This is a genomic window from Brevibacillus sp. YAE8 (assembly GCF_057543335.1).
The window spans coordinates 1-57,671 of record NZ_BAAIYG010000025.1; the positions used below are offsets into that span (position 1 = coordinate 1).

Annotated in this window: 47 protein-coding genes and 3 pseudogenes (1 of these 50 running past the window's edge); 42 read left to right on the top strand and 8 right to left on the bottom strand. The window is 57.0% G+C overall.

Annotated elements, in window-relative coordinates:
• Both AC27IT_RS21610 and AC27IT_RS21615 read left to right on the top strand, forming a co-directional pair.
• Nucleotides 1–231: hypothetical protein (locus AC27IT_RS21610; RefSeq protein ID WP_487092085.1), on the top strand; the 231-nt coding region annotated here is incomplete at its 5' end.
• A gap of 243 nt (nucleotides 232–474) precedes the next feature.
• Nucleotides 475–870, top strand: a complete 396-nt coding sequence (locus AC27IT_RS21615) for a hypothetical protein (protein ID WP_005828411.1) — start codon at nucleotides 475–477, stop codon at nucleotides 868–870.
• A gap of 160 nt (nucleotides 871–1,030) precedes the next feature.
• On the opposite strand, the gene AC27IT_RS21620 is transcribed toward AC27IT_RS21615, so the two are convergent.
• Entirely contained in the window at nucleotides 1,031–2,569 is a 1,539-nt protein-coding gene (locus AC27IT_RS21620; RefSeq protein ID WP_283858044.1) for a glycosyl hydrolase family 28-related protein, read from the bottom strand.
• A 205-nt stretch (nucleotides 2,570–2,774) separates the two neighbouring features.
• On the opposite strand from AC27IT_RS21620, the gene AC27IT_RS21625 reads away from it, so the two are divergent.
• The 31 genes from AC27IT_RS21625 (at nucleotide 2,775) to AC27IT_RS21775 (ending at nucleotide 39,324) form a co-directional block, all read left to right on the top strand.
• Entirely contained in the window at nucleotides 2,775–3,758 is a 984-nt protein-coding gene (locus AC27IT_RS21625) for an NAD-dependent epimerase (RefSeq protein WP_005828415.1), read from the top strand.
• Entirely contained in the window at nucleotides 3,751–5,031 is a 1,281-nt protein-coding gene (locus tag AC27IT_RS21630; protein ID WP_005828416.1) for a nucleotide sugar dehydrogenase, read from the top strand. The genes AC27IT_RS21625 and AC27IT_RS21630 overlap by 8 nt, the downstream gene beginning before the upstream one ends.
• A 44-nt stretch (nucleotides 5,032–5,075) precedes the next feature.
• Nucleotides 5,076–6,974 carry a polysaccharide biosynthesis protein gene (locus tag AC27IT_RS21635; protein WP_025843884.1) on the top strand — a complete coding sequence of 633 codons (1,899 nt, stop codon included), beginning with the start codon at nucleotides 5,076–5,078 and terminating at the stop codon, nucleotides 6,972–6,974.
• A gap of 5 nt (nucleotides 6,975–6,979) precedes the next feature.
• Complete coding sequence (locus AC27IT_RS21640; protein ID WP_035985995.1) at nucleotides 6,980–8,050, top strand: LCP family glycopolymer transferase; 1,071 nt, start codon at nucleotides 6,980–6,982, stop codon at nucleotides 8,048–8,050.
• Nucleotides 8,043–8,795 carry a YveK family protein gene (locus AC27IT_RS21645; protein WP_025843886.1) on the top strand — a complete coding sequence of 251 codons (753 nt, stop codon included), beginning with the start codon at nucleotides 8,043–8,045 and terminating at the stop codon, nucleotides 8,793–8,795. Before AC27IT_RS21640 ends, AC27IT_RS21645 begins: the two co-directional genes overlap by 8 nt.
• Nucleotides 8,776–9,465, top strand: coding sequence for a CpsD/CapB family tyrosine-protein kinase (locus tag AC27IT_RS21650; protein ID WP_340673473.1), 690 nt, complete (start codon nucleotides 8,776–8,778; stop codon nucleotides 9,463–9,465). The genes AC27IT_RS21645 and AC27IT_RS21650 overlap by 20 nt, the downstream gene beginning before the upstream one ends.
• Before the next feature lie 30 nt (nucleotides 9,466–9,495).
• Nucleotides 9,496–10,917: a flippase gene (locus AC27IT_RS21655; RefSeq protein ID WP_283858042.1), complete on the top strand. Its 1,422-nt coding sequence runs from the start codon at nucleotides 9,496–9,498 to the stop codon at nucleotides 10,915–10,917.
• The gene (locus AC27IT_RS21660; protein WP_025843888.1) at nucleotides 10,914–11,690 is read left to right on the top strand and encodes a CDP-alcohol phosphatidyltransferase family protein; all 777 of its coding nucleotides are present in this window, start codon (nucleotides 10,914–10,916) and stop codon (nucleotides 11,688–11,690) included. The genes AC27IT_RS21655 and AC27IT_RS21660 overlap by 4 nt, the downstream gene beginning before the upstream one ends.
• Entirely contained in the window at nucleotides 11,687–12,403 is a 717-nt protein-coding gene (locus AC27IT_RS21665; protein WP_005828429.1) for a phosphocholine cytidylyltransferase family protein, read from the top strand. The genes AC27IT_RS21660 and AC27IT_RS21665 overlap by 4 nt, the downstream gene beginning before the upstream one ends.
• A gap of 2 nt (nucleotides 12,404–12,405) precedes the next feature.
• On the top strand, nucleotides 12,406–13,605 hold the full coding sequence (locus AC27IT_RS21670) for an O-antigen ligase family protein (protein WP_025843889.1): 1,200 nt from the start codon (nucleotides 12,406–12,408) through the stop codon (nucleotides 13,603–13,605).
• Entirely contained in the window at nucleotides 13,574–14,800 is a 1,227-nt protein-coding gene (locus AC27IT_RS21675) for a glycosyltransferase family 4 protein (protein ID WP_487092086.1), read from the top strand. The genes AC27IT_RS21670 and AC27IT_RS21675 overlap by 32 nt, the downstream gene beginning before the upstream one ends.
• Nucleotides 14,766–15,779 carry a polysaccharide deacetylase family protein gene (locus AC27IT_RS21680; RefSeq protein WP_283858039.1) on the top strand — a complete coding sequence of 338 codons (1,014 nt, stop codon included), beginning with the start codon at nucleotides 14,766–14,768 and terminating at the stop codon, nucleotides 15,777–15,779. The genes AC27IT_RS21675 and AC27IT_RS21680 overlap by 35 nt, the downstream gene beginning before the upstream one ends.
• Entirely contained in the window at nucleotides 15,763–16,410 is a 648-nt protein-coding gene (locus tag AC27IT_RS21685) for a sugar transferase (protein ID WP_238501035.1), read from the top strand. Before AC27IT_RS21680 ends, AC27IT_RS21685 begins: the two co-directional genes overlap by 17 nt.
• The gene (locus tag AC27IT_RS21690) at nucleotides 16,379–17,407 is read left to right on the top strand and encodes a GNAT family N-acetyltransferase (RefSeq protein WP_283858038.1); all 1,029 of its coding nucleotides are present in this window, start codon (nucleotides 16,379–16,381) and stop codon (nucleotides 17,405–17,407) included. The genes AC27IT_RS21685 and AC27IT_RS21690 overlap by 32 nt, the downstream gene beginning before the upstream one ends.
• A 2-nt stretch (nucleotides 17,408–17,409) precedes the next feature.
• Nucleotides 17,410–18,594, top strand: coding sequence for a DegT/DnrJ/EryC1/StrS family aminotransferase (locus AC27IT_RS21695; RefSeq protein ID WP_221843023.1), 1,185 nt, complete (start codon nucleotides 17,410–17,412; stop codon nucleotides 18,592–18,594).
• The gene (locus AC27IT_RS21700; RefSeq protein WP_122952531.1) at nucleotides 18,581–19,861 is read left to right on the top strand and encodes a type III PLP-dependent enzyme domain-containing protein; all 1,281 of its coding nucleotides are present in this window, start codon (nucleotides 18,581–18,583) and stop codon (nucleotides 19,859–19,861) included. Before AC27IT_RS21695 ends, AC27IT_RS21700 begins: the two co-directional genes overlap by 14 nt.
• Entirely contained in the window at nucleotides 19,858–20,841 is a 984-nt protein-coding gene (locus AC27IT_RS21705; protein ID WP_005828445.1) for an ATP-grasp domain-containing protein, read from the top strand. Before AC27IT_RS21700 ends, AC27IT_RS21705 begins: the two co-directional genes overlap by 4 nt.
• Nucleotides 20,842–21,083: 242 nt before the next feature.
• Entirely contained in the window at nucleotides 21,084–21,974 is an 891-nt protein-coding gene (locus AC27IT_RS21710) for a putative RNA methyltransferase (RefSeq protein ID WP_487092087.1), read from the top strand.
• An 86-nt stretch (nucleotides 21,975–22,060) separates the two neighbouring features.
• On the top strand, nucleotides 22,061–23,185 hold the full coding sequence (locus tag AC27IT_RS21715) for a sigma-54 interaction domain-containing protein (protein ID WP_487092088.1): 1,125 nt from the start codon (nucleotides 22,061–22,063) through the stop codon (nucleotides 23,183–23,185).
• 146 nt (nucleotides 23,186–23,331) lie between these two features.
• Nucleotides 23,332–23,895, top strand: coding sequence for a signal peptidase I (gene lepB, locus AC27IT_RS21720; protein ID WP_005828450.1), 564 nt, complete (start codon nucleotides 23,332–23,334; stop codon nucleotides 23,893–23,895).
• 94 nt (nucleotides 23,896–23,989) lie between these two features.
• Nucleotides 23,990–25,486, top strand: a complete 1,497-nt coding sequence (locus tag AC27IT_RS21725) for a helix-turn-helix domain-containing protein (RefSeq protein WP_429781909.1) — start codon at nucleotides 23,990–23,992, stop codon at nucleotides 25,484–25,486.
• Nucleotides 25,487–25,650: 164 nt separating this feature from the next.
• On the top strand, nucleotides 25,651–27,321 hold the full coding sequence (gene hutU, locus AC27IT_RS21730; RefSeq protein WP_026557865.1) for a urocanate hydratase: 1,671 nt from the start codon (nucleotides 25,651–25,653) through the stop codon (nucleotides 27,319–27,321).
• A gap of 6 nt (nucleotides 27,322–27,327) precedes the next feature.
• Nucleotides 27,328–28,602 (top strand): imidazolonepropionase, encoded by a 1,275-nt coding sequence (hutI, locus tag AC27IT_RS21735; protein WP_487092089.1) that lies wholly within the window; start codon nucleotides 27,328–27,330, stop codon nucleotides 28,600–28,602.
• The gene (locus AC27IT_RS21740) at nucleotides 28,599–29,600 is read left to right on the top strand and encodes an agmatinase family protein (RefSeq protein ID WP_487092090.1); all 1,002 of its coding nucleotides are present in this window, start codon (nucleotides 28,599–28,601) and stop codon (nucleotides 29,598–29,600) included. The genes hutI and AC27IT_RS21740 overlap by 4 nt, the downstream gene beginning before the upstream one ends.
• 271 nt (nucleotides 29,601–29,871) lie before the next feature.
• Nucleotides 29,872–34,842: an Ig-like domain-containing protein gene (locus AC27IT_RS21745; protein ID WP_487092091.1), complete on the top strand. Its 4,971-nt coding sequence runs from the start codon at nucleotides 29,872–29,874 to the stop codon at nucleotides 34,840–34,842.
• A 139-nt stretch (nucleotides 34,843–34,981) separates the two neighbouring features.
• Nucleotides 34,982–35,494, top strand: coding sequence for a phage tail protein (locus AC27IT_RS21750; protein ID WP_487092092.1), 513 nt, complete (start codon nucleotides 34,982–34,984; stop codon nucleotides 35,492–35,494).
• Nucleotides 35,495–35,526: 32 nt separating this feature from the next.
• Nucleotides 35,527–36,024 carry a phage tail protein gene (locus tag AC27IT_RS21755; RefSeq protein ID WP_005828464.1) on the top strand — a complete coding sequence of 166 codons (498 nt, stop codon included), beginning with the start codon at nucleotides 35,527–35,529 and terminating at the stop codon, nucleotides 36,022–36,024.
• Nucleotides 36,025–36,045: 21 nt separating this feature from the next.
• Nucleotides 36,046–36,576, top strand: coding sequence for a phage tail protein (locus tag AC27IT_RS21760; RefSeq protein ID WP_005828466.1), 531 nt, complete (start codon nucleotides 36,046–36,048; stop codon nucleotides 36,574–36,576).
• Nucleotides 36,577–36,690: 114 nt separating this feature from the next.
• Nucleotides 36,691–37,629 (top strand): GntR family transcriptional regulator, encoded by a 939-nt coding sequence (locus AC27IT_RS21765; protein WP_197186925.1) that lies wholly within the window; start codon nucleotides 36,691–36,693, stop codon nucleotides 37,627–37,629.
• Between the two features lie 91 nt (nucleotides 37,630–37,720).
• Nucleotides 37,721–38,359 carry a pyridoxamine 5'-phosphate oxidase family protein gene (locus tag AC27IT_RS21770; protein ID WP_005828469.1) on the top strand — a complete coding sequence of 213 codons (639 nt, stop codon included), beginning with the start codon at nucleotides 37,721–37,723 and terminating at the stop codon, nucleotides 38,357–38,359.
• 140 nt (nucleotides 38,360–38,499) lie between these two features.
• Complete coding sequence (locus AC27IT_RS21775; RefSeq protein WP_005828471.1) at nucleotides 38,500–39,324, top strand: aldo/keto reductase; 825 nt, start codon at nucleotides 38,500–38,502, stop codon at nucleotides 39,322–39,324.
• A 153-nt stretch (nucleotides 39,325–39,477) separates the two neighbouring features.
• Here AC27IT_RS21775 and AC27IT_RS21780 read toward each other — a convergent pair.
• Nucleotides 39,478–40,202, bottom strand: a pseudogene (locus AC27IT_RS21780) (YheC/YheD family protein).
• A gap of 224 nt (nucleotides 40,203–40,426) precedes the next feature.
• On the opposite strand from AC27IT_RS21780, the gene AC27IT_RS21785 reads away from it, so the two are divergent.
• The gene (locus AC27IT_RS21785) at nucleotides 40,427–41,170 is read left to right on the top strand and encodes an IclR family transcriptional regulator (RefSeq protein ID WP_005828478.1); all 744 of its coding nucleotides are present in this window, start codon (nucleotides 40,427–40,429) and stop codon (nucleotides 41,168–41,170) included.
• Nucleotides 41,171–41,216: 46 nt separating this feature from the next.
• On the opposite strand, the gene AC27IT_RS21790 is transcribed toward AC27IT_RS21785, so the two are convergent.
• Nucleotides 41,217–42,344, bottom strand: coding sequence for a glycosyltransferase family protein (locus AC27IT_RS21790; protein WP_025843904.1), 1,128 nt, complete (start codon nucleotides 42,342–42,344; stop codon nucleotides 41,217–41,219).
• A 178-nt stretch (nucleotides 42,345–42,522) separates the two neighbouring features.
• Here AC27IT_RS21790 and AC27IT_RS21795 point away from each other — a divergent pair, with 178 nt between their 5' ends.
• Both AC27IT_RS21795 and AC27IT_RS21800 read left to right on the top strand, forming a co-directional pair.
• Nucleotides 42,523–43,155 (top strand): TetR/AcrR family transcriptional regulator, encoded by a 633-nt coding sequence (locus AC27IT_RS21795; RefSeq protein ID WP_283858030.1) that lies wholly within the window; start codon nucleotides 42,523–42,525, stop codon nucleotides 43,153–43,155.
• Nucleotides 43,156–43,164: 9 nt separating this feature from the next.
• Nucleotides 43,165–43,638 (top strand): DUF4188 domain-containing protein, encoded by a 474-nt coding sequence (locus tag AC27IT_RS21800; protein ID WP_007783131.1) that lies wholly within the window; start codon nucleotides 43,165–43,167, stop codon nucleotides 43,636–43,638.
• 12 nt (nucleotides 43,639–43,650) lie between these two features.
• On the opposite strand, the gene AC27IT_RS21805 is transcribed toward AC27IT_RS21800, so the two are convergent.
• The 4 genes and pseudogenes from AC27IT_RS21805 to AC27IT_RS21820 all read right to left on the bottom strand — a co-directional run bounded on the left by AC27IT_RS21805 (nucleotide 43,651) and on the right by AC27IT_RS21820 (nucleotide 46,184).
• Nucleotides 43,651–45,252, bottom strand: coding sequence for an alkaline phosphatase family protein (locus AC27IT_RS21805; protein WP_005828486.1), 1,602 nt, complete (start codon nucleotides 45,250–45,252; stop codon nucleotides 43,651–43,653).
• A gap of 136 nt (nucleotides 45,253–45,388) precedes the next feature.
• Nucleotides 45,389–45,553: pseudogene (locus AC27IT_RS21810) on the bottom strand (alanine racemase C-terminal domain-containing protein); the annotation flags it as partial.
• A 3-nt stretch (nucleotides 45,554–45,556) separates the two neighbouring features.
• Nucleotides 45,557–45,643 (bottom strand): annotated as a pseudogene (locus AC27IT_RS21815) (alanine racemase C-terminal domain-containing protein); the annotation flags it as partial.
• Nucleotides 45,644–45,854: 211 nt separating this feature from the next.
• A complete protein-coding gene (locus tag AC27IT_RS21820; RefSeq protein ID WP_007783134.1) occupies nucleotides 45,855–46,184 on the bottom strand; it encodes a DUF3892 domain-containing protein in 330 nt (109 codons plus the stop codon).
• Between the two features lie 154 nt (nucleotides 46,185–46,338).
• Here AC27IT_RS21820 and AC27IT_RS21825 point away from each other — a divergent pair, with 154 nt between their 5' ends.
• From AC27IT_RS21825 to AC27IT_RS21835, 3 genes are all read left to right on the top strand, one after another.
• Nucleotides 46,339–46,986, top strand: a complete 648-nt coding sequence (locus AC27IT_RS21825; RefSeq protein ID WP_005828492.1) for a TetR/AcrR family transcriptional regulator — start codon at nucleotides 46,339–46,341, stop codon at nucleotides 46,984–46,986.
• A 43-nt stretch (nucleotides 46,987–47,029) separates the two neighbouring features.
• Nucleotides 47,030–48,760: an ABC transporter ATP-binding protein gene (locus AC27IT_RS21830; protein WP_007783136.1), complete on the top strand. Its 1,731-nt coding sequence runs from the start codon at nucleotides 47,030–47,032 to the stop codon at nucleotides 48,758–48,760.
• A gap of 68 nt (nucleotides 48,761–48,828) precedes the next feature.
• On the top strand, nucleotides 48,829–50,664 hold the full coding sequence (locus tag AC27IT_RS21835) for an ABC transporter ATP-binding protein (protein ID WP_197186957.1): 1,836 nt from the start codon (nucleotides 48,829–48,831) through the stop codon (nucleotides 50,662–50,664).
• A 459-nt stretch (nucleotides 50,665–51,123) separates the two neighbouring features.
• Here AC27IT_RS21835 and acnA read toward each other — a convergent pair whose 3' ends face one another.
• Nucleotides 51,124–53,853 (bottom strand): aconitate hydratase AcnA, encoded by a 2,730-nt coding sequence (gene acnA, locus AC27IT_RS21840; RefSeq protein WP_487092093.1) that lies wholly within the window; start codon nucleotides 53,851–53,853, stop codon nucleotides 51,124–51,126.
• Nucleotides 53,854–54,343: 490 nt separating this feature from the next.
• Here acnA and AC27IT_RS21845 point away from each other — a divergent pair, with 490 nt between their 5' ends.
• The 3 genes in view from AC27IT_RS21845 to AC27IT_RS21855 are tightly spaced (each overlapping or abutting the next) and all read left to right on the top strand, a layout consistent with a single transcriptional unit that may run on beyond the window.
• A complete protein-coding gene (locus AC27IT_RS21845) occupies nucleotides 54,344–56,116 on the top strand; it encodes an ABC transporter ATP-binding protein (RefSeq protein WP_327945071.1) in 1,773 nt (590 codons plus the stop codon).
• The gene (locus AC27IT_RS21850) at nucleotides 56,113–56,787 is read left to right on the top strand and encodes a response regulator transcription factor (protein WP_005828501.1); all 675 of its coding nucleotides are present in this window, start codon (nucleotides 56,113–56,115) and stop codon (nucleotides 56,785–56,787) included. Before AC27IT_RS21845 ends, AC27IT_RS21850 begins: the two co-directional genes overlap by 4 nt.
• Nucleotides 56,784–57,671, top strand: the 5' portion of a protein-coding gene (locus AC27IT_RS21855) for a sensor histidine kinase (RefSeq protein ID WP_007783147.1). The gene runs 204 nt beyond the window's last position; only the first 888 of its 1,092 coding nucleotides appear in the window; the start codon lies at nucleotides 56,784–56,786; its stop codon lies off the right edge, out of view. The genes AC27IT_RS21850 and AC27IT_RS21855 overlap by 4 nt, the downstream gene beginning before the upstream one ends.

Consider the following 57,671-nt stretch of genomic DNA (forward strand, 5'->3'; position numbering starts at 1 on the left):
AGCATAGACGAAAATTCTGCAGGTCTGCCCATTTTTCCAAAGCCATCACATCACGACATTGAAACCAACCACAGGCCATATAAATCTGTTGTCTTTTTCTCGAAAATGGAATTATGCAAAGTGCTCAAAACTATCAAAAAAACAACACTTTCCAGCAATTCGAACGTAGAAAATTGCCTCCGTCCGGGAACGATGGCAGTTCATCACAACCAACGGCTGCCGTGTTCATGAAAATAGGGTGTCTCTATTGTGGATCAGCTTCATCCCAAAACATAGGAGGGAGCGCGTCGCTTTGGACAGTTCAAAGCAGTCCGTGACATGAAGGGGCACGCGTGCCATCCCGCTGTCACGCGGATATCGTGCGGGGGAGCAGGAGGAATATTCAACATTTTCTGTCAAATTCGTTGCCGAAATATTCGGCAGCATATATGCTATAGGATAGATTGTGGCGATAGCTGGAAGGGGACCAAGACAATGAATCCGCTTGCAAAAAAGTATCAGCAAATCGATGACCAGATCGTGTTGTTCAACGAGGAGTATTACTTGAGCGTGGAGAAACTCGACATTTCCTCCCTGACACAAGAAACGAGGGAAGCGCTGTTCAACCACCTCTACGATTTCGACAGCAGCGATATGGAGCTGGAAATCGACGTGTCCGAGGAAGATAAAGGAGTTTGGTACCTGCAATTGCTCGTGCCGCACGTGTTGACGTTGCCCGAAGCGGCGAAAAGGCGCATCGGGCAAGGCGCGGAGCAGCTTGCCCAGCATCTGGCGGGACGGGTGGGAGCACTCGGTCAGGTACGTCTGCAAAACGACGAAATCTACGAATACGTGAAGCGGTACAATCCGGATTTGGAGCGGATCGCCTAGTAAAAAACATCTCTTCTGCCCTGTGCGCAAGCAGGGAGGAGGGATGTTTTTTTGTGCAGATAAGCATGCAACAGCTTCTTAACCAGTAGGCGTACAACGAAGGCTCCGCCAAATGGCTTGGCGCCGGCACGTTTTGCAAGGGAAAGTCAGAAAGTCGGGGTTAGCTTTTCGCGGTCTTGGTCGTCAGCCACGTGCAGGCGGTCTTGTTTGTCGTGGTCGCGATCCACTCGCACGGCTGCCCGTTGACAGGCGTTATCAGCCGGAGTGTGTCGCCTTTGATCCCGCCGTATTTCACCGATGAGCTGGGAGGCGTGCTGGCGTAGACGATTCGCTCGTTCATCGCCACGCTGGGGAGATAGGAAGAGTTGTCAGAGCTGTAGCCGCTCGTCAGACTGATGGGGACAGGCACGTTTTTCATAGAGAGCGTAATTTTGTCTGCGGTTTTGTGGTAGAACATCTTTCCGCTAACCTGGCTGAAGTCTCCGCCGTCTACGGTGAGAAAAAGCGGATAGGAGCCGGAGCCATACAGGGAGATGACATGATTGGAGCCGGAGTAGCGGTTGTTTTCCAAATAAACATGCCCGCAGCGGTTCAAAAACAGGTTTTGCCTGAGCCGCGTATCGAACGAACAGTTGCGGACGGTAATAACTCTCTCGGACGGGACATCCCACGGATCGACGCTGAGCGCGTAGCCGTCAATGACAGCGGCGGTATCTGCTGCCTCAAAGCTGCAACCGTCGAACACGAGGCCGACGTTGTCGTAGTCGACGGAAAGGCCGCTGCCAACCGTCCTGGCCGCTTCTTGCGCGGTCGTGTGCAGGACCCATTTGCAGTGGGCGAACGTCATGTTCCGCATGAAATTGACGCGGTTTTTTTGATCGGCAGCGGTGTAAAAGGTGGAGGCGCTGATCGTGCCCGTCAAACAGCTCAGGCTGAAGCTCGCCATGGAAACGAGCTGGCTCGCCTGCACGACAATCGGCGCGGACGTATGTCCCTCCAGATCAAGCTGCTGCCGACAGTGGACATTGCTCAGGTTCACCAGCATCGGACGGCTGCCGTCGTAGGCTTCGTTCAGTTCGACTTCAAAGCGGTCGCATAGTACATTGGCGGCGTTCAGCCGTTCCAGGCCGCCCGTTACGGTAATGTCCGAGCGGGTGCGCGTCCGGCTGTCGCTGTAAAAATCGCTGATGGAAACCGAGCGGACGTAGCAGTTCGCCTCCCCGGCGAAGTAAAAATGGTCGGCGACCCCGTCCGTGCACCAGATGTTTTGCAGCAGCACGTAGTTGAGATAGCTGCCAGGCCCGTCGCCGCGAATGTAAAAGTCGGCGGAGTGCTCGTAGGCGTACGGGTCTTGCGGCACAGGATTTTCGCGCGCATTGGAGTCGATTTTCAGATTGGACACGACGAACGAATCAGCGTCCCCGCCCGCAGAGGTGATCGAAAACAGCCACCGCCAGTCTGCCGCAGTAGAATTGGCCTTTCGCTTCAAAACGGAAAAAGGACCGGCGCCCTGCATCACCAGGCTTTTGCCTTTTCCTAGTGTGACGGCCAGTCTCATAGGTTCAATGACGTAGGTCCCGGGCGGTAAATACAACGGAAGTTGCTGCTGGACCGCGGCTGCCAGAGCGGCCGAAAGCGCTTGCGTATCATCGCTCACCCCGTCTCCCCTTGCGCCATACGTCTTCACATCAAGCATCATGCACCCATTCCCTCCATCTCGTCAATTCGTCAACACAAGATTGTCTTTCTTTCATTTCATTCAAAAACGAAAAAATGTTGACAACCATTTTGCAAAAAAGGTGACCGTTTGCCCAGGGCGTGTGCAAGTCGTCCTGCGACCTCTTTCATCCTGCTGGCATATTTGTCCTAGAACCTCCGTATGAATAAGCAAAGAGGTGGAAAGTATGTCGATTTTAGTGACAGGCACTGCTGGCTTCATCGGATTTCACGTAGCGAAAAGACTTTTGGAAGGAGGGGAAGTCGTATGGGGGGTGGATAATTGCAACGACTACTACGATCCCCGCTTGAAGGCGAAAAGGCTGGAAATGCTCCACGCGTTCGAACAGTTCCACTTCTATAAAGCAGATATTGCCGATCAGACGACAATGGACGGGTTGTTTCGCAAAATACGACCGGAACGGGTCATCCATCTGGCGGCGCAGGCTGGCGTCCGCTACAGCCTGGAAAATCCGCATGCCTACACAACCTCCAACATCGCGGGCTTCCTGCACATATTGGAAGGCTGCCGACAGACGGGAGTCAAGCATTTGCTCTACGCCTCGTCAAGCTCTGTGTACGGAGGCAACAAAAAGCTGCCTTTCTGCGAGACAGACCCGGTCGATGAGCCGAACAGCCTGTACGCCGCGACGAAAAAAGCGAACGAGCTGATGGCGTACACGTACAGCCACCTGTACGGCATTCCTGCGACAGGACTGCGTTTTTTCACCGTGTACGGACCGTGGGGACGCCCCGATATGGCGCTGTACACATTCACCAGGGCCATCCTGGCGGGAGAGCCTGTCCGCGTGTTCAACCACGGAAAAATGATAAGAGATTTTACGTACATTGACGATGTAGTGGAGGGAATCCACCGGCTCATGGGACGGCAGCCAGAGCCGCAGGACGGCAAGCCGCCGCACCAGGTTTTGAATATCGGGAACCATCAGCCTGTAGAACTGCTACAGTTCCTGGCGATTTTGGAGCAAAAGCTGAACAAACCCGCAAACCGCCACTATATGCCCATCCAGCCGGGCGACGTTCCGGCTACATTTGCCTCCGTTGATGCCCTTTATGCGGAAACAGGCTTCCGCCCCCAGACGCCAATCGAGGTAGGGATTTCCCGCTTTGTCGATTGGTACCTCCACTATTACGGTGACGCCCATGCGTAAAAAAGTAGGAGTCGTAGGACTCGGGTACGTCGGATTGCCTGTTGCGGTCGCATTTGGGGAAAAGCTGCCTGTGATCGGGTACGATGTGGACGCGAGACGAATCGCTGCGTTGCAGACGGGCCGGGACGAGACGGGGGAACATACGGCGGAGGAGCTGGCGCGCACGAGCGTCACTTACACCGATGATCCCGCCAGGCTTGCGGAGTGCGACTTTATTATCGTCACCGTGCCTACGCCAGTCGATGAGGCCAAACGTCCCGATTTGCGCGCGCTGCTCTTCGCCTCGGAAACGGTCGGGAAGCATATGCAGCCTGGGACGATTGTCGTCTATGAATCGACGGTTTACCCTGGCGCGACAGAGGAAGTGTGCGTTCCAGCGCTGGAGCGCTCGTCCGGGAAGCGCGCAGGCGAAGACTTTTTTGTCGGCTATTCTCCCGAGCGGATCAATCCCGGGGACAGGGAGCGCAGGCTCGCCCGGATCGTCAAGGTCGTCTCCGGCCAGGACCGGGCGACTTGCGACGAGATTGCCGACATGTACGCGCTGGTAGTAGAGGCAGGCATTCATAAAGCGTCCTCCATCCAGGTCGCAGAAGCTGCCAAAGTCATCGAAAACACGCAACGCGATCTGAATATCGCCCTGATTAACGAGCTGGCAATCATTTTTGACCGATTGGGCATCGCGACAGCGGACGTGCTGGAAGCGGCCGGAACGAAGTGGAACTTCCTCCGGTTTACGCCAGGGCTGGTCGGCGGCCATTGCATCGGAGTCGATCCGTACTATTTGACCTATAAGGCCGAGAGCGTCGGCTATCATCCGCAGGTCATCCTGGCGGGACGCCGCATTAACGATGGCATGGGAAAATTCGTCGCCACTTCCCTGGTCAAGCAGATGATCTGGCGCCATATCCCGATTCAAGGCTCGCGGGTGACGATTTTGGGGATGACCTTCAAGGAAAATGTCCCGGATATTCGCAACAGCCGGGTCATTGATATCGTCCACGAGCTGCGGGAGTTCGGGGTCGAGGTGCAGGTGACGGACGATCTGGCGGACTCGGCGAAGACGTGGGCGGAGTACGGCATCAGGCTTCGGGATTGGGACGATTTGCAGCCCGCCGACGCACTGGTTCTGGCCGTTCCGCACGCGAAGTACGCGCATCTTGGCTGGGAGGAACTGTCGTCTTTGCTGCACGGAAGGTGCGGCGTGATCGCGGATGTGAAAAGCGTGCTGAATCAAAAAACATGCCCGTCTGACATCGTTGTCTGGCGTTTGTAGAGCCAGCCACGATGAACGAATGCAGACAGCCTGGAGCGATGAATATGAGCTACCGGAAGAGAAGATTCTGGTTAAGCTTATCGGACGCAGGAATTATCAGTATAGCTGTATGGCTGGCCTGCCTGGTTCGATTTGATTTTTCACTTGCGGAAATAAGCGATTATCAGCCGATGTATCTGATAATCGGACATGTACTGTTCGTTTTGGCGGGGATGCACGTGGCCGAGTTGTACCGTCCCGTGTACCGCTACGTCAGCGCAAACGAGCTTGTTTCGATTGTCAAGGCGACGAGCCTGTCTATCCTTGCGCTCAGCTTCGTTTTGAACAACGTGGGACATTGGCTGTTTTTGTCCGTCCGTTTTCCGCTCTCGCTGTTTTTGCTTACGTGGACGTTCGTGCTGGCGGGAATTACGGGCTCGCGCTTCGTCTGGAAGTGGTGGAACGAGGAGCGGGAAAAAAGAAGCCAGGACCGAAGGCGGACACTGATCGTCGGAGCGGGCAGCGCAGGCGTGCTGGTCGCTCGCGAGATGAGGCGGTCGCCTCTGTCCGAGCAGCGGCCGATCGCGTTCGTTGATGACGAGCCGAGCAAGCAAAACTTGCGCGTGTACGGCTTGCCCGTCGTCGGAAAAAGAGAGGACATCCCCCGCATCGTGCAGCGGCAGGCCATTTCGGATATCGTCATCGCCATGCCGTCCGCTTCCCGGCAGACGATCCGCGAAATTTTTGACATTTGCAAAACGACGAAAGCGAGCGTCAAAATTTTGCCGCACGTCTCCGATATTCTCAGCGGCAAAATCAGCATGAACATGATTCGCAACGTCAGGCTGGAGGATTTGCTGGGACGCGAGCCAGTGGAGATCAACCTGGAGGAAATCACCGGCTATTTGCGGCAGCAGGTCGTGCTCGTCACAGGGGCCGGGGGCTCGATCGGCTCGGAGCTATGCCGCCAGATCGCCCGCTTCGACCCGGCGAAGCTGCTTTTGCTCGGGAATGAGGAAAACGGCATTTTTGAAATCAGCCTGGAACTGGGGCGGCTGTTTCCCGAGCTGCCTACGATCAGCCTGATTGCGGATATTCGCGACCGGCAGCGAATAGCTGCGATCATGAGCGAGTACCGCCCGTCCGTCATTTTTCATGCGGCCGCCCACAAGCACGTGCCGCTGATGGAGCAAAACCCGAGCGAGGCGTTGAAAAACAATGTGTTGGGAACGAAAAATGTCGCGGAGTGCGCGCTGGAAGCGGGAGCGAAGCATTTTATCCTGATCTCGACCGACAAGGCGGTGAATCCGACTTCCATGATGGGCGCCACCAAGCGCATCGCCGAGCTGCTGATCCAGGGCTACAACCGTTTCGGGCATACCCGCTTTGCTGCCGTTCGCTTCGGCAACGTGCTCGGGAGCAGAGGCAGCGTCGTCCCGATTTTCCTCGATCAGATTCAGGCGGGCGGTCCGGTGACGATCACCCATCCGGACATGGAACGGTTTTTCATGACGATTCCCGAAGCGGCCCAGTTAGTGATTCAGGCCGGAGCGCTGGCGCACGGCGGAGAGATTTTCGTGCTCGACATGGGCAAGCCCGTCAAGATTGTCGATATGGCGATGGACCTGATCCGCCTGGCAGGTTTGGAGCCGGAAAAAGATATCCCGGTTGTGTACACGGGAATCCGTTCAGGCGAAAAGCTGTATGAAGAACTGTTGACCGCAGAAGAAGGGCTGACCTCTACTTGCCACGACCGAATTTTCATCGGCAAGCCGCTCGACTTTTCCTGGAGTGAGCTGTTGACGGCCATTTCCCGCCTGGAGCAGCTTGCGAAAAAAGGCGGGATGATCGAGGACGCTTCCACGATCATCGAAATATTGCAAGGAATCATTCCTAATTATCAATCTTCCTCCCAGCCGAAAGAGGAGGCAAAGCCCGTGCCGTATTCGGTAGCGACAGGATGATGGAGATGACGAGGACGAAGAGGGCAGCACGGAAAAAGAAGTGGAGACGTCTGCTGCTGCTCGGAGGGATCGCTTGCCTGCTCGCCGTGGGAGGGTACGGGGCATATGTGTACGTGTCGCTGCAAGAGACGGCGAAGAGCATGTACGTCCCGATCCGGACGCAAAAGTCGCTGGCGTCTTCCGCGCCCCCGGCATCGTCTGGGCAGCAGCCGTTGCACAGGCAGGCGCAGTCCTCGCTTCCGCAGCAGGAGTCAGTGCCAGCGGAAGCGCAGGAGCCGTTCACGGTGCTGCTGCTCGGGATCGACGAGCGGGAAAACGACAAGGGGCGCTCGGATGTCATTCTCGTGCTGACGGTCAATCCGCAGGCAAAGTCGGCGCTTTTGGTCAGCATCCCGCGCGATACGCGCACGCAGATGGCCCAGACGAAGACGATGGATAAAATCAACCACGCCTACGCTTTTGGCGGGCTGCAGCAGGCAGTGGACACGGTGGAGCAATTCATCGCGACTCCCGTTGATTATGTCGTGGCAGCGAATATGGAAGGCTTTGCCGGGATTATTGATACATTGGGCGGCGTCGAGGTAGACAACCAGCTCGCCTTCACCTACGCAGACTACCACTTCCCGCTCGGCCCCATCCAGTTGGACGGCAAGCAGGCGCTCGTCTATGCGCGCATGCGCTACGAGGACCCGCGCGGCGATCTCGGCAGAAACGAGCGGCAGCAGTTGATTTTGAAAGCGCTGATGCAAAAGAAGGCGGCTTTGGCGTCTCCCGCCACGTTGAACGGAGTGCTGGAAACGATGGCCAAATACGTGAAGACGAACATGACGTTTGCCGACATGAAAAGGCTCGTCCAGAACTACAGCACAGCCGTATCGAGCGTGGAGACGATCCGCATGGAAGGAAAGGGCCAGCTCATCAACGGGATCTACTACTATATCGTCAACCCGGAAGAGCGAAAAAAGCTGATCGAGCGACTGTCCGCTTTTCGCAAGCTGGCGGAGCCGGCCCACAGTCAACTGCCGAACCAAGCTAGTGACAGCCTGGAGGGGCGAAGGGGGGAGCAAAATGAATGAAACCGTGAATCTGCGGGAAATATTGCTGGTCTTGTCCAAACGCTGGGTCGTGATCTTGCTGGTTACTTCTATTTTTACGATCGGGACGGCACTCGTCAGCGTCTTTCTGTTGACGCCGATCTATCAGGCCAAGACAGAAATTTTGGTGAATCGCTCCTTGAACTCGAATCCGGAAGGGGTATTGTCCGTAGCCGAGATTGATTCCAACCTGAAGCTGATCGAGACGTACCGGGTCATCATCGAAAGCCCGCGGGTGATGGAGCGGGTCGTGGAATCGCTCGGACAAGGGGCGAGCATGGAGGCGCTCTTGCTGCACACGAAGGTAGAGCCTGTCAAAGATTCGCAGGTGATTTCCATTACGGTGGAAGACCCCGATCAGGCGCGAGCCGTGCTGATCGCCAATACGATTGCCACGACCTTTCAGGAAGAAGTCGTCAAAATGCTGAGCATGAACAACGTGCACATTCTCGCAGAGGCGCGCCATAACCCGGCGGCCAAACCCGTCAGTCCCAAGCCGCTGCTCAACTCGATCATCGGCTTCGTGCTCGGGCTGGCGTCTTCCATCGGCGTTGTGTTTTTCATGGAGCATCTCGATACCCGGCTGCGCTCGGAAAAGGAAGTGGAGGAGTATTTGGGACTGCCTGTGCTCGCCACGATTGCCGTCATTGACAAGAAGTCGAAAAAGCATTTTCGGCAAAAAAGGGTGGAGGAGGTGAGAGGCGAGTATGAGAAGGCAGAAGCCTGACGATCGCTATCAAAAGCTGATTGCTCACTGGGAGCCGCTCTCCCCGCTGGTGGAAGGCTACCGGACCTTGAAGCTCAACATTTTGTTTTCCACGCAAGGGCAGAAGCTGCAGACGATTTTGGTCAGCAGTCCGGGCGCATCAGAAGGCAAGACGGTCACGGCGGCCAACCTGTCGCTGATGATGGCAAAAGATCGGCGCAAGACGGTCCTGATCGATTTCGACCTGCGCAATCCCCGTATCCACTTCACGTTTGAGATGCCAAATCTGTACGGGGTCAGCTCCTATATGAGCGGCATGTGCCAGTTTTCCGACATCGTTCAGGACTCCGGCGTGCCCCACCTGTCCATCATCACCGCGGGGCCGATTCCGCACAGTCCGGCGGAGCTTCTGGGAACGCCGCGCCTGCTGGAGTTGCTGGAGAGGCTGCGCAACAATTTTGACGTGGTGATCGTGGACAGTCCTCCGCTGATCGTGAGTGACGCGATGGTGCTGGCCCGGGAAACAGACGGGTGCGTGCTCGTGGTCGATGCCAGCAAGACGAAGCGGGACCCGGCGGTTCGCGCGGTCGAGCAGTTGAAAACGGCTGGCGCCAACCTGCTCGGAGTCGTGCTGAACAACAAAAAACTGGGGAAGCGGGAAGGCTACTACGGTTATGGCTACATGGAATAGTCGAGTCAGAAACGGGAGCGATTAGCGCCGATGAATGCCCTCAAGTTAGTCTGGCACAAGCAACTGGCCAAAGTGCGCGGCAACCGGGATGTACACGAAGTGCTGCACGGTTCTGCGATTACGTTTTTGTTTCGGCTGTTCGGGTTCGTCCTGCTCTATACGCTGCAGTTGTTTATCGCAAGAGAGTACGGGGCGGGCAATCTGGGCGTCTATTCGCTTGCGATCACCCTGCTTAATATCGGGATGGTGCTGGCGCTGTTTGGCACCGACACGGCGATTATCCGCCTGCTGGCCGAGTACCGCGCGCAAGGAGCGCTGGCAAAGATTCGGCAGCTTTTTGGCAAGGTGGCGCTTTGGACGTTTCTGCCTTCGCTGTTGTTGTCCGGGCTGTTCTACTTGTTTGCGGAGCACATCTCCCGCTACGTGTTTGCAGGCGAGCTGCCCGCCGGGACACTGCGGGTCATCGCCTGGATGCTGCCGTTCGTCTCGCTCGGCAGACTGTACGCCTCGGCTTTTCGCGCGCTGCACCGCGTGACCGCGTCCGTGATCGTCGACACCGTCGGCATGCGCTTTTTGCACCTTCTGTTTCTGCTTGTCGCCCTGCCTTTGTTCGCTCCGACCTCGCAGCTTCTGATCGGCTTGCTCGCAGCAGCCGTCATGTTGAACACGCTGTACGGCATGGCGAAGTGGCATGTTTTGTCCCGGGACTTTCGGGCGGGCGTACAGCCGCTGGAGCAGGAGGCAGGTCCGGCAATCAGCTTCCGCGCGCTTTGCACGATGGCGCTTCCGATGTATTTGAGCGCCTCCATGGAGCTGGTGATGAGCTGGACAGACACGATCATGCTCGGAATTTTTACGGACGCGGAGACAGTCGGGGTGTACAGTGTCGTCATTCGGCTCTCGATGGTGACGAGCTTCGCGCTCATTTCGATCAACACGATGCTTTCGCCGAAATTTTCGGAAATTTACGCCCGCGGCGATCTGGACGGGCTGAGGAAAATGATTGCGTTTGCCAATCGGCTCATTTTCTTCGCGTCTGCGCCGATCAATTTGCTCGTCGCCATTTTCGCCGCGCCGCTACTCGGGCTGTTTGGCGAAGAGTTCGCAGCAAGCAGTCTCGTCCTGGTCATCCTCTGTCTGGGACAGTTCATCAACTTTTCCTCGGGCAGCGTGATCCCGCTCTTGACCATGACAGGCCATCAGAAGACGGCGCGCAATATTCTCGTTTTTTCCGCCTTGCTGAATATTTGCGGAAACGGCCTGCTGATCCCCTGGCTCGGCATTACGGGAGCAGCCATCGCTACTGCGATCAGTTTAAGCTGCCGGGACATTTGCGCTTCGTATTGGGCTTATCGGTATTTCGGGTTTCGCACGTGGTATATTCCGTTCTTCTCTGAAAAAAATTCCGTCTTGCTACGAAGACGAGGTCATGAAGAAGGTGGCTTACGGTGAAAGAAGACTTGTATCCGAGCATGTTTTGGGACAGCGAGAAGATTCGGAAATACCGGATTCAGGTGCAAAAGCCATGGGTTCGCGAGGAATTTTGGTCGTACTACTTTTCCAGGCGCATTTCCATCTACGTGAGCCTGTTTTTGGCGAAAAAGCAGCGCGTCTCGCCGAATGCCATCACGCTTGCGGGAATCGCTGCCGGCCTGATCGCTGCTGCGGCCTTCATGTACGGATCGGCGGCTGCCTTTTTAATCGGTTGTTTTTTTTATCAGATGTGCTATCTCGCTGACTGTGTGGACGGGGAAGTCGCCCGCATGAACAACCAAAGCAGCAGGGGCGGCGTCTGGCTGGATATCGGGCTGAACTACTCGCTGTATCTCGTTTCGTTCGCGGTGATCTACGGGGTCGCCAAAAGCCAGCCGACGCTCGGGCCTTATTTGATCTACTTGATCCTGTTTACGATTTTTACGGAAATTTTGGCGACGAATGGCTCGGATCTCGCCTTTGGCCAGGGGAAAATCTCGCACGAAACCGTCTCCATGCGCAAGCGCAGCAAGTGGGTCGATGCCGGAGTCTTTTTGTTTCTCACCCAGACAGGCTTCCAGAGCGGGGTGCTGATCGCAGCCGTGATGTGGGCAATTATCGGCCAGCATCAGTTTCTCGATTTGTGGACGGCCTACCATCTGCTGATCGGACTTCTCCGCGCGCTTTACAAGCTGAAGCTGAACGTCAAATACGTCACGGCATCGAGGCAAGAGGGAGGGGGAAGCAAATGAAGGCTCTGCTCATGGCGGCGGGACTCGGCTCGCGAATCAGCGGGCAAATTGACGGAAGTCCCAAGTGCACGGTTGATATCGGGAACAAGGCGTTGATCGAGAATACGATCTCGGAGCTGAAGCGAAAAGGAATCGACGAGATCGCCATCGTGGTCGGGTATCGCGCCCATGTCATCACCAGTCTGCTCGGCAGCGAGAACATTCGCTTTTTCCACAATCCGTTTTACGACCGCACGAACAGTATCGCCTCGCTCTGGTTCGCCCGCGAGTTTCTCACGGGCAGCGACTGCCTGTTGCTCAACGCGGATGTTTATTTTGAAGAAAAAGTGCTGGACGTCGTGTTGCAGGAGACGAGAAGTCCGGTCATGTTCGCGGACCCTTCGCGCAGGGCAGAGGGCGATTACAAATTCGGCTATGCACACGGCCTGCTGCACAAGCACGGAAAAGAGCTGCCTCTGGAAGAAACGACAGGCGAATACATCGGCATCGCCCGGCTGCATCAGGAGTTTTTGCCGCTGTTCCTGGAGCGTCTGCAACGTTTGATTCTGGAGCGGCAGCACGATTTATGGTGGGAGAACGTGCTTTACTCCTTTTTGGGCGAAAGAGACGTGCATGTGGCGCAAATTCCGCCGGGGCTGTTTTGGGCAGAGGTTGATACATGGGGGGATTACAAGCGCATTCTTCATTTCACGAATCATCTGGCCCAGATGTGAGGATGGGCAACGTGAAGCTCTCGCTGGACAAGGTTCTTCTGTTCCTCTACGTACTGCTGAAGCCCTTCTACCTCTTCCCGAGCGGCAACCCGCAAATAGCGGATTTTATCATGCTGGTGCTCATCGCCTACACCTTGTTGTTTCGCGTCAACCAGTTGCAGCGCAAGTATTGGTTTTTTGTGCTGCTTACGCTGGCGTTTCTGTACGATATTTTGCTCGTCAACGGACTGTGGGCGATCGTGCTGGGCGGCGCCATGGAAGTGTTCGAGTCGACCAAATGGTACGGCTACAACTGTGCCGTCCTGCTGACTGTCGTCGTTTTGTGCCAGCGCGAGCCGCGTGCATACGCGAAATGGCTGTTCTGGTCCGTCGCCTGCTCGCTCGCGGTGCAGACGTTGGCGCTTCTTCTCGGACTCGCGCCGGGAGACCAGGACTTCCGTCAGTCGCTGTTTTTCAACAATCCGAACCAGCTCGGGTACTTCGGCCTGCTCTGCCTGGGGATTTGCCTGTTTTGTGCGCGGTTCTTTCCCGTCCGAGCCATCTATTTGTTTATGGTCATCGGCTGCTCGTTGAGCGTGATCGCCGCTTCCTTGTCCAAGGCGGCGATTGTAAGTGCGGTCTTGATGTACGCGGCCTTTCTGTTCGTCTCGTCGAAGGAGCGGACCGGGCTGTTCTGGAAAAACGTCGTCTGCGTGCTCGCCTGCTTTTTTCTGCTCTTTTGCGTCTCCTTATACACGAATGAAAACGTGCTGCACGAGGCGACGATGTACACGCAAGTCAAGGAGCGGCTGGAAACGTTGGGAGAGGACTCCGACGACAACCTGGCGTCCAGAGGCTACGACCGGATCGCGAACCATCCCGCGTACATGTTTTTCGGGGCAGGCGAAGGGCAGTACGAGCGGTTTGAAAGCAGCATCGCCCTCGAATTGCACTCCACGGTCGCCAATCTGTTTTTCTCGTATGGCCTCGTGGGCACGCTGCTGTTTTTCCTGCTCTTGTACGCCGGGGGGCGCGGTCATCGGCTCTACGCCTGGTATCCGCTGTTTTTTCAAATCGTGTACGGTTTGACGCACAACGGAATCCGGGAGACGCTGTTCTGGATCTTGCTGGCGCTCTATTGTGCGACAGCCGCGATAAGCTCTGGCTCCATCAGAAAGGGCGGTGACCTGCATGGGAAAAATTTTGCAAATATGCGCAATTGACCAAACGGTGGAAAGTCTGCTCTTGCCGCTCATCCAGAAGCTGGCGGAGGAAGGCCATGAAGTGCATACGGCTTGCACGGACATCGGGCGTTTTCAGACGCTGCGGGACAAGGGCCTCACCCTCTGGCCGATCGCGATCAAGCGAAAAATCGAGCCGCTCTCCAACCTGCGTTCCATTTTGGCGCTGTATCGGCTGATGAAACGGGAGCGCTACGACGCGGTGCACGTCCACACTCCGGTTGCGGCCGTGCTGGGCCGGGTGGCAGCGAGGCTCGCGGGAGTCAGCCCGGTCGTCTACACGGCTCACGGCTATTATTTTCACGACGGCATGAGCCGAGGCGAATACTGGCTGTACTACGCCCTGGAAAAGTGGTTCGCGAAGCATTTGACAGACTATTTGCTATTGCAGAGCCGGGAGGACTACGAGCTGAGCGTGCAGGACGGCTTTTCGCCGCCGGAGCGAATCATGCATCTCGGCAACGGGGTGGATGTCGAGCGGCGGTTTCATCCGCAGGCGGTGTCGCCGGAGGAAGCGAGAAAGGTGCGTTCGGCGCTTGGAATCGGCGCGGACGATCTCGTCATCGCCTATGTAGGGCGGATGGTTGGCGAAAAAGGGATTTTCGAGCTGCTGGACGCGTTTTCCAGGCTGGCGCGAGAGTCGGGCCGCGTGCGGCTGTTGCTCGTCGGGGACGTGTCGGACAGCGAACGGGACCAGCGCGGCAAGGCGCTACGAGAGCATTGCCGCGAGCATCCGCAAATCGTCCTGACTGGGTTTCGCCGCGACATCCCGCAACTGCTCGCCGCAAGCGACATCTTCGTCCTGCCTTCGCATCGCGAAGGGTTGCCCCGCTCGATTATCGAAGCGATGGCGATGGGCAAGCCGATTGTCGCCACGAACATTCGCGGCTGCCGCGAAGAGGTGACGGACGGCGTGAACGGGATTTTGGTGGAGCCGAAGCAGTCCGAGCATTTGTACAAGGCGCTGAAAAAGCTCGCCTGCGACGCGCGGCTGAGGGAAGCGTACGGACAAAACAGCCGCTATTTGGCGGAGGAGCATTTTAACGAGCGATACGTACTCGCGAGGCAGGCCGAGCTGTTTGCAGCGCTGCTCGCTGCCAAGACAGAGCCGCCGCGCACGGAAAAGGAGGTTGACGAACGGCTTGGGCAAAACAGGAGCATTGGTCATATCCCTTGATTTTGAGCTGTATTGGGGCGTTCGCGACAAGCGGACGCTAGCTGACAGCGAGAAGAACTTGCAGGGGACTCGTCAGGTGATCCCGGCGATTCTGGAGCTGTTTAACAAGTACGAGATTCACGCCACCTGGGCGACGGTAGGCTTCTTGTTCTGCGAGACGCGCGAGGAGCTGATCGGCACGCTGCCAAAAGAGCTGCCGGACTACGCCGATCCGAACCTGTCGCCTTATCGCTACGTGCAGTCGGGAGCGCTTGGCGCGCGCGAGCAGGTGGACCCGTATCATTACGCCCCATCCCTCATCCGGCTGATTTCCTCCTGCCCGCATCAGTACATCGGCAGCCATACCCACTCCCACTACTATTGCCTGGAGCCGGGACAGACCGGCCAAACGTTTGCCGAAGATTTGGCCGCCTTCAAAAGAGTGGCGCGCAAGAAAGGGTACACCCCGACCAGCATCGTCTTTCCGCGCAATCAGTTCGCGTCCTCCTATCTGGCTGTCTGCAAGCAGCACGGGTTCGCCGCGTATCGCGGGAACGAGCGGTCGTGGATGTACGAGGCGGGCCCGGGAGCGCAAGACACTTTGCTCAAACGGGCTTTGCGCCTTGCCGACGCCTACGTCAATCTGAGCGGGCATCACGCGTACGAGCCGCTTTCCGCAAGCCAGGAAGGGTTAGTCGATGTCCCGGCGAGCCGATTTTTGCGGCCGTATTCGCCGCGGCTGCGCTGGCTGGAAAACGTCCGGCTGGGCAGGCTCCGGCGCGATCTGCTTTTTGCGGCCAAAAATCGCCGACTGTACCATCTGTGGTGGCATCCGGAGAACTTCGGCAGCCACCTCACGGAAAACCTTCGGATGTTGGAGCGGCTGCTGCAGTATTATGCGAAGCTGCGCAGCGAGTACGGGATGCAAAGTTTGAGCATGGAGGAGGCGGCTGCGAGTTGGAGCAGGCAAAGGGAGGGGCGGCATGAAGTGTCTGTTTGATCGTTTGGTAGCTTTGACGCTGTTGCTCGTCTTTTCACCTCTGCTGCTCCTACTGTCGATTTTGATTCGCTTCAAGCTCGGCGCTCCTGTCCTGTTTGTCCAGGAGCGGCCGGGCCGATACGGAAAGCCTTTTTCCATTTATAAATTTCGCACCATGACCAATCAGTGCGACGCGTCCGGACAATTGCTGCCGGATGCCCAAAGACTGACGCCTTTTGGCATGATGTTGCGAAAGTACAGCCTGGATGAGCTGCCGCAGTTGTGGAATGTGCTGCGGGGCGAACTGAGCTTGGTCGGCCCGAGGCCGCTACTCATGGAATACCTGCCGCTCTACACGCCCCGCCAGATGAAGCGGCACGAGGTTTTGCCAGGCATTACGGGTTGGGCGCAGGTCAACGGGAGAAACGCGATCACGTGGGAACAAAAATTCGAGCTGGACGTCTGGTACGTGGAAAATCGCAGCTTTTGGCTCGACTTGAAAATTTTGCTGTTAACGGTCAAACGGGTTTTGCAAAAAACGGGGATCAGTCACGAAGGTTGCGTCACGATGGAAAAATTCACCGGGAGCAAACAGGCGGAGATGGCTAGGAGGGAAATGCGTGAGTTTGATCGTGCTTACGAATCAGGATGACTGGACAGCTTATTTGCGTCCATGCAAGCATGTGGACATTTCCTATGCAAAAGAATACGTGAGCCTCTACGCCGAAAGGGAAGGGGGCGTGCCGGAGGCGGTGTTTTTTTCCGAAGGGGGCTGCCAGATTTTTTACCCTTACCTGGTCCGCTCCCTCGACGCTCTGCTTCCGGGGTATGCGGATATCGTCTCCATCGGCTACGGCGGTCCGCATGTTTGGCCGAAGACAGCGGGGGCAGAGTCGTTTTCCGCACAGTTTTCCGCCTATTGCCGCAGCCAAAACTACGTGACGGAAACGGTGCGCTTTCATCCGCTGGAGAAAAACGCCGAGCGGTTTCGCGAGCAGATGCGGCTCGATCTGGTGCGGACGACCGTCGCCGTCGATGTCCGGCCGCCGCTCGCGCAAATTCGCGCGCGGTACAGCGAAAACGTCAGGCGCAACATGAAAAAAGCGGTCGCCAACGAGGTGAGCATCGTGGAAGCGAGCGGCGAGGCCGGCTTGCGGGCGTTCATGCAACTGTACCGGGAGACGATGGAGCGCAATTTTGCCGGCCCATCCTATTACTATGAAAATGAATTTTTTGCAGGACTGCTCCAGGAAACCGCGCTCTGCAAGCCGCGCCTCCTGCTCGCCATGCACGAGGACATGGCTGTCGCAGGCGCGATCATGCTCTGTGGAAACCGCTATGCCCACTATCAGCTCGGGGCTTCGCACAAGGCGGACATGCCGCTCGGGATCAACCATCTGTTGTTCGATGCGATGATTCAGCGGGCCAAGGAAGCCGGGCTGGAGTATTTGCTGCTCGGCGGGGGCAACCGCGACGGGGACGGCTTGTTCCGCTTCAAGGCATCGTTTTCCAAAACGAACCATTTTCCGTACTGGATGGGCAAAAGAGTGCACGATGAAGCAGCTTACCGGGTGTTGTGCGAAAAAAGACAGGCAGACCGCGCGGAGGCCGGAGCTTTTTTTCCAGCCTACCGGGCATGGGGAGGGTAACGATGGGGGAACACTCACGCATTTTTTTGTCGCCGCCGCACATGGGGACAGAGGAACTGGAGCTGCTCGCCAGTGCGTTTGCGTCCAACTGGATTGCGCCGCTCGGAGAACACGTCGACGCGTTTGAGCAGGAGCTGGCCCGCTATGTCGGCGTGAAGGGGGCGCTTGCCGTCTCTTCCGGCACGGCGGCGCTCCATCTCGGGCTGAGGCTTGCGGGAGTAGGGCCGGGTGATACCGTTTTTTGCTCCAGCCTGACGTTTGTGGCGAGCGCCAACCCGATTTTGTACCTGGGGGCGACTCCGGTCTTCATCGATTCCGAGGCAGCGACCTGGAACATGTCGCCAGTCGCGTTGGAGCGGGCGCTGCAGGAAGCCGCCCGACAGGAGAAGCTGCCCAAAGCGGTCGTGATCGTCCATTTGTACGGGCAAAGCGCCGACATGGGACCGCTGCTTGCGCTGTGCGAAGAGTACAAGGTGACGGTCGTGGAGGATGCGGCGGAATCGCTCGGGGCCGATTACAAAGGGCGAATGAGCGGCTCGCTCGGGCATTTTGCTGCGTTTTCGTTCAACGGGAACAAAATCATTACGACCTCCGGCGGGGGGATGCTCGTCTCGGATGATCGTGAAGCGTTGGAGCGGGCGCGTTTTTGGGCGACGCAGGCCCGCGAGCGGGTCCGCCACTACGAGCATGAGCAGATGGGCTACAACTATCGCTTGAGCAATTTGCTCGCGGCAGTCGGCAGAGGGCAACTGCGGGTGCTGGAGGAGCGCATTGCGGCACGGCGGCGCGTCTGCCAGCGCTATGAAGCAAAGCTACGGCAGCTTCCCGGCATCTCGTTCATGCCGGAGGCTCCGACAGGGCGGGCGACGCGCTGGCTGACGGCGCTGACGGTAGATCCGCAGCAGGCAGAGGTTACGGCGGGGCAACTGATCGACGCGTTGGAGCGGGCAAACATCGAGGCGCGCCCGGTCTGGAAGCCGATGCACCGCCAGCCGTTGTTTGCCGGGTGCCGCTATTACCCGCATCTGCCAGAGCAGAGCGTCTCCGATGAGCTGTATGCGCGGGGCGTCTGCCTTCCTTCCGGCTCGAGCCTGAGCGAACAGCAGCAGGAGCGGGTCATCGCGGCTATCAGACAGTGCCTGTCAGGACGAGGACGTGCAAAGGAGCTGGGCCATGTACAGTTATGAGCAGCTTGCGGCGTGGAGAGAGCGTTGTCAGTCGTCGTTCTTTTTGCTCGATACAAACAGACTTCGCGACAATTACGAGCGGTTTTCCCGCGCCTTTTCCAGCCGGTATGAACAGGTGAGCGTCGGCTACTCGTACAAGACGAACTACTTGCCTTATGCGTGCCAATGCCTGCATCGGCTGGGGGCACTGGCGGAGGTCGTCTCCAGGCTGGAGTACGATCTCGCGCTGAAGCTGGGCGTCGAGCCGACCGCGATCATTTTCAACGGGCCGCTGAAGACGGCGGAAGACATCTGGCTCGCCTTGGAGCTGGGCAGCCTGGTCAATCTCGACTCGTTTTCGGAGATTGCCCCTGTGCTCACCTACGCGAGACAGCATCCCGAACAGACGGTTCGCGTCGGCTTGCGCGTCAATTTCGATTTGACGCGCGGCGGCGTCAGTCCGCTGCAAAACGGCTACGGTGTGAGCCGCTTCGGCTTTTGCGTGGAAAACGGCCGCTTCGCCCAAGCGCTCACGCTGCTGGCTGCCGTGCCGAATGTGCGGGTCGCGGGCTTGCACGGGCATTTTTCCACGAACCGTAGCGTGGGGGTGTATCGGCAGATTGCCCGCGAGCTGTGCCGACTGGGCAAAGCGCATCTCGGCGAGCAGCTTGAATATATCGACATCGGAGGCGGGTTTTACGGCGAACTGCCTGCCACGTTCGGGATGGTCGGCGTTCCGAGCTTTGACGACTACGCTCTCGCCATCACCGCTGTCCTCAAAGACGAACTGGCAGAAACGACTCGCCTGCCGCAGCTCATCCTGGAGCCGGGCATCTCGCTTGTGGCCGACGCGGTCGAGTTCGTCTGCCAGGTCGTGGATGTCAAGGAGAACCGCGGCGAGCGCTTTGTGCTTGTAGACGGCAGTGTCCACAATATCAAGCCGACCATGCACGCGTACCAGCTTCCCGTAAGCGTCGTGACACAAAGCAGCGAGGCAAGAGAAGGGACGTACCACGTAGTAGGCTATACGTGCATGGAAAAAGACTACTTGCTGCAAGGCTTTCGCGGCAAAGTGCCGGAGCCGGGAGATTTTCTCGTGTTCGGGCACGCAGGGGCGTACACGCTCGTGTTCAATCCGCCGTTTATTCGCGAGCGGCCGCCTGTATTGGCCAAGGCAGGCCGCGATGTCGTCGTCGCGAGGCGCAAAGAGACGCTGGCGGAGTTTTTCCCGGAGTCGCTCTATGAATTTCAATTCCAGGCTGGCAAGCAGGAGGATACGCGTAGATGAACGTGCTGCTGACGAGCGTAGGCCGCAGGGTCAAGCTGATCGAGTATTTCGTCCGGGAGTGGGGCAGCGCGGGCAAAATAATCGCGGCGGACTGCGACCCGACCGCTCCTGCGCTGTTCGCCGCCCATCACAGGCAGATCGTCCCGCGCATCGACGACCCGGCGTATGTGCAGACGCTGGAGGAAATTTGCCTGCGCTATGACATCAAGGCGGTGCTCTCCCTGATCGATCCCGAGCTTGGCGTGCTCGCCGCCCATGCCGAGCGGTTTTCGCGGCTGGGCGTGCAGGCCGTCGTCTCCGGGCTGGATGCGGTGAACCTGTGTCTCGACAAAAAGGGGACCTGCGATTTTTTGCGCGCCCACGGGCTTCCATGCGTGCCTACTTATACGCTGGAAGAGGCGCGAGCAGCGCTTGCCTGCGGAGAACTGACCTATCCGTTATTGGCGAAGCCGCGCAAGGGCAGCGCCAGCCTCGGCCTTGTCCGTATGGAAAAAGAGGCGGAGCTTGCCGCGTTCGCCCATAAGAAGGATGAGCTGATTGTCCAGCCGTTTTTGCAGGCGGAGGAATACGGCGTGGACGGCTACGCCGATCTCGTCACGGGCGAGCTGACGACGCTGTTTACGCGCAAAAAAATGCGCATGCGGGCAGGCGAGACAGACCGCTCGCTGGCGATCCGGGACGAGCGGCTGACGTCGTTGGTGACGTCGCTCGTCTCCGTCTTGCCGCTTCGCGGGCCGTTCGACATCGACTGCTTTTTGCTCGGGGACCAGTACGCGATCTCCGAGATCAATCCGCGCTTTGGCGGCGGCTATCCCCATGCGCATGAAAGCGGCGTTAACGCCGTCGCCGCCCTGTTCCGCAATTTGCGAAAAGAGGCGAGCAAGCCGAACATCGGCGACTACGAAGCAGGGACGATCATGCTGAAATACGATCAGGTCATGCTCGTCCACAGCAGTCGGCTGACGGGGGAGGGGATGTAAAAAAGCGCGCCGGCCTTGGGCGATCTGTTGTATAATGAAAGATACGGGGGTGACATGCCCCCGTGAAGATTTTGACAGGAGTGTCGTCCACTATGAGTATGAGCCCCCAATTCATGCGTTATCGGTAAGAAAAGGTACAGTCTAGCCTGATCCCGCTCGTTTTTTCCAAAGGAGAGCCGGGGTTTATTTGACTGTGCCTTTTTTCATTCACCGATTACGAATGAATGGGGTGCTTTTTTTTTATGCTTCCAACCAGAAAAGAGCGGCAGGCCGAACTGCTGGCCCGGCATAGCGGGATGCTTAGATGCCCGGTTTGCCACGGGGCGCTGACGCTCATCCATACAGCTAATACAGCCAGCCTTGCATGCGCCAATCGCCATTGCTTCGACGTGTCGAGACACGGCTATGTGCACCTGGCGAATGCGGGCTACCGATCGAAGTACGAGCAAGAAATGTTTTTGTCGAGAAGAACCATTTCCGAGAAAGGCTTTTTTTCACCGCTGCACGCCGCCGTCAGTGAAAAGCTCGCCGAGTACGCAGCGACGAGCGGCGAGCCGTTGTCCGTGCTGGATGCCGGGTGCGGCGAAGGCTCGCATCTGGCTCGCATTCGCGAAGAGGTGAAAGCGCGGCAGCCAGTCGCGTTCGTCGGCGCGGGTGTCGATCTGTCCAAAGCGGGAATCGCCCTCGCGGCCAAGGCGCACCCCGAGCTGATCTGGTGCGTCGGCGATCTGGCCAATGCTCCGTTTGCCGACAATCGCTTTGCGGCCATCCTCAACGTGCTGTCGCCGTCCAATACGCGGGAGTTTGCGCGAATGCTGAAAAAAGACGGGCTCGTCATCAAGGTCGTGCCGGGCGAGCGATATTTGCGGGAGCTGCGCGAGTGTCTTTATGTGCAGCCGGGCAACCGGACGTATTCCAATGCAGCGACGATCCAGCGCTTCGCCGCCAGCTTTTCGCTGATCGACTGCGAGCGGGTGGCGTATTCGTTTCGGCTGGATCAGCCGAGCCTGGCGGCGCTGATCCAGATGACGCCGCTGACGTGGGGGGCCGAGCCAGAGCAACTGGCAAAGGCGCATGAGCTGGAGGGCGGAGAGATTTCTGTCGAGTTTACGGTTCTTGTTGGGAGAAAGTGAACGAGACGGCGTTTTTTTATAGGACGAATTGTCAAGACAAGTGCGACAGAGCTTCCATGAATGATTCGTAAGCGGTCTTCCTGGCGGTGGGCGGCGTACTCAAGTCGTTTTTGTTCGCCATTCGCCCGATCCAACTGGACGACACGATCAAGGAATGGGTCGTCACGCTGGACGATGTGCAGGAGGTCGTCGAGATGGTGAGACGGGTGACGGCTGCTGAAACGGGCGATGCGTTTGCGGCGATTTCCGGCGGCAGCCCGGCGATTGTCCAGGCGAAAACGATCGCGCGAACAGTGGCGGCGAGCGATTCGACGGTTTTGCTGCAAGGCGAGAGCGGCACGGGCAAAGAGATGTTTGCGCGAGCGATTCACCTGGCCAGCCCGCGCCGTCACCCCCCGCTTTTGTCCGTCAACTGCGCTGCCATCCCGGAGCATTTGATGGAGAGCGAGCTGTTCGGCTACGAGGACGGGACGTTTACCGGAGCGCGAAAAGGCGGTAAGCCCGGCGTGTTCGAAGCGGCAGGCAAAGGAACGCTGTTTTTGGACGAGATCGGGGACTTGCCTTTGCATTTGCAGGGCAAGCTGTTGCGGGTGCTGCAGGAAAAAGAGCTGCAGCGGCTCGGGAGCAGCGGCAAAACGGTTCCGGTCGAAGCGCGAATTATCGCGGCGACCCATCTCGATTTGCAGGAGCGGGTCGCGGCCGGGCTGTTTCGCCTCGATTTGTACTACCGTCTGCACGTCATCCCGATCCGCTTGCCCTCCTTGCGCGAGCGCCGGGAGGATATTTTGCCGTTGGCAAACGACTTTTTGGCGACGTACGCGAAAAAGCTGGGCAAAGCGATCTGCGGTTTTTCCCAGGACACACAGTCTTTGCTCTTTTGCCACGACTGGCCGGGCAATGTCCGCGAATTGGCCAACGTGATCGAGTACGCCGTCAATATGGAGGCGACGGCCTGGGTGCAGGTCGGAAGCTTGCCCGCTCAGATGATGCAGTTGCAGGCGGCTGCGGCCACTGAGAAGGCGTGGACGGAAAACGGTGGTGGGGCCGGGCAAAAGCAAATCGTCACGCTCAAAGAGCTGGAGCGCTCCGCGATCGCCCGAGCGATGCAGGAGGTGCGGCAGCGAAACGGCCGCAAAGAGGAGGCGGCGGCGCTGCTTGGCATCAGTCGGGCTACGCTGTTTCGAAAAGTGCGGGAGTACGGGCTGTCCTGATTCGCCCGGCGCTCTTGCTGTCGTCTCGTTTTGCGGCACAGCCGGCCCAGGAGGGGACCGGCTTTTTGGATTGGCCGCATTTTATGGTATGATGGTGGGTAGAGAGCAGGGGGAACGAAGAAGCAAGAGAGGAGTGGCATTGCACAATGAAAGAGATCATGGGATGGATTCGTTCGATTGCTTTTGCAGTCGTTTTCGCCCTGGTCCTTGGAATCTTCGTGTTCCAGCCTTACAAGGTTGACGGTCATTCCATGGACCCGACCTTGCAGGATCAGCAGCGCATATACGTGTCCAAGCTGCCGCATACGTTTTCGTACTTGCCGGACTACGGCGAAATCGTGGTCATCGACAGCCGCGTGGAGCGCGAGCGGTCCTTTTTGGACGATGTCCTCAGCCATCCGTTGGTGGCGCTGTTGACGGGCACGGCAGAAGACCATTCGATGTACGTCAAACGCGTCATCGGCAGACCGGGCGACGTGCTGGAGTTCAAAAACAACCAGGTGTACCGCAACGGCGAAGCGCTCGAGGAGCCGTATATCAAGGAGACGATGCAGTACGTGGCTGACGGCAAATGGAAGGTGCCCGCAGACCACATTTTCGTCATGGGAGACAACCGCAACCACAGCACGGATTCCCGGGACATCGGCTTTATTCCGCTCGACCACATCATGGGCACGATGATCGAAAACCCGTTTAAGACACAAGAATAGAGCAAGGAGCAAAGGTTGTCCGCGAGAGGGCAACCTTTGTTTGCCAAAAGAGCTGTCGCATTTTTTGGACAAAGCGGGGAAAGGAGTGCTGCAAATGCCCAGTTTGCTGATTGCGGACAGGGACCCGACAGAGCGGGCAGGGCTCAGTTGGCTCGTCTCAAGCTGCGCCATCCCGTACGACAAGGTGCACAGCGCAGGGACGACGGCAGAGCTGTTTCAGGCGATGGAATCGCATACTCCCGAGGTCGTCTACATCGAGCTGGACATGATCGACAAGGCGCACTGGGAGCGCCTGAAGCTGCTGGTTGCCCAGTATCGGCCGACGGTGCTCGTCACCACCTCGGAAGCGACGTTCGAGCGGGCGATGCAAGGCATCGAGCTGTCTGCGCGCGACCTGTGGCTGAAGCCGCAAACCCCGGAGTACATCCGCCGCGTGCTGACGCGCTCTTGTCAGGAGCGGGCAGGGGACGCGCGCATCGACCAGGGGGCCGGGAGCATCCAGGGACGGCGCGGGGAGATTTCGTACCGCGACTTGTTTTTGCCGGGGCAGTCGCCGCTCGGCGGACATACGGTCATGCTCGCGCAGTTGGAAGACGCGAAAAGACACCCGGAGCTGTTGCGTTTTTTCGCGGACTATCCGTTTCGCGACGAGCCAGTGCTGCTGCCGACAGGTGACGCGATTGTCGCCGTCTTTCCCGCGGAGACGGCGCTTGCCTGGCCGCAGTGGCACCAGTTTGGCAAGCGGTTGCTGATGGACTGGGAGGCGACGAGCGACGCCCCGCTGTTTCTCGTCATTTACAAGGCGGAAGACGCCGGACAGAGCTTGCAGCAAAAATACGAGCAGGCGAGCCAGGCGTTGCAACTGCGCTTTTTCAAAGGCTATCGGCAGGTGAGCATGGTCGACGGAAAGGTCAACTGGACGATGCTTGATCCGTTCCTGACGCCAGCCGAGCAGCGGGCGTGGATCGACATGCTGCACAGCGGCAATCGCGAGCAGCTCAAGCAGTGGCTGTACGCGCATTTTTTTTACAAGGACGAGCCGTATCCCGAGCCGGGACTGTTGCGCATTCGGTTGACGAGCATTTTGGCCCAGGTGAGGCGCTACATGAAGTCGCACGGGCTGGACAGCGCCTTTCTGGAAGAGGGGTACCACCGCGTATTCGAGACGATTTTGTACGCGCCGATTTTGTATCGCATCGTAACCGAGCTGCTTTTGTTTATCAACCAACTGCTCGATACCGCAAACGACCGCAGCGACGAGGGCAGGGCAGACGTGATCGAGCAGGCTATGCGCTACATGGAAGGGCGCTATACCGACCCGGCTCTGCGGCTGGAGGATGTCGCCCGGCACGTCGACCGCAGTCCGGCTTACTTCAGCACGCTGTTTGCGCAAAAGCAGGGCAGCTCCTTCCGGCAAGTTTTGACGGCGATGCGCGTGAAGGAAGCGCAGCGGCTGCTGCTGGAAACGGCTCTGTCCGTGCAGGAGGTGGCGGAGCGCAGCGGGTTCGTCAACGCCAATTACTTTAGTAAAATTTTTAAGGAAAAGACGGGTACAACCCCACGTTTGTTACGAAATCAAAAGAAAAGATAGAAATCGAAAGAAAAGAGAGATTTTTCGAAAATTCCATCTGTTTTGCCTGAAGCAATCGAAAGAAGAGGCACCAAATCGAAAGCATGGTGCCTTTTTTGCGTTTCCCGGCGCTTTTACAATAAAGCCAAGAGATACACATTCTACGGAAAGCAGGTGGATTTTCGATGACAACGACACAATCCATTGAACAGATGATAAAGGCATACTCGGGGACCGAGCTGCATACAAAAGGGTGGGTGCAGGAAGCGGCGCTGCGCATGCTGTTGAACAACCTGAACCCTGACGTGGCCGAGCGCACAGAAGATTTGGTCGTGTACGGCGGAATCGGGAAAGCGGCGCGCAACTGGGAATGTTTCGATGCGATTGTCAAAACATTGCAAACATTGGAGAGCGACGAGACGCTGCTGATCCAGTCGGGCAAACCGGTGGCGGTGTTCAAGTCGCACACCGATGCGCCGCGCGTGCTGCTCGCGAACTCCAACCTGGTGCCAGCCTGGGCCAACTGGGAGCACTTCCACGAGCTGGACAAAAAAGGCTTGATGATGTACGGGCAAATGACAGCCGGAAGCTGGATTTACATCGGCAGCCAGGGGATTGTGCAAGGCACGTATGAGACGTTTGCGGAGCTTGCCCGCCAACATTTTGCAGGCACGCTCGCAGGGACGATCACCGTCACGGCCGGGCTCGGCGGCATGGGCGGCGCGCAGCCTTTGGCTGTATCGCTCAACGGCGGCGTGAGCATCAACATCGAGGTAGACCGCACCCGCATCCAGCGCAGACTGGATACGCGCTATCTCGATGTGATGACAGAGAGCCTCGACGAAGCGATCCAGATGGCGGAGACGGCCAAGCGGGAGAAAAAAGGCATTTCGATCGGGCTGCTCGGCAATGCCCCGGAAGTGCTGAACGCGATGCTTGCCAAGGGCTTCATCCCGGGCGTGTTGACCGACCAGACTTCTGCGCACGATCCGCTCAACGGCTACATCCCGGAAGGCATGAGTCTCGAAGCGGCGGCAGAGCTGCGCACGCGCGATCCGAAGGAGTATGAGAGACGCTCCAAGGCGAGCATCGCCAATCACGTTCGCGCCATGCTGGCTATGCAGGAAAAAGGAGCCGTCACTTTTGACTACGGCAACAACATCAGACAGGTGGCGAAAAACGAAGGCGTCGAGGAGGCGTTCCGCTTCCCTGGCTTCGTGCCCGCCTATATCCGTCCGCAATTTTGCGAGGGCAAAGGGCCGTTCCGCTGGGTCGCGCTGTCCGGCGATCCCGAGGACATTTACAAGACCGACGAAGTGATTCTCCGCGAGTTTTCCTACAATACGCATCTGTGCAACTGGATTCGCATGGCGCAGGAACGCATTCAGTTCCAGGGGCTGCCGTCCCGCATTTGCTGGCTGGGCTACGGCGAGCGCGCGCGGTTTGGCCAGATCATCAACGACATGGTAGCGCGCGGCGAGCTGAAAGCGCCGATCGTCATCGGCCGCGACCACCTCGACTCCGGCTCCGTCGCCTCGCCCAACCGCGAGACGGAAGCGATGAAGGACGGCAGCGACGCGGTGTCCGACTGGCCGATCCTGAATGCGATGATTAATGCGGTAGGCGGAGCGAGCTGGGTATCTGTCCATCACGGCGGCGGTGTCGGCATGGGTTACTCCTTGCATGCGGGAATGGTCATCGTGGCAGACGGCACGCCGGAAGCCGCCCGCCGACTGGAGCGCGTCCTGACCACCGATCCGGGGATGGGCATCGTGCGTCATGCGGATGCCGGCTACGAGCTGGCGATTCGCACCGCGAAGGAAAAAGGCGTCAAGATCCCGATGTTGGAGGAGTAAAAAGCGATGAAAAAACCAGTATGGATTCGCCATGCCAGCCAGCTCGCCACGTTGGCTGGCGGGTCTTCTGCTCCGGTGACAGGGGCCAGAATGAACGAGCTGGCGATTATTGAGGACGGCAGCGTATGGCTGGAAAACGGCGTGATCGAGCGGGTCGGCACCGACGACGAGTTGGCGAGTGTCTACCGCGAGCGGGCGCACGAAGCGTTCGTCATCGACGCCACGGGCAAGCTGGTCACGCCAGGCTTGATCGACCCGCATACGCACCTCGTGCATGCGGGCACCCGGCAAAACGAGTTCAACATGCGCTTGAACGGCGCGACGTACATGGAAATCATGAACAACGGCGGCGGCATCCACGCGACGACTGCGGCGACGAGACAGGCGACACACGAAGAGCTGTATGCCGAGAGCAAGCGGCGGCTCGACCAGTTTTTGCTGCACGGGGTGACGACCGTCGAGGCCAAGAGCGGCTACGGCCTCACCCTGGAGGACGAACTCAAGCAGCTTGAAGTAGCGAAAAAGCTGCATGAAGAGCATCCGGTCGATCTCGTCAGCACGTTCATGGGCGCACATGCGGTTCCGCGCGCGTACAAGGAAACGCCGGATGCGTTTGTCGATTTGGTCATCGAGCAAATGATTCCCGAGGTCGCACGGCGCAAGTTGGCCGTTTTCAACGACGTGTTTTGCGAGCGCGGCGTCTTTACCCCCGAGCAGTCGCGGCGCATTCTCGAAGCCGGGATGCGCCACGGCCTGCTGCCGAAAATCCACGCGGATGAAATCGAGCCGTACGAAGGCGCGGAGCTGGCGGCTTCGCTCGGCGCCGTCTCTGCCGATCATTTGCTGCGCGCCTCCGATCGCGGGATCGAGCTGATGGCAGAGGCAGGCGTGATCGCGGTGCTGTTGCCAGGCACGGCCTTGTTTCTGATGGCCGAATCTGCGAACGGGCGCAAAATGATTGACCGCGGTGTGGCAGTCGCGATCTCGACCGACTGCAACCCTGGCTCCTCGCCGACTGTCTCGCTGCCGCTGATGATGAATCTCGGCTGCCTGAAAATGGGGATGACTCCGGCAGAAGTGTTGACGGCCGCGACGATCAACGCCGCACACGCCATCCGCTGCGCGCACGAGGTCGGCAGCATCGAGGTCGGGAAAAAAGCGGACATCGCCATTTTTGACGTGCCAGACTTCATGACTTTGCAATATCGTTACGGCGTCAACCACGTAGACACGGTCATCAAAAAAGGCACGGTCGTCGTCGCGGGAGGGAGACTCGTATGACAGCAGGGTACCCGTATCCGCTCCTGAAGCCGCCCAGCTTTTCCTGGGACAGAAGCGCAGCGCCTGCCGAGCCAAAAGTAAGCGAGTGGATCGTGACTCTCGATCCGGCGACGGCGGGCAGCACCAACTGGAGCGACTACGACGTGGCGCTGCTTGGGGTGCCGCTGTCGCGCTCGTCCATCTCGGCTTCGGCAGCGAGCGAGAACCCGGACGCGATGCGGCGGGCGTGGAAGTATTTTACGACCTACAATCTCGATCACGACGTGGACTTGCAGCCGCTGCGCGTCGTCGACCTCGGCGACGTCAGGCAGCATGTGACAGACATCGCCCAGTGCCACCGCAACATCCGGGAAGCGATGGCGCAAATGCGCATGCACCATCCGCAGCTTTTGCCTGTGATGCTGGGCGGCGATCATTCGATCACGGCGATGCTCATCAAAGGCTACAAGGACATCCATCCCGACGAGCGGGTAGGCATCCTGCAACTGGACACGCATTTTGACCTGCGCGATTTGGCGGACAACGGCCCCTCGAACGGCACGCCGATCCGCAATCTGATCGAGAGCGGCACGATTTGCGCGCGGGATGTGCACAACATCGGGCTGCACGGCTTTTTCAACGCCCGCTCGCTCAAAGCATACGCCGACGAAACAGGCGTGCGCTATACGACGCTTCGCCAGGCGCGGCAAAAAGGGGTGGCCCGCACCGTGCAGGAAGCGCTGGAGCAGCTCGCGGGCCAGGTGGACACGATCTATTTGACCGTGGACATGGACGTGCTCGATTGCAGCTACGGCCCCGGGGTTCCTGCTTCCACACCCGGCGGCATGCACAGCGATGAGCTGTTCGAGGCTGTCTACGCGGCAGGGCTGCATCCGAAGGTCAAGACGATGGACCTCGTCTGTCTCGACCCGTACAAGGACCGCGCAGAAGCGACGGTCAAGACGGCTGTGCACGTGCTGCTGTCGTTTTTGACCGGGTTTCGCCAGCGCGAACAATAAAAAAGCAAAGCCAAACCGCTGGTGCTCAGGCTCATGCATGCCGGGCGAAACAGCGGTTTTTTCGTGGCGCTCGACACTCGTGCCGTACGGCGAGTGCTTCGCCAAAATAGCAACAAAAGAACTAACTTTAGTAAGGTTCACGCTGGAGCATCTTTTGCTAAAATTGGTTTGCCATTTCCTAGATGCCTGTCCCAAAGTATGCCAGGCGAACAGGCTGAAAAGAAACGAGTAAAAGCGCATCAACGGCGAAGGGAGGAATGAAGAGGACGATATGAAACGATTGCTTGCACGGCTGTTGTCGTTGCTGCTGATTTTTTCGCTGGCGCAGCCAATGGTGCCGCCTGCCGGAGCGAATCAGACTTCGGCCAAGGTCCCGGTGGGCGAAGATTTTTTTGTGGATACAGATGCCTATGAGCACGGAACACCCGACGGCGTAGGAAACTTGAATGCGATATTTGTCGGATATGCCGACTCTTTTGGGGCTGCCAATGCAGCTCTCAAGTTTCAGTTGGGGAGCGGTCAGGTTGATTTCAACCGGAAAATCCAGTCGGCCTATTTGCGTCTTTTTCTGACTCAGGTGGATGCCTTCCAAGGAAAACCGTTTCTCGATCTTTACGCCGCCCAGAATGATTCCTGGACAGAGCGGGATGCTGTTCTTCCGCAAACCGCAGAGCTGATCGAGCGGATTACGGAATCCGGTCTGAGGCAGAATGACTGGGTATCGTTTGACGTGACCGATTTTCTGCGGGAGCAGTCGGCGGATAAAGTAGCGAGCTTTGTGCTAAAAGGGCATCAGTTGCCGCCAGCGGGTGGCGCACCACGGATACAGGTCGCTTTTCTCGACAAGTCATCCGGTCAAACGGAAAAGATTCCGTACCTGGAGATCACCTATGCTCCGAACTCCCCGCCGACCGCTATTTCACTGAGCAACGACAGCGTCCCGGAAAATCTTCCGGCGGACACGCCGGTCGGCACGTTCAACGCGACAGACCCGGACAGCGAAGATCAGGGCAAATTGACGTTTGAGTTGACAGGCAACGAGCAAGGCGCCTTCAAGCTTGTCGGCAACGAGCTGTTCACCACGGCATCGTTTGACTATGAGACGAAAAGCAGCTATTCCATCGACGTCAAGGTGAGCGACTCCGCCGGAAACACGCTCACCAAAGCATTTACGATCCGGGTCGAGGATGTGCAGGAGCCGCCGACTTTTGCCGAGCTGACGATTAACGAGGGCATGTTCTACACCAGCTTCAATCAGGTCAGTCTGAAAACGACAGTCACCGATCCTGATCTCGGCAAGCCGTTACAGGTGCGGTTCTCGAATGCCGCCGATCAATGGACGGATGATTGGAAAGCTTACAGCCCGTCGTCTTCCTATCCCTGGACGTTAGCGGCGGGAGACGGAGTAAAGACGGTCTACATGCAGGCGCGGGATGAAGCCGGCCATCAGATTTCCGCCAGCGCCACAATCACGCTGGACACGACCCCGCCACTCGTGACGGGAGTGGTCGACAGAGGCGATTACAAGGAGCCTGTGACGATCACCTTTAACGAAGGGACAGCGGTTCTGAACGGGGCCGCGATTGTCAGCGGCTACAAGGTGACGGCGGATGGCAACTATACGCTGAGAGTGACAGATATGGCTGGAAACACGACGACGCTTTCGTTTTTTCTCGATACAACCGCTCCGACGGGATCCCTGCAGATCGAAAGCGGCCAATCGTTTACGACAAAGCGAAATGTTGTGTTGACGATCACGGGGACGGACGGGGAAGGCATCGGCCAGCTTCAGATGAACTTCTCCAACGATGGGGCCACCTGGTCCGGATGGGAGTGGCTTGCCGCCACGAAAGCATGGGAACTGAGCCCCGGAGACGGAAGCAAAACCGTGAAAATGAAGCTGAAAGACGGGCTGGGGCATGAGCGGGAATACGAGGACAGCATTACGCTGGATACGACTCCGCCAGAAGCCGCCCTGTCGATCAAAGGAACGAACGCTGCGAATACGGCGACTTCGTCTGCGACTGTCAAGCTGCTGATCGAAGCGACAGATGCGCAAGGCCCTGTAGAGATGACGCTCTCCAATACGGACGGCGTGTTTGCAGGCGGATGGCAGCCTGTCCAGCCTGAGCTGCAGTGGAAATTGAGCAGCGGCGACGGAAACAAAACGGTCTACGCCAAATTCCGCGACGCGGCGGGGCATGAAGTCACGCGCTCTGCCAGCATTTTGCTGGATACGGTTCCGCCGGAAGTGACAGGCGTTGCGGCTGGCAACTATTACAACCAGGAGGTCACCGTTCATTTTTCAGAAGGGACGGCTGTACTGAACGGCGAGCCGTTTGCGGATGGCGAGCAGATCAGCGAGGACGGCACGTACACGCTGGTTGTCACGGACGTGGCAGGCAATACCACGACCGTTTCCTTCAAGGTTGACCGGACAAAGCCTGCGGGAACCTTCACGATCAACAATGGCGAGGACTGGACGAACACCCCGCAGGTCGTGCTGCAGTTGAATGTGACGGATATGTCCCCGATGACGGCCGCCTTCGCCAATGACGCGGAAGGGTGGCAGCCATCCGAACCGTTTGCGGCTACGAAGTCGTGGACACTCAGTTCCGGCGATGGGCAAAAGCGCGTGGCGGTCAAGCTGAGAGATGCGGCCGGGAACGAGGCGACATGGGAGGCGCACATTACGCTGGATCAAACCGCCCCGACCGGAAGCTTTACGATCAATGACGACCAGAGCGTGACGAACGAGCGGCAGGTTGAACTGAAGCTGCAATACGCGGATGCGGACGATCAACTGCAAATGCGTTTCTCCCCAACAGGGACGAATGACTGGTCGGACTGGGAGCCGGCGCAGCAGACGAAAGCGTGGGAGCTATCCACCGGAGACGGTACGAAAACAGTCTTTTTGCAACTGCGCGATCGCGCGGGCAACGTGCGCGACTTGCAAAAGTCTATCATGCTCGATACGACACCGCCTGTAGTCAGCGGGGTGACCCATGAGGGCGTGTACAACTCCGACCAGCAGATTTCCTTTTCGGACGGGACGGCTACGTTGAACGACGCTCCTTTCCTTAGCGGAACAACCGTTACTGAGCACGGGCAGTACACGCTCGTCGTAACGGATGCGGCCGGAAACAAAACAACCATCTTTTTTACGATCGACAAGACGCCTTTGACGGGGACGCTCGCGATTAATCAGGGCGCGGCGTTCACAACCTCGCGCAATGTGACGCTGGATCTTTACGCAAACAAAGGCGCACCGGACACGCGCATGTCCTTTTCCAACGATGGAAGCACATGGAGCCCAGCCGAGCCGTTTGCCCTGACAAAAGAGTGGACGCTGTCCGAAGCAGATGGCGTCAAAACCGTCTACGTGCGCCTGGAGGACAAAGCGGGGTACACGACGGACGTAAGCGATACGATTGTTCTGGATACGACCATGCCGGCGGGAAGCTTGCTCATTAACGGGGGCAACCTCGTGACAGAGAAGCGGACGGTCAACTTGACGGTTACGGCAGCAGATGCCAATGGCCCTGTGCAGGCTCGCTTCGCCAACGAGGATGAAGAGTGGAACGCCTGGAGCGACGTCGTTTCGGCGCTGCCGTGGGAGCTGTCGGCAAACGATGGGATCAAAATCGTTCGCATGCAACTGCGCGATCAGGCCGGAAATGTCTCGTCCTTTACAAGCAGCATCGAGCTTGATATGAACGCGCCGGTCGTGCATGGTGTCGAGAATGGCAAAAGCTACCGGGAAGACGTGCAGATCACGTTCAACGAGGGCACGGCTACACTCGACGGTCAGTCATTTACAAGCGGCACGACGGTAAGCGATGAGGGCGAGCATGAGCTGGTCGTCACCGACGCCGCAAGCAACTTCACGCAGATTGCCTTTACCATCGACAAAACGCCTCCGCAGGGCACGTTTGCCATTAACAACGGCGCTGCGACGGCAAGCTCGGTCAATGTGACGCTGAACGTTACCGCCACCGACTCGCTGGGAGAGGTAGAAATGCGCTTCGCCAATGAAAACGAGGGCTGGAGCGACTGGGAACAGGCGGCTCCAACGGTTCCGTGGCGGCTTCCTTCCGGCAACGGGATGAAAAAAGTGCTGCTGCAACTGCGCGACGAGGCGCACAACACGATTGAACTGGAGGCGCAAATCAGGCTGTCCGTTTACGTTCCGACTCCGCCAACAACGGTCAAGGTGACAGGCGTACAGCTCGATGCGAGCAGCCTGCAGTTGCAAGCAGGCGATACGCGCACAGTGACCGCTGTGATTCAGCCGGAAAATGCGAGCGACAAACGGGTCAGATGGGCGAGCAGCCATTCCGCTGTGGCGGAGGTAGACAGTCAGGGGAACATCGTGGCACGGACAGCAGGGACTGCGCGCATTACCGTCACCACTGTCGATGGCGGCTACACGGATACGGTAGAAGTAACGGTCAAGGAAGAGGCCGATTCTTCCTCCCTGCAAGCCTCGAAAAAAGCGTTCCGCCTGAAGCCAAAAGAGCGGGCGCACGTCCAGATTTTCAAGGTCGAAGGGGACGAGAAGACAGAGATCACCACAGACAAAAAGGTAGAGTACCGCACGAAGCGCGGCCTCGTCACGGTAGCAGCGGGCCAGATTACGGCTGGCAGCGACGAAGGCGAGGACGTCATCACGGTAACGTACGAAGGGCAAGAGCTGCAAATCCCGGTTACGATCACAACCCGCACAAGCGATAAAGTCAGCCTGCTTTCCCGGACCGAGGGCGTGCTTGCGGTAGACGAGGAAAGGCAGTTGGAGCTGGTGGCGCTGTACGGCGACGACACGACAGAAGATGTGACGGATCAAGTAGAATGGACTTCCTCCAATCCGGATGTCGTGGAGGTTGACGAGGATGGCAGGATGGTTGCCAAGGCGACAGGTACAGCCGTCATTTCCGGGAGCATAGACAAACGGAAATTCAGGGTCCGCCTGCTGGTTGTCGAGGAAAAACATCCGAGACGCATCGAGGTCGCACCTGCCTACGTCCGCTTGAAGGAAGGGCAGGAAAAAGCGCTCGTCCTGACGGGCACGTATGAAAAAGGGTACCAGGACCTGATTGCAGAGGACGCCGAGTGGACGGTAGAGGATCCGGAGATTGCCGAGGTGATCGACGGGAACATCGTTGCCCGCAAGGCGGGTAAAACGATCGTCACCATCAACTACAAAGGCAAGACCGCCAGCGTGCGGGTGGAGGTCAGAAAGTAGCGCCGTGTTTTTTGAGAGAAGAAGGTGCCAGCTATACGGCTGGCACTTTCTGACTTGCGAAGGACAAGACCGGCAAGCAGAGACCGGAGACTGCTTTTCGGGCAAATACGCAGAAGCAAACAAGGAGGGAGCAACAACGATGGAACCATATGTGGGAGAAATCAGGATGTTTGCGGGAACTTATGCGCCGCGGGGCTGGGCGTTTTGCGAGGGGCAATTGCTTTCGATAGCGGAAAATGAACTGCTGTTCAGTGTGATTGGAACGACCTATGGCGGTGACGGGATGACCACGTTTGGCTTGCCCGATCTGCGCGGCCGAGTGCCTGTACACATGGGCACCAACCCGTCCACGCAAACTGCTTACCCGCTGGGAGCGATGGGCGGAACCGAGACGGTCGTCCTTCAGTCTGGCCAATTGCCGACGCACACCCATACGGTCAACGTATCGTCAACGGACGGGACTGATGTGGAACCAGGCGGGCATGTTTGGGCGAAGCGGATTTCGCAATTTTCGCAAAATCAGGCGGCGATCCAGATGAGCCCTCTCGCCGTGGAAAGCATCGGCGGCAACCAGCCGCACAATAACATGATGCCCTATACCGTTATCAGTTTCATCATTGAGACAATAGGCTATTATCCAGTCCAATCGTAGGCAACACATTTATCCAGGGGAGGTAGATTGCGATGTCAGAACCATTTCTCGGAGAAATTCGCGCCTTTGCTTTTCCGTTCCCGATGAGGGGCTGGGCGCTGTGTGATGGATCCATTTTGCAAATTGCCCAGCACCAGGCGCTGTATTCGATCCTCGGAGCGACTTATGGGGGGAACGGCGTCACGACCTTTGCCTTGCCTGACCTGCGGGGGCGAGTGCCTGTCCACACCGGAAACGGAATCACGCTCGGACAGGCTGGCGGCGAGGAAGCGCATGTGCTGAGCATTGGGGAAATGCCGCCGCACACGCACGTCGCCAAGCCGCTGTCGACCTCGGGATCAATCGGAAAGGCCGAAGCAAACGTATGGGCCATGACGAATGTACAAGCGTTTGCGGCCGCCCCGAATGCGACGATGCGCGGCGATGCCCTGGGCGCAGCCGGAGGGAGCCAGCCGCACAACAACATGCAGCCTTACCAGGTGCTCAATTACTGCATTGCTATACAAGGGATATACCCTTCCCGTAACTAACTGATCGAGGAGGAATGAAAAATGGACGGCTTTGTCGGGGAGATTCGGATTTTTACAGGCCAGTTCGCACCGAAAAACTGGGCTTTTTGCGACGGAAGTTTGCTTTCGATCGGGCAGTTTACGCCGCTGTTTGCCATTTTGGGGACGAGATTTGGCGGGGATGGCAAAATGACGTTTGCTTTGCCCAATTTGCAAGGGACGGCGCCGATGCACCACGGAACAGGCAATGGCTTGACGCCGAAAGCGTTCGGAGATCAGGGAGGCAGCAGCACGGTGACGCTAAATACCTCACAGATGCCTGGGCATACGCACGTTCCAAACGCTGCGGAGAGGCCGACGACAAACAACCCGGACGGGATGATCTGGTCGAACACGGAGGGCAGAGGCGGGCTTTTGGCTTACGGACCAGCCGATGCGTCGGCACAGACAACGCTTAGCCAGTTCGCCGTTTCGCCCGCAGGAGAAGGGATGCCGCACAACAACAGACAACCCTATTTAGGCGTAAACTATATCATTTGCGTGCTTGGCGAATTTCCGCCGCGTGGAGATTGAGAAAAGAATGTGCCGGATGCGAATTGGCTCTCGTATCTGGCACTTGCTTTGTCCAATTATCCTATTGTAATATGACAGAATATTACTGCGATACCTTTTTCACGGGGTGATTTGATGCAGAAGTCTGTCAATGGTCCATCCTCCATTCCCGTCTCTAGTCAATTGAAGGAACAGTTGAAAAACTTGATGGAGCAACGAATTTATCAGCCGCAGGACAAACTGCCGACGATCCGCGAGCTGTCCGGCTTTTTGCGGCTGAAGCAACAAACGGTCGAAGCCGCGTATGCAGCGCTGGAAGCGGAAGGCTACGTGACGCTGGACGATGCCGGAGCGGCGTTTGTCGCGGACAAGCTCCCGAAAAAGAGCGCCCAGGTCGACCAGGGAATCGCAGCAAAGCAGCGGGAAGAGACGATCTTGTCCCGCGTTCTGGAAAAGGCGAAGCAGCCGGCCTTCCAGATGGCACAGGGCCGGACGAAGCCAGCCATCCTGTTTGCCGAGTGTAATGTCGTACAGGTGCAGGAATACGCGGTCGAGCTGGAAAAGGCGACCGGCTACACCGTCAAGCCGTGCCTGATTAAAGACCTGGAGCAGTTTGCAAGCAGCATTCTCAACGGCTACTACGATCTCGTCGTCACGACGTTTTTACACATAGAAGAGGTGCAAAAATGGCTGGACAGCTTGGGGGACAGTGACGTTCCGAAGGTCATCGGCTGCTTGCTGGAATCGAATCTCCAGTCGATCCGGGAGTTGCAGCAGCTCCCTCCTGGCAGCCTCGTGGGAATCGGCGGCACGACATGGGAGGGCGCCTACAATTTCCGCCAATCCATCCTCAACGCGGGGATGACGCACCTGGAGCTGCAAATCGGCTCGATGGAATACCCGTCGTCCTTGGATGAGTTTTTGTCCGCGAAGCCGAGCCTGATTGTGTGCACCAGCATCGTCGGCGACTATTTGAAGCGGCAGTCGCGCTTTTTGCCGCTATTGATCGAGGACCGTTATCTGAACGCCCAGTCCGTGCAGTACATTCAGCAGTGCGTCGAAGGCAGGCGCTGAGCGCGGGAAGGCAAATCGGTGCCGTGAACAGCCGCTGGTTATGGTATGATGGAGGTAATGCTTTTCCATAACAGGAAAAAGAGGTGCAGTCATGTCAGGATTCGGAATATTTCGCGAAGTAGTCACGTCCGAGGAGCAACTGCGAGAAACGTTCGGAGTACCGAGCCCCCTGGTGCAAAACAAGTCGATCTCCCAGCTCGATGAGCATTGCCGGAATTATATCGCTCAATCGCCTTTTCTGATTATTTCTACCGCAGATGAAAAAGGAAACTGCGATGCCTCGCCGCGCGGAGATGCGCCGGGCTTCGTGCACATCATCGACGACCGCCATCTGGTCATCCCGGAGCGGCCGGGGAACAAGCGGATGGATTCCATCACCAACATCCTGGTCAATCCGCACATCGGCCTGATTTTTTTGATTCCGACGCTGGAAGAAACATTGCGGATCAACGGACGGGCATGTGTGATCCAGGACCAGGATATTTTGGAGAAAATGGCTGTAAAGGGCAAGGTTCCCGCGCTCGGAATCGGCGTGCAGGTGGAAGAGTGCTACGTGCATTGCGCCAAGGCGTTTATGCGCTCCGGGCTGTGGAAGCCGGACAAGTGGCCGGAGGCTGGCACGACGCCTAATATTGCCAAAATGCTGGCAGACCACGTGAAGCTCCCTGGCATCTCTGCAAAAGAGGTGGCAGAGGGCTTGCAAGACAGCTACACCAATCGTCTGTACTAGAGCAAGAGAAGCGAGCCTCCCTGATGTTTGAGGGGGATTGTTTTTTTCCAAAAGATAGCAGTCGAGTTTTCCGATCGCTCAACCTGTGATATACTTTCTTAATGTAAGTACATAAACAGCGCGAGTCGGGAGGAGATCGGATGGCAACACAAATCACAGATCGTTCCGTTTTGAACAACGGAGTGGAAATGCCTTGGCTGGGTCTGGGCGTCTGGAAAGCAAAAGATGGCAATGAAACAGTGGCAGTCCGCTCGGCTATTGAGGCGGGCTACCGCAGTGTGGACACCGCTGCTGCCTATGGCAACGAGGAAGGCGTGGGCGAAGGAATCCGCCAGGCGGGAATCGACCGCGACCAGTTGTTCATCACGACAAAGGTGTGGAACGCCGACCAAGGCTACGAGTCGACGCTCAAAGCTTTCGACGCGAGCATGAAAAAGCTGGGGCTGGATACGCTCGACCTGTACCTGATCCACTGGCCGGTAAAAGACAAGTTTGTGGAGACGTGGAAAGCGCTGGAGAAGCTGTACCGCGATGGATACGTGCGAGCGATCGGCGTGAGCAATTTTCACATTCACCATCTGGAAGAACTGAAAAAGCACAGCGAGATCACGCCTGTCGTCAACCAGGTCGAGTACCATCCGCTGCTCACGCAAAAAGAGCTGCACGCGTATTGCAAAGAGCGCAGCATCCAGTTGGAGGCGTGGAGCCCGCTGATGCAGGGGAATCTCGATCATCCGCTGTTGGTGGAACTGGGACAAAAATACGGCAAGTCGCCTGCGCAAATCGTCATTCGCTGGGATTTGCAAAACGAGGTTGTCACCATTCCGAAATCCATTACGCCTGAGCGCATCGTGCAAAACGCACAAGTGTTTGACTTCGCGCTGAGTGCCGAAGACGTGGAAAAAATCAGTGCGCTGAACGAGAACAAGCGCTTTGGACCCGATCCGGACAACTTCGATTTTTAATAAACAAGGCCAATAAACAGGGGGCTGTCCCGCATGTCTGACGCAGACGACGGGATGCGCCCCTTTCCCATTGCAGGCGGACCAGCCCCGAAAAAGAAAGCAGGGTATCCCCGCGAGGCAGCCTTGCCTGCCAGCAGGGGGACACCCGCTTGTTCATCCGTGGCGGCGATAGGCCAGGATGGTGCGGTACATGCTTTTGTCGGCGAGCTTCTGGAACAAGGAAATGTCTGGCCGCAAGTTTGCTTCGATGATCCAGACGCGCCCGTTTGCGTCGATGCCCATATCGAAGCCGAAGACGCGCTGGCGGGTGTAGTAGCGGGCCAGCCGTTTCGCTGCGAGCAGTGTGACCTGCTGCAAACGGGAGACGATCGCCGAGGACGAGGCTCCGCGAATGTTCGAGCGTCAAATCGCGGTGGAGAGCGGGAGCACTTTGCCGCCGCTGCGCTTTATGTTGGTGATGATGTAGCCTTTGCCCGCCACTACCCAAGGCTGTCCGCTTTTTCGCCGCACCATGACTCTGACGTCAAACAGCGAGCTGTTGACGCGAGCGAGCGATATGCCCTGCTGCACGAGATAGCGCGTTTTGATTTTGCGGCCAAATGCTTGTACGCCGCTTTTTTGCCGTGCTTCGTCTTGCGCTTGGCCCCGCGCTGGACCCGATAGCGGCCGCCGCCGAGCCCGGTCACGAGGATGACTCCCGCGCCTCCGCTGCCTGAGGCTGGCTTGGCGATCACTTTGCGGTAACGGTCGAGAAACTTGTACAGAGCGCGCCTGGAAAACTTGCGCGTCTTTGGCAGCGCGCCGGACAGAGCGGAGCTTGCTCGCAGCACGTAGTACTTGGTCAGTTTTGACTCGCTTTTATTGCCCAAAAAGGTCATTCCCCCAATCGTGATGTGAAACGCATGATTCTTTCCTAATGTATGTCCGGCTTGTTTCAGCGCTTGTGGGAATGTCCTTGCCGCAAAAAAAATAGGTAGGATTTGGCTCGGCGGGGGAAGATTCGCTCTTTACTATGCTATTAATTTTTGTATACTGAAAAGTAGCATATTTGTTTCATCAGATGAAACGAACGGAACCAAGTAGGAAGCAGGTGTAAGAACAAATGGATGAACAAAAAGCAAACGTTCGTTCCGTCGAGCGTGCTTTGGATATCCTGCTCTGTTTTACGGACGCCACAGACCTTGGGCTAAGTGAGATATCGAGTCGGCTTTCCTTGCATAAAAGCACGGTGCATCGTTTGCTGGCGACGTTGGAAAACAAGGGCTTTCTCATCCGTGATGTCCAGACGGAAAAATATCGGTTAGGCTTTCGCATCTGGGAGCTTTCCGCCAACCTGACGCATAACGACGATCCCGCCACACTGCTTTTGCCCGAGATGGAGAGGCTGCGGGATTTGGTAGAGGAAACGATCAGCCTGTACGTGCGCGATGGAAACGAGCGAATACGCATTCAGGCTGTGCAGAGTCGGCAGCCGATTCGCAGGGTCGCGCCGATCGGGGCGCGCATGCCGCTGGCCGTCGGGGCGTCCAGCAAGGTGTTGGTCGCCTATGACGAGCCGCATGTGCTGGAACAAGTTCTGAACGATCCGGACTGGCCGGAATACGTCAATCGGGAGGCGTATGTCGAGCAGCTCGACCAGATCAAAAGACTTGGCTTTGCAACCAGCGTGGAGGAGCGCGAGCTGGGGACAGCGGCCGTAGCGGTGCCGATCTTCAACCGCAACGGACAACTGGTGGCGTCAATCGCCGCATCTGGCCCATCCAACCGGCTCACCCCGGAAAAAATGAGCGAGTACGCTCCCTACATCATGGAAGCAGCTTATCGCATGGGAAAAATGATGAAATAACCAAAAAGCCAACACGCTTGCTTGCGGGCGTATTGGCTTTTTTTTGCTATTTGCGCTGCCTGTACTCGCTTTGCAGCACGCGCCAAAACGGCTGGACGGCGTTGTCGGCGAGAAAGCGCTCCCCGCGCGCCCGGACGTACTGGCTCATGTCCTGGTAGTAGGCGGGATCGCGCAGCTTTTCGTAATGGAAGGCGATGTCGTGGGCATCCTGCACAAACAGCGGGTAATGTTCGCCCAGCAACGCGAGATTGCCGATCGTTTTGGTCGTCAGGACAGGGACGCCGAGCGCCATGCATTCGATGATCCGGGACAAGTACGAGTGAGACGGGTTCTGGTCCGGGGTATCGTCGTAGAGCAGCGCAATGCCGATGCCGCTTTGCACGATCATCTTTTTGGTCGTCCACATCGACTTTTGCCCGTGGTCGGCGACGCCAGACGTGCGCAGCAGAATCCGCGCCTTTTTTTGATAGCTGCCGACGATGGACGGATAGAGGACGCGCAGCTTCGCTTTCGGATATCTTTTGCGAATCAGGCGAATCGCTTTGGTGGCGACAGCAAGTCCATAGCGCGGTCGGATGACGCCTGCCCAGATCAGATGCAAAGGCTCGCCAGGCAGACGGGTGAGCGGCTCGCCGTCGTGGGGTTCGACGAACTGGGGCAGCACCTGGATTTTGCGCTGTAGCTCCTGCGCCGAGTATTTCGCTTTGCTGAGCTGGTAGCGGCGATATCTGTCGGCATTCGGCTCCGTCTGGAAAAAGACGACGCGGGAATGCTGGAAAATGTGATCCAGTCTGCCCATGATGTACGGGTCCCGCAAATTATACTGGACGGCCAAATAGAGCAGCTTTTTGCCGAGCGCAGGCTTTTTTTCCACCAGGTGAAAAGCCTCGTTGCGGCCACGGATAAACAAAAAGTCGTATTTGTGCTTTTGGTCGCGGGCGATGATGTCATTCACGAGATCGTCCGACTTGTGAAACCGGACGTGTTCAAACGTAAAGCCGCCCGTTCCGTTGCGGAACTGAAAAGGCAAGACGCAATCGAGCACGTACCGCTTGCGCTCGCTCGCGCCAAGCTTCGTCACGATACGGTCGACGGAACGCAGCAAAATAAAAAATTGCAGGACGTTTCCCTTTGGCTTGAATTCGATGAGATTACAGGAAAAGCAAATTCTCACGGGATTCTCTCCTTCGCAGGGCTCTTTACCTATGGTATGGCTTTTGGGGCCATTGGCTACTGGAAGAGGAGAAAACGCCGTTGTGCAATTTACTTACTTAAATAAAAAACTTTACTCGAGTTAATATAAATGCTATTGTATTTCTTGGATGTAACTGGAAAACGAAAGAGAGGGAACTATGACGGAAACGATTTCGCTGCGAGAAAAGAAAAAAGCAAAAACGAAGCTCGCCTTACTGGAGGCAGCACTGGCCCTGATCGACGAAGGAACATTTCGCAGCGTGCTCGTCGACGATATTTGCGAGCGTGCAGAAGTATCCAAGGTGACGTTTTTCAAGTTTTTTCCGCAAAAAGAGGAGATGCTCATCTATTTCATGAGCATCTGGCAGGCGCGCTGCTTCTGCGAGCTGTCAGCCAACGGGAAGCGGGGCTTTGCTGCTGTGCGCCACATCTTTTCCATGGTGGCGGAGGAAAGCGAGAAGTATCCGGGGATTATGCTCAGCCTGATTAGCTTTCTCGCCGAGCAAAAAATGCATCCGTGCGTCCCGACGCTGTCAGCGGCGGAGCTGGCCTTGCTGTTCCCCGATGTCAGCGACAGGGCGGCCTTCAGCGATGCGGACTTGCACCAGATTTTTGTGCGCTGTGTGCGGGAAGCGCGCGAAGACGGGGAACTCGCCGACGATGTCAGCGAGGAGGAGGCTGTCGTGCTGCTGTTCTCCATGTTTTACGGGGCGTATTTGACGGCGCACTTGTTCCGGTCGGACGATTTTATGGCTTGCTATGAGCTTCATCTCAAATCTTTGACAAGGTAGGAGAGCGCAATGGCGAAAATTGTGCCTGGACGGTACACGGCAAAAATGGAAGGGTCATACGTAGTGTTCATCATCGGCATGCGGATCAACCAACTGCTGGCGGTTCACAAATGGCTTCCGGTTGCGCGGGCGATGGGCGGAATGGTGGAGGAGCTGTATCAAAATCCCGAGCTTGGCTTTTTGGGCAGTCGCTCCAGCATGAGCCTGCGCACGATCACCCAGATTCAATATTGGCGTTCGTTTGAGCATTTGGAAAAATATGCGCGGCACGCCCCACTGCACCTGATGGCGTGGAAAAAGTTCAATCAGGCAGTGGGCGCAGACGGCTCGGTCGGAATTTACCATGAGACGTACTTGGTAGAAGCGGGCCATTACGAATGTGTGTATGTCAATATGCCTGTTTTCGGCCTGGGAGAAGTGGGCGAGCTCGTTCCCGCCACAGGCAAACGCGAATCGGCCAGACAGCGGATCAACAAAGGCTAGAGCAGCATCCGCCTAGTCGGTTTCGTTGACCAGGCGCAGCAGCCATTCCTTGAGGTCGACGATGCGCAACGATTTCGGACGCGAATCGGTTCCGGTGACGAGCAGCGGGACGAGCGAGTCGGCTGCATGCAGCGAGCCGTGGGCAGCGCCGCCGATATGGGTCGGGGAGCTTTCCGTAATCAGCTCGTAGCCGGGCTGCACGGTGGCGATGACGTATCTTCCGGGGTGGGAGTTCATGGCTCCGTGCAGCCGGGCCAACGCATCGGGATACTTCCCGTACGTGAGCCGCTTTTTGCTCACGGTCATGTCCAATACGCTTGTGTCTCCGCTGATCGTCCACGTCTGCCCGTACTCGTCCTTGACGGGACCGCCCGGCTTGTACGTCATCTGCTTGCTGCTGCCTCCTGCCGTGACGACGATTGACTGTCCTTCTTTTCGCGCGATCACGTCCATCCGCGGTTCGCGCTGCAACTGTGCCGCGACGGCAGAGAGCGAAAGCTGCGGATCGAGCGCGTAGACGTACGCCATCCGCTCGTTGGCGGCGATCACGATCTGGTCGGTTGCTTGCGGCGGCCGGCTGATCGAGGAAATCCGGTACGAGGCGAGCAAGCTGCGCAAATCAATCGTCGCCGCTTGCCGATCATCCTGCACCGCGCTTTGGGCACTGTCTCCCATGACGATCCAGCGCACCTCCTCGACGGCCTTGTCCCACGAGCCAAAGGCGTCGAGCACGGTTTGCAGCGCCTTGTCGGCATTTTCAATCCCTTCCAGCGTCAGCGGGCCTTTGCGGTGGACCTCCATGTCATTTTCCGGCAAGTACGTGATCGTGAGCGGCGGCAGCCTGTCATGCGCGATCAAAAAAGCAGTTTCCTGGGCGGAAAACTCGTCGTTCATGCCGTATTTGCGCCAGATGCGCGTATGGCGCTTCTGGTTCGGATCGAGCTGGGCAAAGGCGGCGTAAGACAGCAGCTTCGGCCCGGTTACGTTCAGCTCTTCCGGCAGTTGCGCGGCAATCTCGATCAGATGCGGGATTTTTAAGGCATGTTCGGTCTTGCCCCGCCACACAATCGCATTGATGGAAGCCGAATCTTTGCCTTGGTCGGCCAGCACATCGTGGATCGTGTTTGTCTGCGGATTCAACTGACTCTGGTTCAACTGCCAAATCGCGTCCAGCAGCACCTGCGGCTGGTCAATCTTCATCGCTTCCTTTGGGCCGTAACCGTAGTAAACCATCCGCTTTTCTTGTTCGTTGTACCAGGACAGACCCGGCACGTGATGCTGATCGGCGTAGGTCCCGGTCAGCAACGTGCTGTCGATCGTCACGGACATCGTCGGAAACGAGCTGACGACATGGGGGAAGTAGTGCCCTTTTTCCCGCAAAAAGGCCAAGGCAGGAGCGCGCCCCTGGCGAATCGCCTCCTGCAGCGGCTTGTCCATCAACGAATCAATGAGGATGAGCACAACGGGTTTTGGCCCTTGCGTTTGTTCTTGTTCGGAAGACAGCGGAGCGGGGATCTTCTCCTGGATTTGCAATCTTTCGCCAGCCTTGCAGCCAATGAGTGGCAAGCTGAGCACAAGCAACCAAAGGATGGCGGATGTCCATCTCGACTTCATGCTTCCATTCCTTTCCATGAGTATCGTGGTTTTATTTTTTGCCGTCGCCGCTAAATTATTCCACATACAGCCGCATAAAAAATCTCCCCCTCGCGAGCCGGCAGACGCTGTGCATGAGGGGGAGATTTTAATGCGGTTATCCTTCCGGCAGCAAATGGCTCACCTCCACGACCTCGCCTTTCTCCAAAAACAGGCATGGAATGCGGTTGCTCAAAGTAGCGACGACTTCATAGTTGATCGTCCCGAGCATTTCCGCCACTTCATCGACCGTAATCTCCGCGTTCCCCTGCTTGCCGTACAGCTTCGGAATATGGCGGCGAATCGCGCGGATGTTTCTTTTGACGGCATCGAGATTGACCTCGATCCACGTTTCGCGAAACGGTTTTTTCATTACGGGTACCTTTCCAAAACAAGATGGAAAGCCTTGTTTTCCCTTTGGAAAAGAATGTCATGCATACTTTTTTCTCATAAGTATTCGTCTTCCGGGCTACTTAGTCGTGGCCGATTCCAAAGCACCAATAAAAAAAGCAGGCCGCTTAGCCAACAGCCTGCACCTGCAACGCCAAGCGGCGCTCACCAGCCTGAGCGCTTTTTTCCTGTGGTCAAAAAATGGGCAACTGGTCCAGATTGTTTTCTTTGATGCCGTCCGGCTCGCTGCGCAAAATATCCCGTCCGTATTTGTGAAACACGTCTACGTGCGCAAGTTGTCCCGCTTTTGCTTCCTGCAAGGCGGTGACGTAGTCCAGCTCACGTCCGTTGCTTGTTTTGAATGCGATCAAGTCTCCGTCATCGTTTTTGCGCACGGCGACGATCCGCTCTTTGTCTGAATCAGGCGATAGGACTCTTTTCGCTCCTGCGCTTTCCTGCAACGCTTGCTGCTCGCCTGCCGCTTTGTAGTCGGCGTAAATTTGCTCAAAGCTTTTCTCGCTCATCACGGAATCCCTCCTTATGCATAAGGTGGCTCAAGGCGGGAGAGAACATGCATTCGTTTTAAACCAAGGCCCGACATTCGCCTCTTGACACTTGCTGGCAGGAGGATTATATTTTGACTGACACGAAAGTCAATGAAAAAGGAGGGAGCAGCTCGTGCCTCGCTCAAAGGAGCAGAATGAAGAAATTCGCGCCCAGCGCAAAGAAGCGATCATGCAGGGCGCTCTTGCTGTTTACGTGGAAAAAGGATACGCAGCCGCAGATATCAAGGATGTGGCGGAGCGTGCCGGCGTGGCCAGGGGATTGGTGTATTACTACTACAAAGACAAGCGCTCGTTGTTTCGCGATTTGTTTGTGCATATGTTCCAGCTCTCCAACAAGCACACCCGCCATCATTTTTCCCAGGAGGGGACGGCCACAGAGCTGTGCCGGCAATTCGCGCACGTCATGTTCCACAATTTGTTTGAAAGCTCCGTGCACGTCATGTTCTTTTTCCGCATGCGCCACGACCTGCGCGAGCTGTTCACAGGGGACGAGTTGAAGACGCTGTTGTGGCGCGACAACAATTTGCAGGTACTGGTGGAGACGTTGCGCCGCGGAATGGAGACAGGCGATATTCGCCGGATGGAGCCGGAGCTGCTCGCAGAACAATATTGGGGAGCCATGATGCACGCCATGGGTTTTTTGCAGCGGAAAAAGAGAAGCTTGCTCGCAGAAGGACACGACATGGAGCAGGTCAAGCAGTTGCTCTCGCCGGACATCGAAGCGGCGACGGAATCGTGCGTCGCGATGGTGCGGGCGTGAGGGCATCCGCCGCCGCAGCCTATCAAGCAAGAGGAGGATTTGTTTGCTGAAATTATTGCGTTTTTTGCGGCCATACCGTTATATGGTCGCCATGACGATGTTTTTTATGTTGCTGCAATCGCTGGCGAATTTATATTTGCCAAACCTGATGTCCCATATCGTCAACGAAGGGATCGTCAAGGAAGACACGGCCTATATCTGGAGAACCGGAGGCTGGATGCTGCTAGTATCCGCCGTCGCGGCTGCTTTGTCCGTCGCGGCGAGCTATTTGGCTTCCCGCTCTGCTTCCGGCTTTGGCATGCGGCTGCGCAGCAGCGTGTTTAGCCACGTCGAACGTTTTTCGTTGCAGGAGTTCGACAAGCACGGGACGGCCTCGCTCATTACCCGGACGACCAATGACATTACGCAAGTCCAGCAAGTGCTGAACATGATGCTGCGGATGCTGGTGATGGCACCAATGATGTGTTTTGGCGGAATCATCATGGCGCTGTCGAAGGACGCGGAGCTGTCTCTCGTCATCATCGTGGCGATTCCGATTTTGGCATTGGCGATTTTTTTGATCGGTTCAAAAGGGATTCCGTACTTCAAAGCAATGCAGGGCAAAATCGACAGGCTGAATCTCGTGCTGCGCGAGTCGTTGACCGGAATCCGCGTCGTGCGGGCGTTCAACCGGACGGAGCACGAGCGGGAGCGGTTCGACCGTGCCAATGAAGATTTGACGGCGACGGCGATCAAAGCCAACCAGATCATGGCGGGGATGATGCCTGTCATGATGCTGATGATGAACGTCACGTCGATTGCCATCATCTGGTTCGGCGGCTTGCGGATCAGCGCCGGGCACATGCAGGTAGGCGACCTGATGGCGTTTTTGCAGTATGCGATGCAAATTTTGTTTTCGCTGATGATGGCGTCGATGATGTTTAGCATGGTGCCGAGAGCTTCGGCTTCGGCGGTGCGCATTCACGAGGTGCTCGCGACAGAGCCGATCATTGTCGACAGGGAAAAGCCAGACCCATCTGGCGCGGGAAAAGGCGGGCAAGTCGCTTTCGAGCAGGTGACGTTCCGCTATCCTGGCGCAGAGAAGCCTGCACTGTCTGAGCTTTCTTTTACCGCCAGGCCCGGCCAGGTGACGGCGATCATCGGGGGAACAGGCGCAGGAAAAACAACGCTGGTCAGCCTGATCCCGCGCTTCTATGACGTCGAGAGCGGCAGCGTCCGCGTCGGTGGCGTCGATGTGCGCGAGTGGTCGCAAAGCGAGCTGCGCTCCCGCATTGGCTTTATCCCGCAAAAAGCGCTGCTGTTTACGGGGACGATCGCAGACAACATCCGCTACGGAAAAGAGGAGGCGACAGACGAGGAAGTCCGCCATGCCGTAAGCGTGGCGCAGGCAGCCGAGTTTATCGCGAGCATGCCGGACGGGCTGGATACCGTCCTCGCCCAAGGCGGGCAGAACCTGTCAGGCGGGCAAAAGCAGCGCCTCTCCATCGCCCGTGCGCTCGTCCGCAAGCCGGAGGTGTACATTTTTGACGACAGCTTTTCCGCCCTCGACTTCAAGACAGATGCGAAGCTGCGGGCTGCCTTGAAGCAGGAGACAGGGGATGCGACGGTTATCATCGTCGCGCAGCGGGTCAATACCGTGATGGACGCCGACCAGATTATCGTGTTGGAGGAAGGCAAAGTGGCGGGAATCGGTACACACCGCGAGTTGCTCGCCACCTGTAGCGTGTACCAGGAGATCGTCAAATCCCAGCTAACGGAGGAGGAAATCGCATGAGTGATGGACAACAACGTCCTCCCCAGGGACGACCGGGAGCCGGACCAGGGCCGGGAGGGCAGCGTCCGATGGGCTTTGGCGGGCCTGGATTGCTGACGATGCCTGGGCAAAAGGCCAAAGATTTCAAAGGCACGCTGCGCCGTCTGCTCGGCTACTTGAAGCCGCACCGCTTCCGGCTGTTCATCGTCTTTTTGACGGCAGCGGCAAGCACCGTCTTCGCCATTCTCAGTCCAAAGCTTTTAGGGGATGCGACGACGACGATTTTTGCCGGGTTCATGGGCAAGCTGAAGGGAGTGCCGGGCGCAACGTTTGACTTTGCCGCTATTTGGCAAATCATTTTGACTTTGATCGGGCTGTATTTGTTTTCCGCGCTGTTTGCCTATATCCAGCAGTATTTGATGGCGAAAGTCGCGCAAAAGACCGTCTATGCGCTGCGCAAGGAAGTCAACGAAAAGCTGGCGAGACTGCCGCTGAAATACTTTGACGAGCGCACGCACGGCGAAATCATGAGCCGGGTCGTCAATGACGTGGATACGATCAGCGGCACGCTGCAACAAAGTCTGACGCAGATGATTACCTCGATCATTACGCTGGTCGGCGTCATTGCGATGATGCTTTCGATCAGTCCGCTGATGACGGTCATTTTGCTTTTGACCTTGCCGCTCAGCGCAGTGGCAATCAAACAGGTGGCTTCTCGTTCCATGCCGCACTTCAAAGGACAGCAGCAGGCGCTCGGCGAGCTGAACGGACACGTCGAAGAGATGTACACGGGCCACAAGCTCGTCAAGGCATTCGGCCGGGAAAAGAGCGCGATCGAAAAGTTCGACGCGATCAACGAAAAGCTGTACCAGTCTGGCTGGAAGGCGCAGTTTATCGCCGGAATCATGATGCCGCTGATGATGCTCGTCGGCAATATCGGCTTTGTGCTCGTCTGTGTGGTGGGGGGCGTGCTCGTTACGCGCGGCAGCATCGCCATCGGGGACGTGCAGGCGTTCATCCAGTACGCCCAGCAGTTTTCCCAGCCGATCACGCAGACGGCGAACATTGCCAACATCATCCAGTCTACGCTCGTCTCGGCGGAGCGCATTTTTGAAGTGCTCGATGCGCCGGAGGAAGAAACCGATGCCGTTTCCGCTGCTGGCCCGGCCCGCATGCAAGGGCATGTGAGGTTTGAACACGTCTCGTTCGGCTACAAGGAAAACGAGCCGCTCATCACCGACATGAACATCGACGTGAAGCCGGGCATGACGGTCGCCATCGTCGGTCCGACTGGCGCTGGCAAGACGACCTTGGTCAATCTGCTGATGCGCTTTTACGAGATCGGCGGCGGCCGGATTACGGTAGACGGCCGCGATATTCGCGACCTGCCGCGCGGCGAGCTGCGCAGCCAGTTCGGAATGGTGCTGCAGGATACGTGGCTGTTCAACGGCACGATCAAGGAAAACATCGCCTACGGCAGAGCAGGGGCGACTGAAGCGGAAATCGTGCAGGCGGCGAAGGCAGCGCACGCGGACCATTTTGTGCGGACGTTGCCGGAAGGGTATGAGACGGTGCTGAATGAAGAGGCTTCGAACATTTCCCAGGGGCAAAAGCAGTTGCTGACGATCGCGCGCGCGTTCCTCGCCGATCCGGCGATTTTGATTCTCGATGAGGCGACGAGCAGCGTCGACACCCGGACAGAGCTGTTGATTCAACAAGCGATGGCGGGACTGATGCAAGGGCGCACGAGCTTTGTCATTGCGCACCGCCTGTCGACGATTCGCGACGCCGACCTGATTCTCGTCATGAACAACGGAACGGTGATCGAACAGGGCACGCACGAGGAACTGCTGGCGCAGGACGGCTTCTACGCGGATTTGTACAACAGCCAGTTTGCGCAAGGCAGTGAGACGCAGGTTAGCTAGCGAGGGTAAAAATGTACGGGCGGCCCAAGGAAAGCAAGAAGCCGGAGAGGGGGCGGGGCGTCCGGACGGTTAGCGTCGCGTACGCAGAAATAGCGAAGCGAAGGAAACGGTCTCCCGTACATGGTTTTGTCATCTACGCTAACCCCACGGAAAATACGCTACTCTGTGGTGGGTGTCTTTTTGCAATAATGCCATGGAAAAGCGCTACGGGCTTGTTTGTTCTGTGGTGCTTTTCTTTTTCCGATAACGCCACGGGCACGTAGTCTGTGATGCTTTTTCTTTTCATGATAGCGCCACGGACATGTAGTTCTGTGGTGCTTTTTCTTTTCCCGACAGCACCACGGACATTCAATGTGCGCACAGGGGACGGCATGCAAAAAAGAGCAGACTGCCGAGACGCTCTCGGAGTCTGCCCTTTGTGGGTGGGTGCTGTTACGAACTTATTTTGTGTCGCGCAGTTTACGCGTTTACTGGTTTGCCTTCGTCCAGCAGTTGGCGAAGAACGGTTTGCAGAATACCACCGTTGCGGTAGTAGTCTACGTCTACCATGGAGTCGAGACGAACGATGACGTCGAACTCGAACTTGCTGCCGTCTTGTTTGGTTGCTTCTACTTTTACGCGCTGGCCTGGTTGAACATCGTTGGAAAGACCCAGGATGCTGAAAGACTCAGTTCCGTCGATACCCAGCGACTTCCAGCTTTGGCCGTCAGCGAATTGCAGAGGCAGCACGCCCATACCGACGAGGTTGGCACGGTGGATACGCTCGAAGCTTTCGGCGATAACGGCTTTGATGCCGAGCAGGAAAGTACCTTTTGCTGCCCAGTCGCGGGAAGAACCAGTACCGTACTCTTTACCAGCCAGTACAACGAGTGGAGTGCCGTCTGCCTGATACTTCATGGAAGCATCGTAGATGGACATTACTTCGCCGGTTGGCAAGTATTTGGTTACGCCGCCCTCTGTGCCAGGAGCCACTTGGTTGCGAATACGGATGTTGGCAAACGTACCGCGCATCATAACGTCATGGCTACCACGGCGAGCACCGTAAGAGTTGAAGTCTTTGCGCTCTACGCCGTTTGCTTGCAGATACAGACCTGCAGGGCTTGTAGGCGAGATGTTACCCGCTGGGGAGATATGGTCGGTTGTGACGGAGTCGCCGAACAGAGCGATTGCTTTCGCTGCTTTGATGTCTGCGATCGCTGCGATTTCACCAGCAAGGTCTTTAAAGAATGGCGGCTCTTGGATGTAGGTGGATTTTTCATCCCACTCGTACAGGTCGCCAGTTGGAACGTCGATTTTGTTCCAAGCTTCGTTTTGCGTGAACACTTGACCGTATTCGGCACGGAACAGGTCTGGGTTCATGGCTTTGCTCATTGCTTCCGAGATTTCTTGCGGAGTTGGCCAGATGTCTTTCAGGTAGACAGGCTCTCCGTCTTTGCCAGTGCCGATTGGCTCTGTAGTCAGGTCGATGTCTACAGTACCAGCCAGTGCGTAAGCGATAACCAATGGAGGAGAAGCGAGGTAGTTCGCTTTTACCTGCGCATGGATACGGCCTTCGAAGTTGCGGTTACCGGACAGTACGGCTGCTACAGTCAGGTCTTCGTCTGCGATTGCTTTGCTGGTTTCCTCTGGCAATGGACCGGAGTTACCGATGCAAGTGGTGCAACCGTAGCCGACTACGTTGAATCCGATCGCATTCAAGGAATCAATCAGACCAGCGTCAGTCAAGTATTGGGTAACGACGCGGGAACCTGGAGCCAGGGAGCTTTTCACGAAAGCAGGCTTTTTCAAACCTTTTTCCACTGCTTTTTTCGCCAGGATACCTGCACCCAGCATTACGCTAGGATTTGATGTATTGGTACAGGAAGTAATCGCTGCGATTACGACAGAACCGGTTTTCAGCGTAGCGGTTTCACCGTTTGCATAAGTAACAGGTGCGCTTGCTGCGATTTTCTCTTCGGACAGACCAAAACCGCCTTTGTCGATCGGTGTGCGCAGGCTTTTGTTGAAGGATTCCTTCATCGCAGTCAGTTCTACGCGGTCTTGCGGGCGTTTTGGACCAGCCAAGCTCGGTACGACTGTGGACAGATCCAGTTCCAATGTTTCGGAGAAGATTGGGTCTGGAGTGTCGTCGGTACGGAACAGACCTTGTGCTTTGGTGTAAGTTTCTACCAGAGCGATCAAATCTTCGCTGCGGCCAGTTTGGCGCATGTAGTTGAGCGTTTCAGCGTCTACCGGGAAGAAGCCCATGGTAGCACCGTACTCAGGAGCCATGTTGGCTACAGTCGCGCGGTCAGCCAGCGAGATGTTGGACAGGCCAGGTCCGTAGAACTCCACGAATTTCCCTACTACGCCTTTTTTACGCAGCATTTGGGTAACAGTCAGCGCGAGGTCGGTTGCAGTTGCGCCGGCATTCAGCGTGCCAGTCAGTTTGAAACCAACGACTTCTGGCGTTACGAAATACAGCGGTTGGCCGAGCATTCCTGCTTCTGCCTCGATACCGCCAACACCCCAGCCGAGAACGCCAAGACCGTTAATCATGGTAGTGTGGGAGTCAGTACCTACGAGAGAGTCAGGGAAAGCAACGAGTTCGCCGTCTACTTCGCGAGTAGCGATCACAGTTGCCAGGTACTCCAGGTTTACTTGGTGAACGATACCAGTTGCCGGAGGAACCGCACGGAAGTTGTCAAACGCTGTTTGCGCCCAGCGCAGGAAGCGGTAGCGCTCTTGGTTGCGTTCGAATTCGAGCTTCATGTTGTTGTTCAGGGCATTCGCGTTACCGAAGTCGTCAACCATGACGGAGTGGTCGATTACGAGGTCAACCGGTACGAGCGGGTTGATTCGCTTTGGATCTCCACCAGCGCGCTTCATGGCGATACGCATCGCTGCCAGGTCAACTACAGCCGGTACGCCGGTGAAGTCTTGCAGAACGATACGAGCTGGCATGAGCGGTACTTCTTGGTTTTCGTCGCGGCCTTTTGTCCAGGTCGCCAGTTGTTGTACGTGTTCTTTGGTGATCGCACGGCCATCGAACTGACGTACAGCAGCCTCGAGCAGAACTTTAATCGAGAACGGCAGCTTGGAAACGTCGCCGAGTCCTTGTTCTTCCAATCCTTGCAGGCGATAGTACGCGAAAGACTTGTCGCCTACTTGCAGGGAAGATTTCACATTGTAAGCATCTTGTTTAGCCAATTTATACAACCTCCCTATTGTAACTTGGGGTTTCGTCTGGTGAAACGTAGTTTCGTTTCTCTCATTACGAACTTATTATACTCGATTTGTTTCCCGGCTTCTACCCCAAATTCATCATTTATATACAAAAATCATGGGAGAAAAAACAGACGCGCTTGTTTCGCGTTGTATTTAATGAAGGAAAAATATCCAGACTTCATGTATTATCCCGTTTATATTTCGTTTACATTCATCCGTTATTGTTTCTCTTGCGGGCAAAAAGGGCGCAGGGGACGCCGACGTCAACCTCTGCGGCCGTTTGCAGAAAGGAGAGGCTGCCTGTGACACCTTTAACCTCCCATCCGCTCTTCAGGAGCAGCTTGGAATCACCCCTGGGAGATGCGCTTCGCCAAAGCACCGGAAAGCGAAGGAGGCAAGCGCAACGAAGGGAAGCGTCAGACGTAAACAATAAGAAATACGCACACATAAAAATGGGCAAGGAGTTAAGCAAATGAGAGAACAAACCAACGACAATCGTACTAAACTGGGAAACTGGCGCCCGTTTTTTCAATTAATCATGCAGACGAAGCCGTCCAAGCTGAAAATCGGTGTCGCGCTGTTCATGAGTGTGGCGACGACACTGGTCAGCCTGGTCATTCCGCTGTTTACCAAAGACCTGGTGGACAGCTTTACGCTCTCGTCCATCAGCCGAGGCCAAATCGTGCTGTTAATGGTCGCCTTCATCGCGCAGGCCATCGCCAGCGGGCTGTCCATCTATTTGCTCAACCACGTCGGCCAGAGCATCGTCGCGGCTCTGCGCGACCGACTGTGGAAAAAGCTGCTCGTCCTGCCCGTCTCCTATTACGACAACCACCGGACAGGGGAGACGATCAGCCGGATGACGAATGACACAGGAGTCGTCAAAGGACTTATCAGCGAGCACCTCGCCAGCTTTTTCACCGGAATCATCGCGATTATCGGCTCCGTGGCCACGCTTTTGTACCTGGACTGGCAAATGACGCTGACCATGCTGATCGCCGTTCCGCTGTCTGTGGCGATTCTCGTGCCGCTGGGCAGACAGATGTACAAAATTTCCAAAGGGCTGCAGGACGAGACGGCGAGCTTCACGACGATCATGAATCAAGTGTTGTCAGAGGTGCGGCTTGTCAAGGCGTCGAATGCCGAGCCACATGAGTACGAGGCAGGGAAAAAGGGAATTGCCAACCTGTTTCGCTTCGGCCTGAAGGAAGGCCAGGTACAGGCGATGATCGCGCCGTTGATTTCGTTTGTGCTGATGGTTTTGCTCGTCGTCATTATGGGCTACGGCGGAATGCGCGTCGCTTCGGGAGCGCTCTCCGCCGGCGAACTGGTCGCGTTTATTTTGTACCTGGTGCAAATCATCATGCCGATGGGGCAGTTCACGCAATTTTTCACCCAGTTGCAAAAGGCAATGGGCGCGACGGAGCGAATCATTGCTACACTAGAGGAGCCGGAAGAGGATCACCAGAGCGGACGTACCGTGGAAAATGCCGCCTTGCCGATTGTAGTGGAGAACGTGAGCTTTTCCTATGAAAACGGGGAAAACATTCTCGATAACGTCAGCTTCACGATTCCGGCCGGGAAGGTGAGTGCGATTGTCGGGCCGAGCGGCAGCGGCAAGACGACCTTGTTTTCCTTGGTCGAGCGCTTTTACAAGCCGGATAGCGGCGTAATCAGGTTGGGCAGCGATCCGATCGACGCGTTTTCCCTGGCGTCCTGGCGCAGCAAAATCGGCTACGTCTCGCAAGAAAGCCCGCTGATCGCCGGCACGATCCGGGAAAACATCTGCTACGGCATTTCCCGCGAGGTGACGGAAGCAGAGCTGAAACAGGCCGCCGCCATGGCCTACGCGGATCAGTTCATCGACGAACTGCCGGACGGCTACGAGACGCAAGTAGGCGAGCGGGGCGTCAAACTCTCCGGCGGACAGCGCCAGCGCATCGGCATCGCCCGCGCCCTGCTGCGCGATCCGCAAATTTTGATGCTCGACGAGGCGACGTCCAGCCTCGACAGCAAATCGGAAATCATCGTGCAAAAAGCGCTGCAAAATCTGATGAAGGGACGCACCACGCTCGTGATCGCGCATCGGCTGTCGACGGTGGTGGACGCGGACCAGATCATCTTTTTGGAAAAAGGAAAAATTACGGGCATGGGGACGCACGAGCAACTGTTTGATTCGCACGACATGTACCGGGAGCTGGCCAGCCAGCAATTGCTGATGAAAGAAAGGATGCTGACGACATGACCAGAATCATGGTAGTGGACGACGACCCGCACATTCGCGAACTGGTGCGCATCTTTTTGCGCAACGACGGGTTCGAGATCGTGGAGGCGGAAAACGGCGTCGAGGCGCTGGAAAAAATGGAGTCGCCCGGCGCGGACCTGGTCGTGCTCGACATCATGATGCCGCAGATGGACGGCTGGGAGCTGTGCCGGCAGTTGCGCGAGCACTACGACATTCCGCTGCTCATGCTGACGGCAAAAGGCGAGACGGCGCAAAAAATCAAAGGCTTCGAGCTGGGGACGGACGACTACCTCGTCAAGCCGTTTGAGCCGGCGGAGCTTTTGGTGCGGGTAAAAGCGTTGCTCAAACGATACAAGATCGCCGCGTCGCACAAGGTGCAGGCAGGGCTGTTGCAGCTCGACCGCAAAACGTTTGAAATCGTGCAGGACAGCCGCTCGTGGACGATTCCGTTAAAAGAATTCGAGCTGTTGTTCAAGCTCGCGAGCTACCCGGGACAAACGATCCCGCGCGAGCAGTTGATCGAGCAAATCTGGGGCTACGACTTTGAAGGCAACGAGCGGACGGTAGACGTGCATATCAATCGGTTGCGGGAACGTTTTCCGGAAGGGGAGTACGGCTTTCGGATTCGCACCGTGCGCGGCCTTGGCTATCGGCTGGAGGCAGACAAATGAGCAGAGAGCCAAGTGAAAAGCCAAGGCACAAATCCGGGCGAACGATGCCTTTGCACAAACACATCGGGCTGAAGCTGCTTGCGACTGTTGGAATCTTTGCCTTGCTGATGCTCTGCGGGGCAGTAGCTTACTGGAGCACAGGCCTCTTTTACCGCTATACAGGGCTTGCCCCGAGCGACTTTGTGCAAGCGGTGGTCCACGCAGTCGTCAGCTTTTGCTTTTTTATCCTCGCAGGGTTCACGATTTCCCACTTCATCCGCCCCCGGCATGTCGAGCTGTTTCAACTGCTGATCGACGCCTTGAGACGAATTGCCAAAGGAGACTTCAACGTCAATCTCGACGTCAAAATGGAGCGCCAATGGGGGCAGTTGGTGGAGGGCATCAACCATATGGCCGAGCAATTGCAGGCGATGGAGCAGATGCGCCAGGAGTTCATCTCCAACGTTTCCCACGAAATCCAGTCGCCGCTGACCTCGATCAGCGGATTTGCCCGCGCGCTGCAAAACGAGAGCCTGAGCCTGGCGGAGCGTCGGCACTACCTGGAGATCATCGAAATGGAGAGCAAGCGTTTGTCCAAAATTAGCGACAACCTGCTCAAGCTCACGTCGCTGGAGGGCAAGCACCATCCGGTCGAGCGCAAGCGCTATCGGCTGGACCAGCAGTTGCGTAGCATCATTTTGGCCTGTGAGCCGCTCTGGCTGGAAAAGGAGATCGAGCTGGAGATTGAGCTGGAAAAGGCGGAAATCGTCGCGGACGAAGACATGATGAGCCAGGTGTGGAACAACCTGCTCAGCAACAGCATCAAGTTCACCGAGCCTGGCGGCAAAATCAGCGTCAAGCTGCAATCGCTTCCCGGAGGCGCACAGGTGCAAATTTCCGATACG

What these genes read in the sequence shown, in the direction of transcription:
- AC27IT_RS21655 (WP_283858042.1), top strand. Translation starts at nt 9,496, where the DNA reads ATGAATGCCCTCAAGTTAGTCTGGCACAAGCAACTGGCCAAAGTGCGC.
- AC27IT_RS21725 (WP_429781909.1), top strand. Translation starts at nt 23,990, where the DNA reads ATGCCCAGTTTGCTGATTGCGGACAGGGACCCGACAGAGCGGGCAGGG.
- AC27IT_RS21785 (WP_005828478.1), top strand. Translation starts at nt 40,427, where the DNA reads ATGGATGAACAAAAAGCAAACGTTCGTTCCGTCGAGCGTGCTTTGGAT.
- AC27IT_RS21705 (WP_005828445.1), top strand. Translation starts at nt 19,858, where the DNA reads ATGAACGTGCTGCTGACGAGCGTAGGCCGCAGGGTCAAGCTGATCGAG.
- AC27IT_RS21765 (WP_197186925.1), top strand. Translation starts at nt 36,691, where the DNA reads ATGCAGAAGTCTGTCAATGGTCCATCCTCCATTCCCGTCTCTAGTCAA.
- hutU (WP_026557865.1), top strand. Translation starts at nt 25,651, where the DNA reads ATGACAACGACACAATCCATTGAACAGATGATAAAGGCATACTCGGGG.
- AC27IT_RS21630 (WP_005828416.1), top strand. Translation starts at nt 3,751, where the DNA reads ATGCGTAAAAAAGTAGGAGTCGTAGGACTCGGGTACGTCGGATTGCCT.
- AC27IT_RS21625 (WP_005828415.1), top strand. Translation starts at nt 2,775, where the DNA reads ATGTCGATTTTAGTGACAGGCACTGCTGGCTTCATCGGATTTCACGTA.
- AC27IT_RS21750 (WP_487092092.1), top strand. Translation starts at nt 34,982, where the DNA reads ATGGAACCATATGTGGGAGAAATCAGGATGTTTGCGGGAACTTATGCG.
- AC27IT_RS21695 (WP_221843023.1), top strand. Translation starts at nt 17,410, where the DNA reads ATGGGGGAACACTCACGCATTTTTTTGTCGCCGCCGCACATGGGGACA.
- AC27IT_RS21700 (WP_122952531.1), top strand. Translation starts at nt 18,581, where the DNA reads ATGTACAGTTATGAGCAGCTTGCGGCGTGGAGAGAGCGTTGTCAGTCG.
- AC27IT_RS21685 (WP_238501035.1), top strand. Translation starts at nt 15,763, where the DNA reads ATGAAGTGTCTGTTTGATCGTTTGGTAGCTTTGACGCTGTTGCTCGTC.
- AC27IT_RS21835 (WP_197186957.1), top strand. Translation starts at nt 48,829, where the DNA reads ATGGGCTTTGGCGGGCCTGGATTGCTGACGATGCCTGGGCAAAAGGCC.
- AC27IT_RS21760 (WP_005828466.1), top strand. Translation starts at nt 36,046, where the DNA reads ATGGACGGCTTTGTCGGGGAGATTCGGATTTTTACAGGCCAGTTCGCA.
- AC27IT_RS21665 (WP_005828429.1), top strand. Translation starts at nt 11,687, where the DNA reads ATGAAGGCTCTGCTCATGGCGGCGGGACTCGGCTCGCGAATCAGCGGG.
- AC27IT_RS21755 (WP_005828464.1), top strand. Translation starts at nt 35,527, where the DNA reads ATGTCAGAACCATTTCTCGGAGAAATTCGCGCCTTTGCTTTTCCGTTC.
- AC27IT_RS21800 (WP_007783131.1), top strand. Translation starts at nt 43,165, where the DNA reads ATGGCGAAAATTGTGCCTGGACGGTACACGGCAAAAATGGAAGGGTCA.
- AC27IT_RS21620 (WP_283858044.1), bottom strand. Translation starts at nt 2,569, where the DNA reads ATGATGCTTGATGTGAAGACGTATGGCGCAAGGGGAGACGGGGTGAGC.
- AC27IT_RS21775 (WP_005828471.1), top strand. Translation starts at nt 38,500, where the DNA reads ATGGCAACACAAATCACAGATCGTTCCGTTTTGAACAACGGAGTGGAA.
- AC27IT_RS21740 (WP_487092090.1), top strand. Translation starts at nt 28,599, where the DNA reads ATGACAGCAGGGTACCCGTATCCGCTCCTGAAGCCGCCCAGCTTTTCC.
- AC27IT_RS21805 (WP_005828486.1), bottom strand. Translation starts at nt 45,252, where the DNA reads ATGAAGTCGAGATGGACATCCGCCATCCTTTGGTTGCTTGTGCTCAGC.
- AC27IT_RS21615 (WP_005828411.1), top strand. Translation starts at nt 475, where the DNA reads ATGAATCCGCTTGCAAAAAAGTATCAGCAAATCGATGACCAGATCGTG.
- AC27IT_RS21850 (WP_005828501.1), top strand. Translation starts at nt 56,113, where the DNA reads ATGACCAGAATCATGGTAGTGGACGACGACCCGCACATTCGCGAACTG.
- hutI (WP_487092089.1), top strand. Translation starts at nt 27,328, where the DNA reads ATGAAAAAACCAGTATGGATTCGCCATGCCAGCCAGCTCGCCACGTTG.
- AC27IT_RS21650 (WP_340673473.1), top strand. Translation starts at nt 8,776, where the DNA reads ATGAGAAGGCAGAAGCCTGACGATCGCTATCAAAAGCTGATTGCTCAC.
- AC27IT_RS21670 (WP_025843889.1), top strand. Translation starts at nt 12,406, where the DNA reads ATGGGCAACGTGAAGCTCTCGCTGGACAAGGTTCTTCTGTTCCTCTAC.
- AC27IT_RS21770 (WP_005828469.1), top strand. Translation starts at nt 37,721, where the DNA reads ATGTCAGGATTCGGAATATTTCGCGAAGTAGTCACGTCCGAGGAGCAA.
- AC27IT_RS21845 (WP_327945071.1), top strand. Translation starts at nt 54,344, where the DNA reads ATGAGAGAACAAACCAACGACAATCGTACTAAACTGGGAAACTGGCGC.
- AC27IT_RS21710 (WP_487092087.1), top strand. Translation starts at nt 21,084, where the DNA reads ATGCTTCCAACCAGAAAAGAGCGGCAGGCCGAACTGCTGGCCCGGCAT.
- AC27IT_RS21635 (WP_025843884.1), top strand. Translation starts at nt 5,076, where the DNA reads ATGAGCTACCGGAAGAGAAGATTCTGGTTAAGCTTATCGGACGCAGGA.
- AC27IT_RS21820 (WP_007783134.1), bottom strand. Translation starts at nt 46,184, where the DNA reads ATGAGCGAGAAAAGCTTTGAGCAAATTTACGCCGACTACAAAGCGGCA.
- AC27IT_RS21745 (WP_487092091.1), top strand. Translation starts at nt 29,872, where the DNA reads ATGAAACGATTGCTTGCACGGCTGTTGTCGTTGCTGCTGATTTTTTCG.
- AC27IT_RS21640 (WP_035985995.1), top strand. Translation starts at nt 6,980, where the DNA reads ATGACGAGGACGAAGAGGGCAGCACGGAAAAAGAAGTGGAGACGTCTG.
- AC27IT_RS21645 (WP_025843886.1), top strand. Translation starts at nt 8,043, where the DNA reads ATGAATGAAACCGTGAATCTGCGGGAAATATTGCTGGTCTTGTCCAAA.
- AC27IT_RS21795 (WP_283858030.1), top strand. Translation starts at nt 42,523, where the DNA reads ATGACGGAAACGATTTCGCTGCGAGAAAAGAAAAAAGCAAAAACGAAG.
- lepB (WP_005828450.1), top strand. Translation starts at nt 23,332, where the DNA reads ATGAAAGAGATCATGGGATGGATTCGTTCGATTGCTTTTGCAGTCGTT.
- AC27IT_RS21675 (WP_487092086.1), top strand. Translation starts at nt 13,574, where the DNA reads ATGGGAAAAATTTTGCAAATATGCGCAATTGACCAAACGGTGGAAAGT.